Raw genomic sequence first — 57671 nt, 5'->3', positions numbered from 1 at the left:
CCCTTGGTGGGAGGCCGCCCGTTTTTCGTTCTACGGTTCGGTATGGAGATCGAGCTTCGGGACTGGCTGCCCGACGACGCGGCGTGGTACGTCGCGCAGGTGCAGGATCCGGACACCCTGCGCTTCACCACGGAACGGGCGACAGTGACGGTCGCTGAGTTCCGGCGCGCACTGGAAGCGTTGCGCCGCAACGAAAACGCCCTCGGCTTCGTCGCCATCGCCGCCGGGTCCGGCGAGCGGCTGGCCAACCTCGCGGCGGAGCGCAAAGGTGCCGTCGCCGAGGTCAGCTACTGGGTGGCAGCCTCCGCACGAGGCCGCGGCGTCGCAAGCCGCGCGCTTGCCGAGCTGTGCCGGCGGGTGAGCGCGGCGTGGCCCGACATCGAGATCCGCCTCTGGACGCACACGGACAACGTCGCTTCGCAGCGGGCGGCCGAGCACGCCGGGTTCGGCCGAGTCGAAGGCCCGCCCACGAAGGAGATCAGTGGCCAGGCCTGGCCGGTGGTCCACTACCGCCGGCTCACGGCTTCCGGGCCACTCCACCCAACGTCAGATAGTTCAAATCCCCCACCGGAGTCATCCGCGGGCCGTCGGGCCACCATTCGTGCAGCATGCCCAGGCCCGGATCCAGCAGCTCCAACCCGGTGAAGAACGACTCGATCTCCTCCCGTGACCGGTGCACCGTGCCCAGCCCGGTGCCCTGGAAGGTCGAGTCGATGAGGTGCGCCAAGGCCTGCCGGGGTGGGTCGGCCGGGGGTTGGTGGTGGTGGGTGAGCAGGAGATACGAGCCGGGGGCCAACTGGTCGACGTAGCTGCGCACGATGAACTGCGCGCGGTCGAGGCTGTCGATGTGGTGGACGATCGAGCAGAGCAGCAGGGCCATCGGGCGGTCGAAGTCGAGGTGGCGGTAGACGATGGGGTCGCCCAGGGTGGCGCCCGGGTCGGTGAGGTCGGCGCCGGAGACGTGGGTGCGGTCGTTGGTCTCCAGGACGGCGCGGCCGTGGACCTGGACGACCGGGTCGTTGTCGACGTACACGACTCGCGCGTCGGGGTTGTGGCGTTGGGCGACCTCGTGGGTGTTCTCCGCGGTGGGCATGCCGGAGCCGAGGTCGAGGAACTGGTCGATGCCGCGGTCGGCGGCGAGGTGGCGGACCACGCGCATGAGCCACGCGCGGTGCTCGCGCGCCATGTCCTGGGCGCCGGGAGCGATGGTGAGCAGGCGCTGGAGCATCACTCGGTCGGCTTCGTAGTGGTCGCAGCCGCCGAGGAGGGCGTCGGACAGGCGGGCCAGGCTGGGGCGGTCGGGGTCGAAGCGCGTCGAGGTCCCCGAAACCACCATTGCCCCCTTCGCGCCACGGACAGTGCACAGACTACGACACCGCGTCCACCAAGTGAACCCACTCCCCACAGCCTGCTCCACCTGCAGTAATCCTCAGGAGAACGAGAGTTCTACCCACGTCCTCCCGGCGTCCGTCGTCCGATACACAGCGGAGCCGCTTTCGGCGTCCGGCAGGCCGTCGACGACCACTCCGACGCCGTCAGCAGCGTCGCCGATGAAGGCCAGATCCGAGAGTCCGACGCCACGATCGGACAGCACGGTGGTGGTCCACGTGCGGCCGCCGTCGGTGGTGTGGTGGAGGAAGCCGTCGCCGCCGCCCTCGGCCGCGACGGTCGCCGTGTCGGCGGTCGCGGCGCTGAAGCCCTGTGTGATGCCGACGGCCGGTGCATCGGCCGTGCCGCTGAACGTGCCGCCCAGCTTCGGCGCGCGCCACATCCGCCGCTCCGACGAACCGGGCTGCGGCGAACCCGGGCTGCTGCTGCACAACGCGATCACCTGCCCGGCCCGCACCCCGCTCAGCGACGCCGTGGTCCCGGACGGGCACGGCGGCGAAGCGGGCGTGAACACCACTCCGTCGCGCGAAGTCCAATACTCCTCGGTGCGGTAGTCGGCGCCCAGCGCAATCTGCAGCCCTCCCCCGGTGGCCAGATCGCCGTAGGTGATGCCGCCCGTGACCTCGAACCCTGGCAGCGGCGCCAGCACGGGCGCGCCCGCCAGGCCGGAGTACACGGACGTGGTGTTGCCGTAGGAGTTGCTCGTGACCACGGCGAAAATCCGGCCGCCCGCCTCGGCCAGCGCGGACACGTAACGCTGCCCGCCGCCGGCCACGAGCACCGTGAACCAGTGCCGGCCGCCGTCGCGCGTGGCGAGAATACGGGAGCCGTCGGTGACGTAGAGGTGCTGAGCGCTGGCGGCGACCAGCCGGACGTGATTGTGGTTGTCCGGCAACGACATCGGCGGCGCGCTCAGCCTTCGCCAGTGCGCGCCGCCGTCGGTCGTCTCGAGCAGAACCGGGCACCAGCCCGGTTCGCCGCAGTCGGTGTAGCCGAGCACGAAGCCGTGCTCCGGCCCGGTCCAGCTCGTCGACGCGGGCGCGAAGCCGGTGGGAACAGCAGAAACATCTGGAGCGGCAGTGGCGGAGGCGGGGACGAGGGCCAGCACGGCGAGTGCGGCCGCGACGACGGCGGCGCACCGGGTGGGTTTCATGATCGGCAGGACGTGCGGCCCTCACCGAGGTTGCCCGTCTTCGCCCGGACGGCCCGGAATTCAGCCCTTCGGCTTCCGCGGCGACGGAGGCGCGGGCGGCCCCGTCGGTTCCGCCGGCCCCGGCGGGGGAACCTGAGCCTCCTTCACGGCCTTGTCCCCGGCGGGGGCGGGCGTGTCGAAGTGCTCCCGGCACCACCGGCCGTATCGCCTCGAATGCACTGTCATCGCGTCACCTCCTCCCGGATCGCACAGCTCGGACCCCACAAGGGTCCCGCGTGGACCGGAAGAGCGCCACTTTTTTGGATACACAGTGGCTACACAACGGTTGCACAGTGCCCAGCTCGGCGCCAGCGTCAGCCGACCGGGTGGCGCCGCTGCGCGAACTCGTCGATCACCTTCGCGCAGAACGCCGGCAGGTCGTCGGGGTTCCGGCTGGAGACAAGACCGTTGTCCACCACGACTTCTTCGTCGACCACGGTGCCGCCCGTGTTGCGGATGTCCGTGCGCACGCTGGGAAACGAGGTCAGCGTGCGCCCTCGAACCACGTCGGCCTCCACGAGCGTCCACGGCCCGTGGCAGATCACGCCGACGGGTTTGCCCGCGCGCACGAAGTCGCCCGCGAACCGCACGGCCGCCGGGTCGCGGCGCAGGTTGTCGGGGTTCATCGTGCCGCCGGGCAGCAGCAGGGCGTCGTAGTCGTCGGCGGAGACGTCGGCGACGAGCCGGTCGACCGGGAATGTGGCGCCCTTGTCGATGTCGCCGTTCATGGCCTGGATCTCGCCGTCGGCGAGCGAGACCAGATCCACCGTCGCGCCTTCGGCGGTGACCGCCTTGCGCGGCTGCTCCAGCTCCACCTGCTCGACGCCGTCGGCCGCCAGGATGGCCACCTTGCGGCCCTGAAGTACTTTCGCCATCGGGTTTCCTTCGTCCGGGGTCCAAGTGACTGACCCCCGGCTACCCGCGTGGCGGACCGCTCAATCCGCGCGCGCCACGGCTTCGATCGCGAGCACGGCGATGTCGTCGTGGCCGGAGTTGCCCAGCCACGCGCGCACGGCCTCGCGCAGCCTCGCCACGACCTGGTGCGCCGGCAGCCCGACGCAGTCGGCGAGCACGGAGTGGAACCGCTCGTCGCCGAACAGCTCGGCCGATTCCGTGCGGTTGCGGGCTTCCGTGACGCCGTCGGTGTAGAGCAGGCAGACGTCGCCCTCGTCGAGGTGCACCGTCGCCTCGGCGAAGCGGGCCTGCGGCGAGATCCCGACGAGCGTGCCCGGCACGCTCACCTCCTCGACCCCGCCGTCGCGGCGCAGCACGAGCGGCGCCGGATGCCCGCCCGAGGCGAGCGTGACGTCGAGACCCGAGTCCGTCGGCGCCACCGAGCCGAGCACGAGCGTCGCGAAGCGATTGGAGCCGCCGGCGATGAGCAGTTCGTTGAGCAGGCGCAGCATCGTGCGCCCGTCGCGTTCCACGAGCTGCAGCGCGGCCAGCGAATGCCGCACGCGGCCCGTGAGCGCGGCTGCCTCGGCACCCTTGCCGCAGATGTCGCCGACGACCACGAACGCGCTGCCGTCTTCCCGCGCGGTCACGTCGTAGAAGTCGCCGCCCACGCCGAGAACGCCACCGGCCGGCTCGTACCAGAGCGCGAAGTTGGCGCCGTCGACCTCCGCCGGCGGCGTCGGCTTCAGCGTGGTCTCCAGGCCGCGCGTCGCTTCTTCCTGACGCGCGTAGCGCTGCGCGTTGGCCAACGCCGTGCCCGCGGCCGTGGCGAACGCCTCGATCGCGCGCGGCTGCCCGGCGCCGAACGCCGGCTCCGTGCGCCGCCCGATCAGCACCGCGCCGGTGACGCCGCCCTCGTCGACGCCCAGCGACACCGCCGAAACCTCGGCGTGGCCGGAGAACCGCTCGGCCACCGCCGACGGCATCGTGGCCACCTCCGCGGCGGGCACCACGCGCACCTCGGGCGGCCCGATGGCCGCGAACGTCTCGGCCACCGCCGGCGCGTGCTGAGCCGGCACCCGCCGGATGCGGCCGTGGCCGGGCGCGCCGTGGTCCTCGCAGCTCCACCACTCCCAGCGGCCGCGGGTGGTGGGCAGCAGCACGAACACGCAGTCGCCCAGCGCGGAGGCGGCCAGCTCGGCGATCACGCGCGCCGTGCCGTGGCGGCCGCGGGCCGCGGCGAGTTTCGGACCGGCTTCCGCGAGGAACTCCTCAGGACGACGCGGGCTGTCGTCGACCACGGTCCACACGCGCCAGCCCTCGGGCAGCGGGCGCAGGTGCGCGGCGCGGCGGACGTCGCCGAGGTCGATGCGGCCGGTGCTCTCCGTCACGGTGACGAGCACGGGCGGACCTTCCACGGCGAGCGTGCGCGCGGCCGCGTTAGCCCAGCGCACGGCTCCGGCCGGGTCCTGGACGAACACCGGATCCCGCACGTCTTCGAGCACCGAACGCCAGAAACCCCCGTGCTCGGGCAGCTCGGCGCCGGGTGGCAGGGCCGACGCCGGAGCGGGCCGTGACACCATGCACGAACCTCCTGCCTCCGGGTCGACCGACTTGTCGTCAGTACAAGGTTGGCACAGCGTGAGCGGGCGGACTGGCTCGAAGTGTAGGGCGAACCATGGCACGCTGGGTCGACGACCATGGCTGGCACACGCGTGGTGGAGAGGGTCGGCAGACATGACAACCGGTTCCGAGCGGGACGAGATCACCGGGGGAAACGGCATTGCCGCCGGTGAGGCGGCCGCGCTGGAGCGCCTCCTGGCCGCCGTCCGTGACCTCGGCGAAGGCAACTTCCGCCGTCGGCTCGTGGCGAGCGGCGACGGGATCGCCGCTCAACTCGCGGGCGCGTTCAACGACATCGCCGAGCGCAACCAGCGGCTCGTGACCGAACTCATGCGCGTGCGCGGCGCCGTCGGGCAGGAGGGCCGGCTCACCGAGCGCGTGCGCGCCGAGATCGGCCCCGGTGGTTGGACCACCGCCGTCGAGACGATCAACGGGCTGATCGAGGACGTCAGCAAGCCCGTGGTGGAGCTCGATCGGGTGCTGGGCGCGGTGGCCGAGGGCGACCTCTCGCAGCCGATGGCGTTGCAGCTGGACGGCAAGCCGCTGCAGGGCCAATACGCCGACCTCGCGAAGACCGTGAACGGCCTGCTCGCGCAGCTTTCGCGCTTCGCCGCCGAAGTGATCCGCCTGTCGCGCGAGATCGCCGGCGAGGGCCGTCTCGGCGGCCAGGCCGAGGTCCCCGGCGTCGCGGGCACCTGGCGCGACCTGACCGACTCCGTGAACTTCCTCGCCGACAACCTCACCGAGCAGGTCCGCAACATCGCCCAGGTCACCACGGCCGTCGCGCGCGGCGACCTGACCAAGAAGATCGACGTGGACGCCCGCGGCGAGATCCTCGAGCTCAAGACCACCATCAACACCATGGTCGACCAGCTCTCGGCCTTCGCCGACGAGGTCACGCGCGTCTCGCGCGAGGTCGGCAGCGAGGGCCGCCTCGGCGGTCAGGCCCGCGTGCCCGGCGTGGCCGGCACCTGGCGCGACCTCACCGACTCGGTGAACCTGATGGCCGACAACCTCACCGACCAGGTCCGCAACATCTCCCAGGTCGCCACGGCGGTGGCGGCGGGCGACCTGACGAAGAAGATCGACGTCGACGCCCGCGGCGAGATCCTGCAGCTCAAGACCACGCTGAACACCATGGTCGACCAGCTCTCCGCCTTCGCCGACGAAGTCACCCGCGTCGCCCGAGAGGTCGGCAGCGACGGCCGGCTCGGCGGCCAGGCCGAGGTCCCCGGCGCGGCCGGCACGTGGCGCGGGCTCACCGACTCGGTGAACCAGATGGCCGACAACCTCACCGACCAGGTCCGCAACATCTCCCACGTGACCACCGCCGTGGCGAAGGGCGACCTGACGCAGAAGATCACCGTCGACGCGCGCGGCGAGATCCTCGAGCTCAAGACGACGATGAACACGATGGTCGACCAGCTCTCGGCCTTCGCGGACGAGGTCACCCGTGTCGCCCGCGAAGTCGGCACGGAGGGCATGCTGGGCGGCCAGGCGCAGGTGCCCGGTGTCGCCGGCATCTGGCGCGACCTCACCGGGTCCGTGAACTTCATGGCCAACAACCTCACCGCGCAGGTCCGCAACATCGCCCAGGTCGCCACGGCCGTCGCGCGTGGCGACCTGACCAAGAAGATCGCGGTGGACGCCCGGGGCGAGATCCTCGAGCTCAAGACCACGCTGAACACGATGGTCGACCAGCTCTCCGCCTTCGCCGACGAGGTCACCCGTGTCGCCCGCGAAGTCGGCACCGAGGGGAAGCTGGGTGGTCAGGCTGCCGTGCCGGGCGTGGCCGGCACGTGGAAGGACCTGACGGACAACGTCAACTTCATGGCCAACAACCTCACCGACCAGGTGCGGAACATCTCGCAGGTCACCTCGGCGGTGGCGAAGGGCGACCTGACGCAGAAGATCAGCGTCGACGCCCGCGGTGAGATCCTGGAGCTCAAGAACACGCTGAACACGATGGTCGACCAGCTTTCGGCGTTCGCCGACGAGGTCACGCGTGTGTCCCGCGAGGTCGGCACCGAGGGCAAGCTCGGCGGCCAGGCCCGCGTGCCCGGCGTCGCCGGCACGTGGAAGGACCTCACCGACAACGTCAACGGCATGGCCGACAACCTCACCGAGCAGGTCCGCAGCATCGCCACCATGGCGAGCGCGGTGGCCAACGGGGACCTGTCGAAGAAGATCTCCATCGACGCCGCCGGCGAGGTCGCGGCGCTCGCGGCCACGCTGAACAGCATGGTCGAGACGCTGCGCGCGTTCGCCGACGAGGTCACGCGCGTGGCGCGCGAGGTCGGCACGGAAGGCATCCTCGGCGGTCAGGCGCGCGTGCCGGGCGTGGCCGGCACGTGGAAGGACCTGACCGAGAACGTCAACTTCATGGCGCACAACCTGACCAGCCAGGTGCGCAACATCTCGCAGGTGACCACGGCGGTCGCGCGAGGGGACCTCTCGCGCAAGATCGACGTCGACGCGCGGGGCGAGATCCTGGAGCTCAAGACCACGATGAACACGATGGTCGACCAGCTCTCCGCGTTCGCCTCGGAGGTCACGCGTGTGGCGCGCGAGGTGGGCACCGAGGGCAAGCTCGGCGGCCAGGCCGAGGTCGAGGGCGTGTCCGGCACGTGGAAGCGGCTCACGGAGAGCGTGAACCAGCTGGCCGGCAACCTCACCACCCAGGTGCGCGCCATCGGCCAGGTCGCCACGGCCGTGACCGCGGGCGACCTGACCCGCCACATCACCGTGGACGCGTCCGGTGAGCTGGCGGACCTCAAGGACAACATCAACCAGATGATCGCGAACCTGAAGTCGACGACGTCGGCGAACCGCGAGCAGGACTGGCTGAAGACCAACCTCGCGCGCCTCGGCGGGCGGATGCAGGGCCACCGCGACCTCGCGTCCGTGGCCACCCTGATCCTGTCCGAGCTGGCGCCGCTGGTGAGCGCGCAGCAGGGCGCGTTCTTCCTGGCCCACGACGACGGCAGCGACCCGGGCCGCAAGGTGCTCGACTGCATCGCCGCGTACGGGCTCGCGCAGTCGCGCGCCGGCCTTCGGTTCACGCTCGGCGAATCGCTGATCGGACAGGCCGCCGTCGACCGGCAGACGATCCTCGTGCGCGAGGCGCCGCCGGAATATGCGCTGGTGTCCTCGGGCCTCGGCTCGGCGCCGCCGGTGAACGTGATCGTGCTGCCCGTGCTGTTCCAGGGCGAGGTGCTCGGCGTCCTGGAACTGGCGTCGGTCAACGAGTTCTCCGCCGTGCACCTGGATCTGCTGGAGCAGCTGCGCCACACCATCGGCGTCAACGTGAACACGATCCTGTCGAACTCGCGCACCGAAGCGCTGCTCACGGAATCGCAGCGGCTGGCGCAGGAACTGCGGGCGCGCTCGGAGCAGCTGCAGGCGCAGCAGGGCGAGCTGCGGCGCTCCAACACGGAGCTGGCCGAGAAGGCGGCGCTGCTGGCCCAGCAGAACCGCGACATCGAGGTCAAGAACATCGAGATCGAGCAGGCGCGCCAGGAGCTGGAGGAGCGCGCCGGGCAGCTCACCGTGGCGTCGCAGTACAAGACCGAGTTCATGGCGAACATGTCGCACGAGCTGCGGACCCCGCTCAACAGCGCGCTGATCCTCGCGAAGCTGCTGTCGGAGAACCCCGAGGGCAACCTCACGGAGAAGCAGATCCAGTTCGCCAGGACCATCTGGGCGGCGGGCAGCGACCTGCAGCAGCTGATCAACGACATCCTCGACCTCGCGAAGGTCGAGGCCGGGCGCATGGACCTGCAGATGTCCGACGTGACGCTGCCGGAGCTCGTGAACTACGTCGAATCCCTGTGCCGTCCGCTCACGTCGGACAAGGGCCTGGAGTTCGCCGTGCTCATCGACCCACCCGTGCCCGGCAGCGTGCACACCGACGAACACCGGTTGCAGCAAGTGCTGCGCAACTTGCTGTCCAACGCCGCCAAGTTCACCGACGAGGGCGGCGTGCGGCTGCACATCCGCATGGCGTCGGCCGAAGAGGTGGAGCAGGAGGCGCTGCAGTCGGCGCCGGGGATCATCGCGTTCGGCGTGGAGGACACCGGCATCGGGATCCCCGAGGAGAAGCTGGCGATCATCTTCGACGCGTTCCGCCAGGCCGACGGCACCACGAGCCGCAAGTACGGCGGCACCGGCCTCGGGCTCTCGATCAGCCAGCAGCTCACGGAACTCATCGGCGGCGAGCTGCGCGTGCGCAGCGAACCGGGCCAGGGCAGCACGTTCACGCTGTACCTGCCCGTGGGCGCGGCGAACCTCATCGCGCCCGCCGTCCCGGTGCGCCGCGCGCCGAAGCTGCCGGTCCTGCCGAGCACCATCACCGTGACCGAGCCGGACAGCGCCCCGAAGCGCTTCAACGGCGAGAAGGTCCTGATCGTCGACGACGACCTGCGCAACGTCTTCGCCCTCGCCGCCGTGCTCGAACAGGCCGGCCTGGAGGTGATCTACGCCGACACCGGCGTCTCGGGCATCCGCGCCCTTGAGCGCCACGAGGACACCGCACTGGTCCTGATGGACGTCATGATGCCCGAGCTCGACGGCAACGCCACCATCGCGGCCATCCGCGCCGAGGCGGCCCACGAAGACCTGCCCGTGATTGCCGTCACAGCCAAAGCCACCGCCGAGGACCGCGAACGCACCCTCGCCTCGGGCGCCGACGACTACATCACCAAGCCGGTGGACACCGACCTGCTCCTGGACGTGATCGCCACCCGCCTCGAGGCCGACGCGGCCTCGTCCTCGCAGGTGAACGGATATGGAGCGGGTGACGGGAATCGAACCCGCGTAGCTAGTTTGGAAGACTAGGGCTCTACCATTGAGCTACACCCGCAGTGCCCCGTGGGTCCCAGTGGACCCGGAGGCTGGACCAGCTTAGCGTGAGGGCTAGGCTGGTGCCGCACACCCCCTCCGGACCCCGGGTCGCCCCGGGTTTCGCGGGTGGTGGGTATCGGGATGTGGCGCAGCTTGGTAGCGCATTCGCTTTGGGAGCGAAGGGTCGCAGGTTCAAATCCTGTCATCCCGACCGAGAGGGCTGGACCTGTGGGTTCAGCCCTCTTTCGTGTCGGCTGCGGCTCGGGAGCCGGCACAGCGCTTGGTGACACTCCTGGTTGAGAGTTTCAGAGTGCCCAGCAAGCCGCTGATCCCCGCGCCGCCGCTCTGGCCGGCCGACCCGATCGCGCCCCCTGAGGCGGCCGACCTCGAGGCGTGGATCGCCTCGCTGCCGGACGCACCTGCCGACTACCTCCCGAATGAAGCCATCCTTCGTTCCAGAGCAAGAATTCCCCATCACGCCGATCGAAGTGATGAAAGATGTTCTGAATACGCGCGAAGGAAAAGACCACTGCATTCGATGGCCGATCTGACCGAGCACCGCGTCGACGACCGGACCTCGCGCTCGCCACCGCTCGGGCAATACCGCTCGGAAAATAGGGTCAGCCCTTGCGCAGATCGGGCGCGGGGGCGCCCAGCACCGTCAGGCGAACCCGCTCCCACACGTTGTGCACCGCTGCCTGCACGGACGCCGAGGCATGGCCCAGGATTCGCACCGACGCACCCCGGCCCCGGGGAAGCTCACTGACCCCCCAGAGAACCTCCGGTGCCTCGGCCAAAGCGGACCGCAGCAGGTCGACGAGGTCGGATGACCGGGGACGGGCACACACCACGTAAAACGAGGCCAGCACATCGAATCCGCCCAACACGCCAGGTGACCGCGGGTCAAGCGTGTCCGGTCGCAAACGCAGAGTGTCGGCTGTCAGCGGGGTTCCCGCCGAGTCTCGGATTTCCATTTCCGACCAGAACAGGTCATACACGTGGGCTTCGCCGCGGGCCACTCGCCCCGGAAGCAGCACCTCGCCGAGAATCACCGTGGCGTCGTCGGCAACGGTCACACACGTGCGTTGGAACAATCGCGAACTGCGAAACGGCACGACCGCGTCGGGCAGGTACTCCAGAACCGCACCGGGGCCCACGCGCAGGTTGACCAGCTGCGTCGCGTAGTTGTCGACTGCGGCGAAGACTTTCGTCGGAGCCTGAGTCGTGAGGTGCACGGCGGACTCGGCCGCGCAGTCCACGTCCACGCGGTACCGATCCCCTTGCACCAGCCCGTCGCCTTGCTGTTGCAAGTACACGAACGCCATGTCCGGCAGGGCCGGGTCGAGGTGGATCGGCCGGTAGATGTGCAGCGGCGCCCGCTGGTACTGCCGCACGACTCTCGTCCGGCCCGCCCGTGGCGCCAGCTCGAGATCGAGCACCCCCAGCTTGCCCGGAGCACCCACCGCGAGACCGCCGCGGACGGGGCTGCCGAACTCGAGCACCTCGGCCGGCAGCCGGGCCGGGGTGCACCACGCCCGGTCGTCGCGTGGTGTCACCTCGTGCCGACGATGGGGGCGAACACGTCGATGACCTCCTCGATCCGGTGCGTGACCTCGGCCAGCCCTTCGCCGGTGAAACAGTTGGAGAACAGGAACGGCCGGCCTTCGCGTACGGCGCTCGCGTCCCGGTCCATCACCGACAGGTCCGAGCGCACCTGAGCGGCCAAGTCGATCTTGTTGATCACCAGCAGGTCCGAGTGCGTCACGCCGGGGCCGCGCTTACGCGGAATCTTGTCGCCCTGCGCGACGTCGATCACGAAGACGAAGTAGTCGGCCAGCGCACGACTGAAAGTCAGCGTCAGGTTGTCGCCGCCCGACTCGACCAGCACGACATCCGCATCCGGGTAACGCCGGGTGAGCTCGTCGACCGCGTCGAGATTCATCGTCGGGTCGTCACGCACGGCGGTGTGCGGGCAGGAACCCGTCTCCACACCCACCACTCGCTCGGGGTCGAGCACGCCTGCGAGCGTTCGGCGCACGTGCTTCGCGTCTTCGCTGGTGAAGATGTCGTTGGTGACGACCAGAGGCGTGTGGCCCGCGTCGATCAGCAAGGGCACCAGAGCCTCTATCAGCGCGGTTTTCCCCGACCCGACAGGCCCACCGATTCCGATCCGGGCGACACCCGGAGCGCGAGCTGCCGTGAACCTCGACCCGAGGCTGTCCGCGTGCGAGTGTGGGTGTGCGTGGTCATCACCGTGCGGTGGCATGATTTTTCCTTCCTCAGCTGGCGAACAGCCGAACTTCGAGTTCCTCGTGCTGCATCCCGAGCACGTCCAGCATCGGCGTGCAGCCGGCGATGTCGGGCACGTCCTTGTCGACGGTGGACTGCGCTGCCTCGGTCACCACCGGATGCGCACCGCGCAAAACCGCCTGCGCGGTGGTGTGGTCCGTCACCGCCAGTCGCACAGCTGCCGCGACCCAGTTCGCGGAGAAGGCGAACAGCTCTCCCGCCACCGCCTCGAGCCTCGGCACGCCCAGACCCGCACTCAGCACTCCCAGCACCACCGCGTGATTTCCCGGCGAGCGTCCGTCCTGGACGTGGCGTGCGAGCCGCGCCACCACCCCGATGCCGAACGCCTGACCGGCGACCCGTAGCAGCGCCCGCCCGGTTCTGGTCGACGTCTCCCGGGCCTCCCGGGGTAGTTTCACCGCGCTCAGCCGTTGGTCGGCTCGGGTGATCGCGTCGAGGTCCAGGGAGTCCTCGGTCGCCACCGCGCGGTGTGCGCAAGCCAGAGCAACGCCGTCCGACGGCGCCACACCGCATCGAACCTGGTCATGCAGCAATGCCGAGAGCAACACCGGATCCCGCACGTCGAACGGAGATCCGAGCTGCGCCGCCGTCTCGAGCCCCGACGACAGCGTGTAGCGACCGCTCGGGAAAGCCGAATCGCTGAGCTGCAGGACGGACAGGAACCCCGTGAGCCACTCCGCACCGGGCGCCGGCGGCGCGTGCCCGACCATCAGACGATGTAGTAAAGCTGCGACATCGACACCTCGTCGACCGCGGGCACCACGGCCGGCTCACCGTCCACAGTGACCTGATACGTCTCCGGGTTCACGACGATCTCGGGCGTCAGATCGTTGCGCACCATGTCCGCCTTGCCGACCGTGCGACACCCACGCACTGCTTCGGTCCAGCGGTCGACGCCGAGGCGCTCCATCACCTTCGCCTCCGCGGCCGCCTGGGACACGAACGTCACCGAGGTGCGTCCCGCGGCCTTGCCGAGCCCGGCGAACATCGGCTGCAGCAGCACCGGTTCCGGCGTCGGGATCGACGCGTTCGCGTCGCCCATCACCGCGTGCGCGACGAAGCCGCCCTTGAGCACGTACTTGGGCTTCACCCCGAACATGTTGGTGGGCCACAGCACGATGTCGGCGAGCTTGCCCGGCTCCAGTGAGCCCACGACGTGATCGATGCCGTGGGTCCGCGCCGGGTTGATCGTGAGCTTCGCCAGGTAGCGCAGGATGCGCTGGTTGTCGTCGCCCGCGGCCTCACCGGGCAGGCCGCCGGTGAGCCTCTTCATCTTGTCCGCGGTGCGCCAGCACGTCGCCACGGTGTCGCCGATGCGCCCCATGGCCTGCGCGTCGGAGGAGTACATGCTCAACGCACCGAGGTCGTGCAGCACGTCCTCGGCCGCCTCGGTTTCGGCGCGGATCCGCGACTGCGCGAACGCGACGTCCTCGGGGTTGTCGGGGTTGAGGTGGTGGGTCACGATCGTCATGTAGAACAGGTTGTCGGTCGTGTCCGTGGTGTACGGCCGCGTCGGGTTGGTCGAGGACGGCAGCACGTTGGGCAGCGACGCGATCGCCATCATGTCCGGCGCGTGGCCGCCGCCCGCGCCTTCGGTGTGGTAGCTGTGGATCGCCCGGCCGTCGATCGCGTCGAGCGTATCCGCGAGGTACCCGCTCTCGTTGAGCGTGTCGGCGTGCAGCGCGACCTGCACGTCGTACTCGTCGGCCACCCGCAATGCACAGTCGAGTGCCGCCGGCGTGGCGCCCCAGTCCTCGTGCACCTTCAGGCCGCACGCGCCGGCCTCGACCTGTTCCCGCAGTGCTTCGGGCCGGCTGCTGTTGCCCTTGCCCATCAGGCCGATGTTCACGGGGAGAGTTGCCGTAGCCTCGAGCATCCGCGCGAGGTGCCACGGCCCGGGAGTGACCGTCGTGCCCTTCGAGCCGTCAGCCGGACCGGTGCCACCGCCCAGCAGCGTGGTGACTCCGCTGGCCAGCGCGTGCGGGATCTGCGCCGGTGTTAGGAAATGCACGTGGGTGTCGATGGTTCCGGCGGTGGCGACCAACCCTTCGCCGGAGATCACCTCCGTGCCCGGTCCGATGACCATTCCGGGGGTCACACCGTCCTGGACGAACGGGTTTCCGGCCTGGCCGATGCCGGCGATCAGCCCGTCCTTGACACCGATGTCCGCCTTGACGATGCCGAGCACGGCGTCCATCACGATCACCGACGTGATCACGAGATCCAGGACGCCGTCGGCGTTGGGTAGTCCCGGCGCTTGCGCCATTCCGTCGCGAATGGACTTGCCACCGCCGTAGATCGCTTCCTCACCCGGCAGGATCAGGGTCTTCTCGACCCGGGCGATGAGCTCGGTGTCGGCGAGCCGGAACCGATCGCCCGCGGTCGGTCCGTAGAGCGCCGCGTACTGGGCGCGCGGGATCGTGGTCAAGACTGTTCACCCGCCCCGGAAAAGCCGGCCTCGGCGGCCCGTGCCAGCGCACGGGCCGCCGTCCACTTCGCAGAGAAGCTCCCGTCGAGCAGCCCGTTGAACCCGATCACGCGCCCGGCGCCACCGAACGCCACCAGCTCCACCTCCCGCTCGTCCCCCGCCTCGAACCGGATCGACTGACCCGACGGGACGTTCAGGCGCATGCCCAAGGTCGCCGGCCGGTCGAAGTCGAGCACTCGGTTGACTTCGAAGAAGTGGAAGTGCGAGCCGATCTGGATCGGCCGGTCGCCGGTGTTGCGCACGTGCAAGCGCGCTGTGCGCCGACCCGCGTTGATCTCGACGGGTTCTTCGGAGAGCAGCCACTCACCGGGAATCATGTTTCTTCCTCTACGGAATCGGGTTGGCAACGGCGATGAGCTGAGTGCCGGTCCGGAACGTCGCCTCGACTTGGACCATGTTGACCATCTCGGGCACTCCGGGGAGCACGTCGTCGCGGGTGAGCACCTGCTTGCCGAGCTCGGTCACCTCGGCGACCGACCGGCCGTCCCGCGCGGCTTCCAGCAAGGCCTCGGTGATCAGCGCGATCGACTCCGGGAAGTTCAGCTTCAGACCGCGGTCCTTGCGCCGCCGAGCCAGCTCGGCGACCTGGTAGATCACCAGCTTCTCGATTTCCCGGGGGCTCAGCATCAACGACGAGATCCAGGTCTCGATGCGGGGTCCCCCGGGATCGGTCTCCGCCGTCATCTCAGAACCCGGTGAGGCCCTGCGGGCTGTTGTACGGAATCTCCGCAGAAGTCACCTCGGACAGGGAACCGTCGGGCTGCACCGCGTACCCGATCAGCTTCGACGCGTTCGCGTAGATCTGGTACAGGTGCGCACCGTCCGGGCTGAGCCAGTTGTCGCTCGGGCCGCTGCTGACGGTGCCGTTGAGCGCGCGGAACGTGCCGTCGCCGGGGACCTTCGGGCACGCGTTGTCGTGCACCAGCGAGACGACGTCGCCGTCGATGCGGAAGCTGGAGATGTTGCTGTAGCCGAAGTTCGTGGCGAAGATCCACTTGTCGTCGGGCGAGACCGCGAGCCAGCACAGCTCCGAGGGGAGGCCGGCACTGGTGTCGATCTTCACCACCGGACCGGTGCCGATCTGGCCGCGGTCGTCGAGCTTGGCCAGCGCGACCCCGTCGGCCACGGCGTAGCCGATCACGAAGTGGTCGGGACGGTGGTGCAGGAACGCGGGGTAGAACGGCGAACCGCCACCACCGTCCTGGAACATCCCATCGCCCAGCGAACCGTCGTGCTGCAGCGCGAACACGATGATGCCGTCGGGGTCGGGCGCGTTGGACGCCACGGACTTCTTCGAGCCGTCGGGCTGGTCGGCCCACAGGATCGGCGAACCGTCCGGATTGGCCGCAGCCGGCTGGTCGAACGTGGTGCCGACCACGAGGAACCGCTCGTCCGGCGAGAGCACGACCATCGTGGACACGCGCAGCGGCTTGTCCGGCGTGTTCACCGTGTAACCCTCGGGCCGCGCGGTGAGCCGGCCCTCGGGGTCCACGGTCATCAGCCGCACGTGGTCCGGGCCGAACGAGTGCAGCACGTACAGCGTGCTGGTGGCCGGCGAGAAGGCCAGCGACTTCGCGGTGCCGCTACGGCCGGCCACGATGTTGCCGGTGCGCTTCACATCGAGCAGCGTCAGCTTGCCGTCACCGCCGACCGAGAAGCTCGACACCGAGTTGTCGCCACCGTTGGTCGCGAAGAGGAACTGCTTGTCCGCCGTGAGAATCACACTGCCCGCCGCCTCGAAGGCGTTCGGCGCGCTCTCCTGGCCGCTGATCGGCTTGTACACACCGGACCCGCCGCCACCGGTGGGCACGCGCTCGACCTCGGTCAGCGTGCCGTCCGCCGAGCGGGCGTAGTGGATGATCGCGTTCCTGACCTCGTTGGTCTGGGTGTAGAGGTGGCCTGCGGCCCGCATAGCTGGCTCCATCAGTGAGTTTCTCCGTTTCGCGGTACAAAACCCCGAACCGCCCGGTAGGACGTTCGGGAGTCGTGGGGGGGGCGGCCGATCAGGCGTCGCTGCGGACTACAGCGGAGATGACGTCGTTGAACGCCTCCGTCGACGAAGGGTGCGTGTAGATCGCTTCGCCGAGCTGCTCGGCCTTGATGCCGTGACGCATCGCCTGGGTCACGACGTTGATCAGTTCCTGGCCGTCGACGCTCAGCAACGCCGCGCCGAGGATCTCGTCGGTGTCCAGGTCGATCACGAATTTCATCACGCCGCGCGTTTCGTCGACGACGTACGCGCGTGGCATCGCGATGATTTCCGCGACCGGCTGGCTCGAGACCTTGATCCGGTGGCCCGCCTCGCGCGCCTCGCGCTCGGTGAGCCCGACCATCGCCAGCGGCGGGGTCATGAACAGCGTCCGCGGCACGGCGACCCGGTCGGTCGTGGTGCGCTTGCCCTCGCCCCGCAGCTGGTCGAGCACGATGCGGCTGTCGTCGAGCGAGACGTAGGTGAACTGCGGGCCACCGTTGACGTCACCGAGGGCGAAGATGTGCGGCTGGCTCGTGCGCAGGTACTCGTCGACCTCGACTGCACCTCGGTCAGTGACCCGTACGCCGGCCGCGGCGAGACCGAGACTCTCGGTGGCCGGTCGACGTCCGGCAGCGGCCAGCACGGCGTCGACGACGAGCGTGCGCTCGCGCCCGTCGTGCATGTACTGCACTTCCGCCTGACCGTCGAGGTCCTTGACCCCCGTCACGTTCGCGCCGGTGACGATCTCGATGCCCTCGTCGACCAGGATCTTTTCGGCCACGGCCTGCACGTCGTCGTCGAGGTGGTCGAGGATGCGAGAGGTGGACTCGAACAGCGTGACCTCGGAGCCGAACTGCCGGTAGATCGCGGCGAACTCGATGCCCAGGTAGCCACCGCCGACAATGGCCAGCCGCTTCGGCAGCTGCGTGCGGTGGATGAGGTCCGTGCTCGTGACCAGGTACTTGCTCTCTCGCAGACCCGGGAGGTCGGGGATCACCGGCGTGGAGCCGGTGTTGATCAGGATGTGCTCGGCCTCGACCGTGACGGGCCCGTCGGCCGTGCTCACCCGCACGGTGTGCGGGCCGGTGAACTCCGTGTGTCCGGTGAGGACGGACGCGGTTTCGAGACCGTCCATCCCGTCGAAATTGCCCTTGTTGAACAGCGACGTGATGTCGTGCACCTCGCCCACGGCCCGCTCGTACCATTCCTGCGGGTCATCGGACGGCCGACGCTTCCGAGACCGGTGCACCAGCGCCTTCGTCGGCACACAGCCGACGTTGGGGCACGTACCGCCGTACATCTCCGGAGACTGCTCGGTGACGACAACTCGCTTGCCGAGCCTGGCCATGGTCCCGGCTGCGACCTTCCCGCCCTTGCCGAAGCCGATGACCAGGAGGTCGGCCTGGAGCGAATTTTCCATGATTTCGGCCCTCTGCGCGCGAGTTCGGACAACACGATCCGAGCCGAGAGTCCCCCGATCGGGACGGCGGTCGCATCCGGGAACCCCCGAGCCGCACCCCTGGGCACTGCGCTCGCGTCACTCACGGAGCATGCCGTTGCCCCCGGAGCGCAGCCGACAGGCATCCAGCAGCCGCCGCCCGGCCAGATCGCCCGTGCCGCGCGAATGTGACCATGACATCTTCCGCGGACCGCACCCGTGAAAGGCTCGGCGCGGCGCAGGCGGGACGCCAAGTCCCGGCTGCGCCGCGCCGGCTTACGTGTACGGCAGGCCGCTGTCAGTCCGTGATTGCTCGCGCGGCCTGTTCGATGACGTCGGCCACGACGTCCGGACGAGAGACAGTGACGGCGTGTGAAGAGTCCACTTCGGTCACATGGGCGCCGGCACGCTCAGCCTCGAACCGCTGTTCGGCCAGGGGAATTGCGAGGTCCTGCAGGGTGCTCACTTGGTAGCTCGGCTTGGTCGTCCAGGCCGCGGCCGTCAACTTCTCCGTCAGCGCCGCCAAGCCCATGGCTCGCTGTGTGGCCACCATCAAGGCGGCCTCGCTCGCGGGTACGTCGGCGGCGACCTGGCTGTGGAACTTGTCAGCCTGGTAAAGGAGGTACGTGCCGGTGGTTCCGTCGGGCAGGGTGAAGGTGACCGGCTCGGTGGACGTGGGGAACGAACTGCCGGGGAACCTGTCGAGCAACTGCTCCGCGGCCTCGCCGGCCGCGGGCATCACAGCCGCAGCGTAGACAAGGGCCTTGACCTTCGGGTCCACGCCGGCCTCGGTGATGACAGCCCCGCCGTAGGAGTGCGCCGCCAGAATCACAGGTCCCTCGATCCTGTCCAGCACGCTACGAAGGTAGGCCGCGTCGATCGACACGCCCTGCAATGGGTTGGCGGGCGCGATGACCGAGTACCCGTCGCTCTGAAGCCGCTGGATCACGCGGTTCCAGATCGACGCGTCTTCGAACGCGCCGTGCAGAAGCACGATGGTGGGCTTGGATGCTGCGAGAGTCATTGTGGTTCCTTATCAGGATAGCGGTTCGTGGATGTGCTCGGCACAAATTGGACGTGCACGATCTATTTTGCGTTCTCGTTCGTTCGGCGCCGCGCGCCGAACGAACGGGTGAGGTGAAGGAGAAGACGGTTCACGACGGGAATGATCGCTTCAGATCCGGCGTTCGCGGTGGATCTGTTCCCCCGCGAACGGCAGGTGGTGCACGGCCGGCGGCAGCAGGCAGGTGGCGAAATCGGCGAACCCGCGCGATTTTGCGTTGATACTCGTCGGATTCACCTCTTGCGTAACAGGGGAAGACCACCGTCGCCGGGTGCAACGCGAGCGCAAGAGAACCATTCCGTCGCAGACATCGGCGTAATACTCTGGAAACAACTTGATCACACGCCGGTCCCGCCGAAGATTCACGACCGCGGCCGCGAGGACTCCATGTCGTCGGGGCGCGCCGCGGCGCAGAGCACGCGTCGGAATCATTTTCAGGGAGCGCAGGCAACGTCATGTCGGCTCTTGCTCCGTACCGGCCAGCCATGAGATGACCAAAGAGTCACATTGGCCGGCATTTTTGGTTAATCGCCCGGACGGGTCCTAGTCGCGTGCAACTGGGAAGGCAGCAAGGGGTTGCCTCGCTTCGGAACGCAGCCATCCGGTCACCACTCGTCGTAACTCGACTGCGTCGAGCGCAGCGAAACCGGGTCTTCTTCACGGATCCCGACCAGTGCCGCATCCTCCTCAGCTTCGATTCTCCGCGCCTCGGCGATGACCTCCCAGACTCGCGCCGCCGGAATGACGACGGCTCCCGCGCTGTCGGCGTAGAGGTAATCTCCCGGAAGGACACAGACTCCGCCGACCTCGATCGGGACGTTCGCTGCCGCCTGAGTCACGACGTCGCCGCCCCAGCGAGTGGCCTCACCGCCGCACCAAGTCGAGAAGCTGTAGTCGGCCAACTGCCCGAAGTCACGCAGGCGACCGTCGGTCAGCAGGCCGGCGAGTCCGTTGTTGTGGGCGCGTGACAGCTTGGTGCCACCGCCGTGCGAGACGCCAGGGTGACCTCCACTCGACATCACGAGCACCTTGCCCGCGGGCTCGTCGCCGACAGCTCGGTAAAAGCAGCTCGCGAACCCGGCCGCGTTCAGCTCTTCCCGATCTTGGCGGTACGGCATGAATGCGATCGTGGCCGCAGGGCCGAACAGCCGCCTGGTGGGCGTGGGGCTCACCAGGTCCAGGATGTGGAGCCGGTGGTCGTAGAAATGGCCCAGCGCGTCGACGAAAGAGGCGCAGGCGATCCCTTCCACCGCGCTGAATGTGGGAGTGCCGTGCGAAGTCGTCATCAACGCTCCATGACAGTTTGTCCCGAGGGGGTATTGGCCGCCGCGCCGGCGCGGCTCCTGTCGGCAGTGTCGCAGGAGTCCGACCATGTGGCAATCAGGTCAAATACTGGCCGAGCGCTCCTATGCGCTTCTCCGACGTCCTGGTTCGCACCGTCTCGGACAGAACAACTCCGGCAACACTACCCGTTGGTGTCTATGGACCAAGTAGTACCGTGCAGGTAGCTTTGCGCCGGTGAGCATCGATGCCTATATCGCCGGAGGCGTGCGTACGCCGGTCGGGAAATACGCCGGATCGCTGTCGCATCTGCGGCTGGACGACCTCCTCGGCGGCACCATGGTGGCGGCCTGCGACCGGCTGGGTGTCCCCCTCGACCGGGTCGAGGACATCACCGCCGGCTGTGTCAACACCGCCCACGAGGGCATGGGTGATCTCGGACGGTGGGCAGCTCTCGCGGCGGGGTTTCCCGACAGCGTGCCCGCAGCGACCCTCAACCGGTACTGCGCCTCGTCCCTGTCCGGGGCGATCTCGCTGGCGCACGCCATTCGATGCGGCGAGCTGGATGTCGCTCTCGCGGCCGGCGCGGAATCCATGTCGCACTCCGGCTGGGCATTCATGAAAGCGGACGCGCCCTTCGCTCCGCGCGGACCGCAGTTCATGCTCGACACCATGTGGTCCGGGTCCGGCGGGCCGCCACACCCCGCTCTGCTCGCCCGCAATGCGTACATATCGATGATCGAGACAGCGCAGAACGTCGCCGACAAGTACGGCTTGACGCGCGAAGAGATCGACGTGTTCGCTCTGCGATCCCACCGCCACGCCGCGGCGGCGCGTGACTCCGGCCGGCTCGCGAAAGAGATCCGCCCGGTGGAACTCCCGGCGACACACAAGAAACCAGCATCGGTCTTCTCTCACGACGAGATGATCAGAACTGACACGACCCTCGACCAGCTGGCCGCCCTGCCCGTACAACCGCAGACCACCCAGATGACCGCGGGCAACTCCAGCCCTCTTTCCGATGGTGCGAGCGCTGTCGTCATCGCATCCGGCGCCGCGGTGAAGGAGCTCGATCTCGACCCACTCGCGCGGGTTGTGGCATCCGCGACTCACGCGCTCGACCCGTTGTACATGGGAATCGCTCCGGCCTGGGCGATGGCCAAGGCACTCAACCGGGCGGGCGTGGCTCCGGCCGACGTCGACATCTGGGAGGTCCACGAGGCATTCGCAGCTCAGGCGCTGGGAGTTCTCCGGGAGTTGACGAACCAGCTCGGTGGTTTCGCAGTGCCGGACGAGAAGCTCAACCCCAACGGCGGCGCGGTGGCCATCGGGCATCCGTTCGGTTCGTCGGGCACGCGCTATGTTCTGACGCTCGCCACCGAACTGCGGGAACGCAATGCCCGCTACGGCCTCCTCGGCGTGTGCGCCGGCTCCGGCCAGGGCGTGGCGCTGCTTCTGGAGAATGCACAGTTTTCGCCAGGCCGCGGTCGGTGAAGTGATCCCCGATGAGTCCGGCCGCGGATCGCGCCGTGCGTGGCCGGCAGCATCGCATCCCAGACCACGCGGTGTCGGCCCGAGTCAGCTCGCTTGTCGTCGCTGAACCGTCAGCTCGCGCCAGTGCCACGCGGTCGGCGACCTATTCCGCCGTCGCTCCGGCAACTACGATCATCCAAGAATCTTCGCCCCTTTGTTCAAACAACGTGGCTTCGAAAGACCCGATGCTTGCCCGCTGCTATTTTTGATGCAAACGCAGGCGAAGGACGGGCTGCGCGCAAGTCGATGAAATTCGGTCCAAAACTCACCATCCGCATCGCGGCCATCCCGCCCGCCAGGTCCCCAGGACACGATTTGGGAGTCGGAAATGAGTAAGGTTTGGTTCATCACCGGGACCTCGCGCGGGTTCGGCCGTGTTTTTGCCGAGTCGGCTCTGGCTCGCGGTGATCAGGTGGTCGCGACAGCCCGGGATCTCAACGCTCTGGACGATCTCGGGCGCGCCCATGGTTCTGCCGTGCTGCCTTTGGCGTTGGATGTCACGGACAAAGCCGCTGTGGGCGAAGCGGTCGACAAAGCTGTCGCCACCTTCGGGCGCCTGGACGTCGTGGTCAACAATGCCGGCTACGGCCTTTACGGTACGGTCGAAGAGCTGAACGAAGTGGACCTCAGGGCACAGATCGAGACCAATGTCTTCGGATCTCTTTGGGTCGACCAAGCAGTCCTGCCCCACCTTCGGAGGCAAGGCTCCGGCCACATCATCCAGATCTCGAGCCTCAACGGCATCGCCGCCTTCGTGATGATGGGCGGGTACTCGGCGTCCAAGTGGGCCTCCGAAGCGCTCTCCGACTCGCTCGCCCAGGAGGTGAGCGGGTTCGGCATCAAGGTGACCATTGTCGAGCCGGCTCTCTACGCCACCGACTTCGCCGGGCCCTCCGCGGCGCACTCGGCGCCGATGGCAGCCTACGACGGGGTCCGCAAGGCGTTCCTCAACGCAATCGGCGACGTCAAGGCCGGCGATCCTGCCGCCGTGGGTCCCGCGCTGCTCAAGATCGTGGATACCGAGAATCCGCCACTTCGTGTCGTCTTCGGCGAATACGCGTTGAACGGCGCCCAGGCCGCCTATGCCGATCGCCTCGCGACCTGGAAAGAATGGGCCGATCTTGCATTGGAGGCTGAAGGACGGTCCTCCTGAGTGCCACCTTGCGCGGTGGCGATCGACGGCGAAAGCATGACGCTGCAGCTCAACGCGAGCCCGGGCGCAGTCCGGCTGCCCACCGGGGGATGCACGCTGGAATCCCGCGAGGCACGGTTTCGCGTATCCGGACGGCGCGTATGGGTAATCGAGCCACGCAACCACGCAGACGACGGCTCGCAACTCGTAGACAGGCGGCAATGGTCATGCTGGATCTGGCCGGGTTCCTCCGTGAGCACGACAGTGAGGTCCTCAAGATCCGGCGACCAGTGCCTCTTGACCACGTCGGGGCACTGGTCGGCGAGGCGACGAGCACGATCTGCTTCGACCACCTCGTCGGATACCCGGGGTGGCGCCTGGTGGACCAATTGTTCGTCGATCGCCCCGCTCAGGCGCGGGTGCTGGGCTGCGATCCGGCTGCAGTTGTGCCGACGCTCGCGCAGGTGCTCGAACGAGGGCCGCGACCGCTGCAGATCGTAGCCGAGGGCCCGTGTCAAGAACGCGTCGCGACCGGAGACGACGTTGATCTTTCGAGCCTCCCGATCGTCACGCACACGGACCGGGACCCCTACCCGTACACGACGAGCTTCGCCATCCACCGCGATCCCGAGACCGGGCAGTACAACCAGATGAACCCGCGCTGCGGAGTGCTGTCACGCAACCGGATGGTGACGTCCTTTGTCACGCCCACCGCGAACGCGATCCTCGCCAAGCACCGCGAGGCAGGAACACGAATGCCGCAGGCAGTCGTGATCGGTGCCCACCCCGCGTGGGAGCTGGCCGGCGTGTACTCCCATCCGCACAAGGAGTGGTGGGAGCTGGAGCTTTTCGAATCGATCACCGGCCAGCCCGGGAAGATGGTGAAAGCGCGCACCGTCGACCTTCTGGTTCCGGCGGACGCATCAGTTGTCATCGAAGGGTTTCTCGACCCTGGCCGGCTGGCCACGGACGGCCCCTCACCCGGACCCACAATGCTGTACACGCCGTTCTCCAGCCAACAGCCGGTCTTCGAGGTCACGGCGATCACGATGCGAGCGGAGCCGATCTACCGCCACCACCAGATGACTCCTTTCACCGATCATCAGGAGCTGCCGCGACTGTTCCACGAGGCCATCATCTACCGGCAACTCGCGGCGCAGGGGATCCGTGTGCACGACGTGGCGTTCCCGCAAGCCGGCGGAGCGCTGTTGTGCGCTCTTCAGTTGAGTCCTGCGTTCGACGGCCAGGTCAACGACGCTCTGCTGCTGGCAATGGGATCCAGTTTCCTGAACACGAAGATGGTGGTCGCGGTTGACCCCGACGTCAACATCCACGACCCGCGCGACCCGCTGTACGCGATGGCCGCCAGGGTCCGCCCCGACCGAGACGTGATCACCGTGGGAAACACGCGGGGTTGGCCGTTCGACCCTTCCGCGGAACCGATCACCGGAGCGCTGCCGGACACCGCCGACACGCGTTACCCCAGCCTGTCCGCCCGCTGGGGCATCGACGCCACCAAGCCACCACAACACCGCACTCAGGCTCGAACTTCTTACTAGCGCGCCTGGCCCGCCCACTGGGGCCAGGTCCGGCTGAACGACTACCTGGAACGCCCCACATCGGAGGCCTGATGCGCGGGTGGCGACGAACAATCCGATGGACTCCGCACCGGGCGACCAAGGCGAGAAGCTGCGCGGGCGCTGTGCCGAGCCATGGGTGATCGTCGACCACGCAGATCAGCGGCCATGACAACGAGCAACCGAACCGCACACCCATCGCTCCCGCGGTCCCCGTCAGGGCGCCATGGTCTCAGCGCGATCCCAGGCGCGAGGCCGGGCTTTCGTCCTCCCGTTGTCGGCAATGGAGGATACGCGCCACTCCCCCGACTGCTTGAGCAGACTCAGGATGTTCGTTCCCCAGTGGTGAACCACGCCATCGACCAAGAAGTCGTAGTGCGCCCACACCATCGCGATGTCGTCATCGACCCGGACGAGCGGATCGTGGAAACGCTCGTCAAGTTCGGCAGTACCGCCCGGCAAGAGGTCGGGGAAGTCCGCGAACGGTATCACCTGAACCTCATGGTCGCGCGAGCGCACAGAAACTCCGCCGGGAACCAACAATGCACGCATGCCCTCCTTGTCGCGACGTGCAACGGTGTCAAGCAAACGTGCGACAGTGTCGAGCACCTTCAGCGCATCCTCTGAAGTCTGAGACCGGAAGTGCCCGTCCAAATACATTTTCAGACCTTTCTTTTTCAAATGCGTCGCACGATATCCTTTGATCTGCTCCCGAAGAATCTTGATCGATCCTCGAAACCCCCATTCACCGAGCGCTGTCCGGAGAACAATAGTGCCGAGCCACGGTCTTCCGTTCTGATCGCATGGGCGCCTTCTACGCCGCTCCGCCTTTCACGCGTTCCGTTCCGCCCGGGAGTCTATTTGAGACAGTCCAGTGGATCGCCGCGGGTGAGGGCCGGGTCGGTCTGCTCGAACGTTCTGGCCACGCCAGGACCGGAGGTCCGTGTCTCGAAGCGCACAGTCACACGGCCGTGGCCCGCGCCTTGAACCCAACCGGTGCCGAACTCCGGGTGCACCACATCATCACCCGGGCGCCAGCCGCTCGACGACACCGGCGCCGAACCACCCGGCGACGGCACCACCACCGCCACCACCGGCTCGGCCGAACTCCCCGGCACAGCAAGGGTGAACAACGCGTCCTGATGCGGCACGGACAGCCCACTGAACGCCACCCCGACCAGCCGCACGCCACCGAACTCCTGCGGATCCAGCAACAACCGCTCGGCCGTGGCGCAAAGCTGGTTGAGATCGTCGGTCGGCGAGGCCGTGGTTTCCGAACGCGTCACCGTACTCATGTCCGTGTGCCGCAACTTGATCACGACGGTGCGCGCGACCCGGCCCGCCTTCACCAACCGCGAATGCGCCCCCGCCGCGACCTTGCGGACCTCCGCCCGCAGCCGGCCCAGGTCCACGATGTCGACGTCGAACGTCGTCTCCGCGCTGACCTGCTTGGCCTCCCCACGCTCGGCCACCGGCCGATCATCGGTGCCGCCCGCGAGCGTGCGCAGCTCACGCCCGACCACACCCCCCAACGTCGCCGCCGCGTCCGGCTCCGACAACGCCGCCAGCTCCCCCAACCTCACCACACCGATCGTCCGCAGCTTCGCCTCCGCCACCGGCCCGATCCCCCACAACGCCCGCACCGGCAACGGCGCCAGGAACTCCCGCTCCGCACCCGGCGCCACCACCAGCAACCCATCCGGCTTCGCCCGATCCGACCCGATCTTCGCGACCTGCTTACCCGTGCCGGCCCCGATCGACGCCGTCAGCCCGGTCTCCGCGCGAATCCGCGCCCGCAGCTCCTCGGCGAACCGCGTCACCTCCGCCACCGAAGCCCCGGCCAGCGAAGGCGGCTCCGCGAAAGCCTCGTCCAACGAAATCCGCTCCAGCACCGGCGCCACATCCGCAACGATGTCGAAGACTTGCTTGCTCAACGTCTCGTACAACCGGAACCGCGGCGGCAGGATCACCGCACCCGCCGGCAACAACCGACGCGCCTGCGACATCGGCATCGCCGAACGAGCACCGAACTCACGCGACTCATAACTCGCCCCAGCCACAACACCACGCGGCCCCGTCCCCCCGACCACGACCGCGCGGCCCCGCAGCGTCGGGCGCGTGAGCTGCTCGACCGAGGCATAAAACGCGTCCAGGTCGAGGTGGACGACCCAGCGAGTCACGACTCATCGGTCCCTTCGCGGGCTGAACCTCGGCCGCTTCCGAAAATCTCGTCCGGAGTCTGTCAGGCGTTCGTGCGGATCGGCGAACGCACGAGTTCGATCACAGGGATCAGCCGCTTCGTCACGCGCTGGTAGTCCCCGAACACCGGCGACGCCTCCACCTGCTTGCTGTAGATCTCGTCCCGTTCGCGGCCTTTGATCTCCGTTGCCACCGCGTCGAAGATCTCGGTCCCGATCTCGACCTTGACCTCGGGGTTGACGAGCAGGTTGTGATACCACGACGGATTCAGCTCACTACCGCCGAAGCTGGCGAAGACGAACACTCGCCCGTCGACCTCCAAGCAGCCCAGCGGACTGATGTAATGGCGACCAGACTTCGCACCCACGTGATGGACGAGGGCCAGATGCTCGCCTTCGAAATTCAGGACGCTCTGTTTCGCTTCGTGCTTGACGGTGATCTCACCGCGCACTATTCCGCCGTTGGCGCGGAACTCGGTGATCACCCTCTGGTTCAGATCTGAAAGTTCAATTGCTTCGCCCACGATCAGGAAATCCTTCCCAGGCTGCGGTCCGCCTGCCGGCCCGGAAGGGTAACGAGTCCGGCCGGCATCGACGATTCGTGACGTACGAGATGCCGATCCCGTGCACGGGGTCGGCGAATCCGGTCGAACCCGTGTAGCTGTCGTGCCCGAATGCCCGCGGATGTGGACCGAATCGAGGACGGCGCGTCAGCCGTGATCTCGCACGTAGCGGATCATGCCGGTCACGTCCTCGGGCACGAGCCGGCCGATGGCACCGCTGGAGTACACGCTCACGAGGACCTTGCCCTGAGGGTCGAGCAGAAAGCCGGTTGACTGCACGTAGAGCGGGTCCTCGTTCACGAACGCACCGGTCGCCTTGTGCAGAGCTCGCGCGTCCGCGCTGTGGCCCACCGGGAACGTGAGCTTGTGCTTGTCCACGAGCTCCTTGGTCGTGGCCTCGTCGTCGACCGACAAGGCGACGACCAAGGTGTCGAGCTCAGCGAGGGACTCCGACGCACGCTGGAACGCACGCAGCTGCGCGTTGCAGTACGGGCACCAGCTGCCCCGATAGAACAGTACGACAGCGAAGTGACCTGCCAGCTCGGTGGACAGGTCGTGGACGGCGCCGTCGACGGTGGTCATCGACAGGGCGGGAAACGCGTCCCCGGGGTGTAGCAGCGGCATGAAGCTCGCCTTTCAGTTGCAGTTGTGCATTGATCCGGGAACTCACACCCTGCACCTGACGGAACCGGTCCCGAGCCGCCAGGCAACAACGGCGTGCTCGCCACAGCGGTGCGTCAGATGATTGTCGGCGCCCAAAACGCAAAAACGGCGACCGAAAATCGTGAGCCGAATATTCCGTTCTCGCGGCGTCACGCCCGTGCCTTCTGGCCCGGCGACCGAAATCGCCGGATCCTGCAGTGCCACACCTCTCCGATCGGCCCTCCAACGGGCGTTCGTTCCCCCGTTGATCTTGCCGCTCGAATTCCAGCATCGAATCCGTGGAACCCCCAGTGTCCACCCCGGTCCATGCAGCCACCTTGGCAGATCCGTCGCAGTATGAAACTTTTGAATGCCCGTATCGAAGTTCCGAATTCATGGTCGCACGGACCGGCCTGAAAGTTTGGTTTTATTGCCATTAGGATGAGATCAGGTTTCCCTCGAAACCTTCCGGAGGTGGTTGTCGATGTCTTTGTACTTCCGGCTCTTGGGCGACGTCGAAGTCTTCCGGGACGGCGCGCCGCATCCCGTCGGCTCGACGGGGCCGCGTAGCGCGCTCGTGGCGCTCGTACTCGACTCGGGACACCCGGTCTCGATCGAGGAGCTGATCGCGCGCGTGTGGGGCCAGTCCGCGCCCAACAGCGCTCGCAGCACGCTGCACAGTTACTTTTCGCGTTTGCGAGGAGCGTTGGCCGGCGAGTACCAGATCGTCCGCCGGGGCACCGCGTACGTCCTCGATGTGCCGCCGGAGCAAGTGGACGTTCACCGGTTCAGGCAGCTGGCGAACAGGGCGCGACAGTCGCAGAGACCCGATGAAACCCTGCCCCTGATCGACGAGGGACTGGGCCTCTGGCACGGCGAACCGTTGTCGGGCATGGAAAGCCCATGGCTGGCTGCCACGCGGACGACGCTCTGCGCAGAGCGCAACGAGATGCTGCTGGACCGTACCGACCTGCACCTGCAACTCGGGCACCACGCTCAAATCCTTCCCGAGCTGTCCGTCCGCGCCGGCGCGCATCCTTTCGACGAGCGGCTGGCCGGTCAGCTGATGCTCGCCCTGCATGGCTGTGGCCGTCAGGCCGACGCCCTCGTTCACTTTCAGACGACCAAGGCGCAACTCGTCGAAGAGCTCGGCGTGGATCCCGGCGCGCAGCTCAGGGCCGTATACGAGGCGGTTCTTCGGGACGAGCCCGCGACCAAGCGCAACACCAGCCTCCAGGTGGCGCGTGCGAGCGCCGAACCACCTGGTGAAACAACGCTTCCGACGCCCGTTCCCCGTCAGCTGCCGGCAGCGCCCCGGTCCTTCACCTCGAGGAAACTCGAACTGTCCGCCCTCTCCACGAGCCTCGCGCCGGTGTCGGTCATCGTGGGGCCGGGCGGGGTCGGCAAAACCTCACTCGCATTGCACTGGGGTCAAGCTCAGGCCGAGCGATTCCCCGATGGTCAGCTCTTCATCGACCTACGCGGGTTCGACCCCGCCGTCGACCGAATGAAGCCCGATGCGGCCCTGCAAGCCTTCATCACGGCCTTGGGGACGCCGGCCGCGGCGATCCCCGAGGACCCGGCCACCATGAGTGGGCTCTTCCGCAGCGTGACCGCCGACAGGCGCTTGCTGATCGTGCTCGACAACGCGCTGGACGTCGACCAAGTCACACCCCTGTTGCCCGGCCACCCGGGTTGCGCGGTCGTGATCACCAGCCGCAACCGGCTGACGAGGTTGGTGACCGGTCACGACGCCCAGCTGATCAGCCTGGACGTCCTCGACGAAGCGGACTCCTACGATCTGCTCGTCAACCGGCTCGGAGAACCCCGAGCCGCGGCCGAGCCGGCCGCAGTGGCTCGCCTCGTCGACGCCTGCGCGGGCCTTCCACTCGCCCTGAGCATCGTGATCGGCCGGGCCCACGAACACCCTGACTTCTCCCTGACGTCGCTGGCCGACGAGCTCGTGGACGCGACTTCGACGCTGAACGCGCTCGAAGTCGACCCGGATCTGGGAATCCGCGCGGTATTCACCCCGTCAGTCGCCGCGCTGCCCGAGGAACCCGCGATGCTGCTGCGGTTGCTCTCGCTTGTGCCGGGTCCGCACATCGCCTTGGACGCGGCGGCCTCGCTCTCCGGAAAGACGTACGCCGCTACGCGTGCCACCTTGCGAGCCCTCGAGTGTGCCTCGCTCGTCCAGCAGCACCAACCGGGGCGCTACCGCCTCCACGATCTCGTGCGCGCCTTCGCCCAGGAACAAGCGCAGGACAGGATGGACGAGCCCAGCCGGACGGCAGCCCTCGAGCGGATCATCGGCTACTACCTGCACACCCTCATCAGTGCGATCGGCTTCACCGACCCAGGCCCGCCTCCGATCACTCCACCCCCTCTGCCGGCCGGATGCGCCCCGGTGTCACTCCGAGACGCCGACGGCGCGCGGCGGTGGTTTGCCGCTGAGGCCGACACCATCGCCGCCGTGCAGGCCAAGGCGGAAGAACTCGGCCGGCACGAAGCCGTCTGGCAGCTCGCCTGGGGAATGAGCACGTTCTTCTCTGTCCGCGGAGAACTGCACGACCTCGTCCACACCTGGGAAAAGGCGCTGGCGGCCGCGGAGAATCTCGGTGACACGGCGGCCCGGATCCTGTCTCGCCGTCAGCTGGCCATGGCGATGACACGCCTCGGCCACCACGCCCGAGCACTCGAGTACGTGACCGAAGCCATCGAGATCGCGCAACAGACGAACCACGACATCGAGCAGAGCCTGAACTGGATGTGCAAGTTCGAGATCGAACTACGCCAGGGGCTTTCCGAAGAGGCACTCAAGACCATCTCGACAGCGTGGTCGGTGGCGAGCGGCCAACCGGCCGCGATCCGGATCCGGATCGGCAACTCCTTCGCCTTCACGCTCACCCAGCTGGGCCGCTACGGCGAGGCGCGCGAGAAGCTGGAAGCGTCGTGCCTGTTGATGGAGGACGCGAACGCTCACCTCATGACGGCCAGCATGCTCGACACCCTCGCCCACATCTGCCTCGGTGAAGGACGTCTGGAGGAGGCGGTCGGCCACCTCGAGGAGGCAGCTGTGCTGATGACCACCGAGCCGTTCGCTCTCGCGGACACCCTCGTCACGCTCGGCAAAACGTATCGTGAGCTGAACCGCCACGACGACGCGGTGCGGAATCTCGGCCGCGCGGTCGACATGTTCCGCAGGCAACATCGAGAATTTGAGTGCGGGGAAGCGCAAGCTGTTCTGGACAAGGCGACTCTGGAGTTCCGCGCAGTTTCGCCTCGGTGCTGATCCGGTTCTCATTCGCGAGCTAGGGCCGACCACAGCTCACTCTACAAACCGGGCCGCGTCGCAAAGACGCTGGGGACCCTGCGGCACCCGGTTGCAACCTACCGGCACCGAGCGCCGCCGGGCTCCTGCGCGATCCTCACGCCTCGATGAGCCTCCGATACTGCTCCGCGTCCATCAGTTCCACCTCGTCGCTGTCGGCCTCGGCGGAGTCGGCGACGACGCTGAGGCTGATGAGCCAACCCTCGTGGTACGGGTCGTCGTTGACGATCTCGGGATTCTCGAGAACCGCGGCGTTGACTGCGGTGACGACACCCGAAACCGGCGCGTAGACCTCGGAGACGCTCTTCGTCGACTCGATCTCCCCGAAGGACTCTCCGGCCACCAGATTGTCACCGACAGCCGGCAACGTGATGTTGATCAGGTCGCCGAGTGACTCCTGTGCGAAGTCGGTGATACCCACTTGCGCTGATCCTCCGGGCGCTGACCGGACCCACTGGTGCTCCGCGGTGTATTTGAGATCTTCTTCGACAGCAGCCATCGCGGGGTACGCCTTTCTGAATGAAGTTCAATTGCAGGCCAAAGGCCAATCCGGTTTCGTCGTGGAGCGATCGGCTACCCAGGCTTCGCGCAGACGGACCCCATCCAGCTCTACGGTGACGTTCGCCGGATCGAACTCGACGAGGTCGGCCCCGATCGTGCGGTCGCACCAAGAACGAGCTGCGCCCGGCACACCGTTCACGTCGAAGTAGGTGACAGCGCCGCGCACCGATGAGGCATCAGCGCCGCAGCTCTCCGCCAGCAATTTGACGTCGACGTCCGCCCTCGGCAGGCACCAGCGCGGCGCCTGGCCGGTCTCGTAGACGACAACAGGCCGTTGGGATACCGCGACCACTGTGCCGTTCGCGGCGACCGAGATCGTCCGCGACGAGTGTCGCACGTCGACCCTGCCGTAGGGGTCGGACGCGCCGGGCAGAACGTGCTCGCTCTCTTCGTAAACGCTGTCCGCGAAGTTTCGGGAGAAGCCCACCAACTCTGCGAACTCCGCCGCGTGCGGTGGAGGCCGGAAGTGGTGGAACGCTGCCTGTTCGTACGTCCGATCAGCGACGTGCACGGCGTACCAGCCGGTGTCACCCAGGTCGACGTGGCTGGTCACCCGAGGCCGCAGCTCAAGGCACTCGATCTTCACATCCGACAGGGGAAAATAGGCCGTGGGAGGTCTCTCCGGCATGTGCACCACTACCGCTGATTCACTGTCAGCCACCCAGGTGGATCCGAAGCGCATCCGCAGCCGACGGCGAGCCGGCTCGACAAAGGGCAGGCGCTCCGGCAGGACCCCGGGAACCAGGAACCTCCCGCGTGGAAGGCCGTTTCGCGGGCCTGACAGCCATGGCAGAGGCACTGGCCCTCACGCTCCTCCTCGCAGCTTCGCGGAACAGACGATCGGGCATTCCGACTGGCTCGATCACGGTCAGAGTAAGGGCTTGCCGACAAAGCGCCGCACGCCCCGGTATGGCGTCAGCTTTTCGTAATACGCGCGGGCCCAATGCCACCCGACGCCGTCGCCTCGGAAGCCACGTTCCAGCGGACACCTTGGACGAACGATCGCGAAGTCATGGCGGAATGATCCGCTCGCCCCTACTGGCGCGACGGGAGCGCCCACAACGTGAGACAGTCTGGGCCGGCCGGCAGCCGACCTGATCGCTGCCGCAACAAGCGTGCACGGAAAGTAGTCAAGCTCGCGTCAACCCCGCGCCAAAAGCTGATCGGCAAACTCGATATCGCAAGGGGAGTCGAGGAATCGCCGAACCGGTACCGAACGCTGGGTACCGGAGCGCGAGAGCAGACAGGAAGCACACCGTGGAACAGATCATGGACCGAGTCGTCACTCACATGAGCGCTGTCCAGCAGATCGCCGTCAGCGTCCGAGCCGCGGACACGATCAGCGCAGCGGGGCTCATGATGGTGCTGGAGACCAACCCGAAGATCGTCGGGTGCCGACCGGGCGAGCGCCCGGACGTGCTGGTCTTTTCGACGACACACGTGACTCCTGGTGCGATCGCCGAGCTGCGCGAGATGCGGCCCGCTGAAGTCCCGGTCGTCCTGCTGGCCTCGAGCGTGCCGGAAGCCTCGTTGCTCGCCTTGATCGAATGCGGCGTCGTCGGCATCGTCGACGCCAAGTCCGCTCACCGCTGCGAGCTCGATCAGGCGGTTGCGGCGGCGACCGAAAACGAGAGCGTGATGCCGAAGGCGGTGCTGGGCCAGCTCGTCGGGCTCGTTCAGCGGATGCAACGCGACACCTTGGCCCCGCTCGGGATCACCAGCGTCGGCCTCGCCGAGCGCGAGGTCCAGATCCTCCGCCTGCTCGCCGAGGGCATCGACACCGCCGAGATCGCGCGGCAGCTGACGTGGTCGGAAAGCACGATCAAACACGTTCTGCACAACCTGACGAAGCGGTACAACTTCCGCAATCGGGTACAGGCGGTGGCTTTCGCGCTTCGGGCGGGCATCGTCTGACCGCTCGGGCGGTCAAGGAACGACCTCGGCCACCGGAAGTCCGCTGCGTACCAAGTCTGCGGCGAAGGCGTTGGCCAGGACATCTGCGGGTGAGGCCGTCATGACCACGAGTTCACGGTGGATCAGTGGAGCGAGTCTGCGCACCACACCCGACGGGCGCGCCGACAGGCCGGAAAGCGGCACCACCGCGACACCCATCCCCGCAGCCGCCAGTCGCGCTGCGCTGCTCGGGCTTCGGGTACGCAGGACCGGGTCCAGCACGACTCCGTGTTCGACGGCGACGCGATCAACCCATTGGGCCAGCCCTGTGCCGGCGGAGTAGTGGATGAAGGGCCGAGCACCGAGGTCTTCGAGCGGTACTGCCAGCCGCCGGCCGAACTCGTGACCCGCGGGTGCCACCACGACCACGTCTTCCGCCCCGAGCACCTCAGCGTGACTGTGCGTTTCCGGCGGCCGAGGGCCGATGGCGAGTTCGATCCGGCCGGAGTTCAAGAGCACGACCATCTGTTCCGCGCTGGAATGTTCGCTGACCTCGATGACGACATCGGTGTGGCTCGCACGCCATCTCCGGAGAACAGGCAGAAGAATCGGGGCGGCCATCGTCTCGACACACGCGATCCGCAATGTCCCCCTCTCTCCCGCCGCGATCTGCAGACCTATGTGGACCGCCCGTTCCGCCGCCGCCAACGACACGCGCGCTTCCTCCGCTACGGCGCGCCCCGCGGCCGTGATCCGCACACCTCGTCCCAGTTTTTCCGCCACGGGCGTGCCAAGTTCGCGCTCGATCGCGGAGATCTGGTGGGACAAGGCCGGTTGGGACATCTGCAACGACGTCGCCGCCCGGGTCACGGAGCCGTGGTCCACCAACGCGACAAGGCACTCGAGCGCCCGCAGTGTGGTCATTCCGAAACGCTAGCAAACCAGGAATGTGACCGACGGTCTCAGCTTCTCCGGCGCCCTCAGCCGCGAGCAAGCATCGAGCTGACACCCGAACCGGCCGAGGTCCGCGAAAGAAGCACGGATTGCACTCGCCCGGCCTTGCCCGTGCCGGCACCGCGCCGAGCCAAAGCACCGAGCCGCACCGGCGGCCCGCGTCTCGAGCTTGTCGATCTGCAAGCAATGCATCGGTGCTCCTTCTGGAGGCGATCGTCTTCTTCGCCCGCGTACTCGGCTTTACCTGCCAAGTTGCCCCCTGGGCGAGGCAACCCGGCGCCGAACCGGCCCGGTTCGTCAAGCGCGGCTACCCATCGGGGGATGCATCGCTGAACTCGTCGCCAGCAGGCTTGACCGGTGATGGGTCAACAGTGAACGCAGAGTGAAGAATGACCGGTTTGCGGGGACGGACGGCACGGACCGTACTGAGCGCGACAGCGGACAGCAAGGGCCTTCGGCGACAACGAGACGCAGCCGAAACCAACCGCCGCGGTCCCCATCGCCGGACGCGTGACGACGCCCCTGGGGCACGAAGGAGCCGCTTGATGACACTCCAGCGCTCCGGCGAGCCCGCAAGCGGACGAATCCTCCAGTCGCAGCGACGGAGCGATCGCCGAGTGCCGGCTGCGCACACGCACGCGGACAGAATGCCGTGGTGCCTCTGCGAAACCCGCTCGCGCCACCGGCGCAACCGCATCGAGAGAGGTTGATCCCATGGCCCTTTCGTGGCAACAGGGCCCGCTCGCGCCAGGTTCGGTAGGACGGTTCCTGACCGCGGCCGCCTTACCCGAGCGGATGTCGTTCGCCGAGCCGCTCGAGCGCCGGATGCGAGTCCGGTTCGGGGGCGAATGGATCGCCGACAGCGAGAACGTGCTGCTGCTTCATGAACCGAGCCGGTTGCCCGTGGCATATTTCCCGATCGACGATCTGACCCGTGGCGTCCTGAATCCGTCCGATCGCAGAACGTCCCACCAGGACTTCGGCACCACGGCCTGGTACGACGCCCGGACCGCTGCGGTGTCGGCGCGGGATGCCGCGTACCGCCACACGAACCCGCCCGCCCACGCACGTGAACTACAAGACCGCGTCGCCTTCGTCTGGAGCGCGATGGAAAGCTTCTTCGAAGAGGACGATCAGATCTTCGGCCACGCGACCGATCCGTACCACCACATCGACGTGCGGCAAGCTGATCGCCGCCTCACGGTTCGGGCGGGCGATCGACTCGTGGCCGCCACCCGGCGCCCGCTCGTGTTGTACGAATCCGGCTTCGCGCCGCGCTGGTACGTCCCGACCGACGACGTGGACATCAACACCCTCACGCCGACCGCGGATCGAACGTTCAGCCCTTACAAGGGCTTCTGTACGTATTACACCGTGCTGGGTCGGTGCGGTGCGGCGTGGTCCTACGAGAACCCCCCGCCGGACGCCCGGCGTATCGCCGGATTGCTGTCGTTCGAGCCGGGGCACCTCGAGGTCCGGCTCGACGACACGATCCTCGGGCCCGAGCCCGAAACAACGATCCCCCTCGGGCTGGCAGATCCCCGACTGCCGGGTGAACAGACACCGGGGAGGCTCTCATGACCAGCGTGGCACACGCGCTCACATTGACGACGAAGCCCCCCGCCGAGGTGATCCGACCGGGACAGATCTCGACTTTCGTCGGGCGGCACACCGACAGTTCGCGCTTGGACGAGCTGCTACACGCGGCGGTCACCGGGCAGAGTGCCGGTGTCGTCGTCCGCGGCCCTCGGGGGATCGGCAAGACCGCGCTGCTCGATCACGCCGCGAAGCTTGCGACCGGACGCCGCGTCATCCAAATCAAGAGCGCGGCCGCCGAGACCGACCTGGCTTATTCGACCTTGCAGCAGCTGTGCTCGGCATTGCCTCATGAACTCACGCGACTCGAAGCCCAGCACCGCAGAGTGCTCGAGGCGGCGATCGGTCTGCGCGGCACCCCTGACACGGACCTTCTGCTCGTGTGCGTCGCAGTGGTACAGCTGCTCACCCGCGCGGTCGAAGCACAGCCCCTCGTGTGCTTCATCGACAACGCGCAGTGGGCCGACACCGCATCCACCTACGCACTGGCCTTCGCCGTTCGACGCCTCGCACCGGCGCCGGTGGCCATGGTGATCGCGTCCCGCGCCAGTTGCTTCGCCGAGCTACCGGAACTGGTGCTCTCCGGCCTTGAGCACGCCGACGCCCGATCACTGCTCACGTCCGCGCTACCGGGTCCGGTGGACGAACGTGTGCTGAACCGGATGGTGACCGAAGCGCGGGGAAACCCTCAGTTGCTTCTCGAGTCGGCGCGTTCGGGCTCACCGAGAGAGCTCGCCGGCGGCTACGGCGTCCCCGTGCCTGCTCGGCTTCGAGACGTCGACGCGGGTGCGAACCTCAGCGCCGACGGCAAGCTGCTCCTGCTCCTGGCCGCGGCTGAGCCGCTCGGCGACTCGATGCGGCTGTGGCGAGCCGCCGCACGGCTGGGAATCGAGCAGGACACTGCGGACGAGCTCGAATCTGCCGGGCTGCTTTCCTTCGGAACCTTCATCACGTTTCCCGACCCAGCTCTACGCGGGTCGGTGTACGGAGCCGCACCCGCAGCCGAACGACGACGCATTCACGGCGTATTGGCCGCGGCCACCGATTCGGCAACCGAACCGGATCGTCACGTGTGGCATCTGGCGCAGGCTCTCGTCGGCCCGGATGACGCGATCGCCTGCGAACTGGAGCGTGCCGCCTCCTCCGCGAGCCTGCGGGGCGGGCTGGCCGCGGAGGCGGCCTTCCTCGAACGCTCTGCACTGTCAACCGCGGACCCCGTACTTCGAGCGAGCCGAGCCGTCGCCGCGGCCGGCCTGAACTACGAGGCCGGCGCTGTCGACGCCGCGGCCCGTTTGCTGGCCACCACCGAGATCGGCCGTCTCCAGACCGCCGACCGCGCCCGGGTCGCGCACCTGAGAGCGACAATGGACTTCGATTCCAGCCGCAGCCATTCCGCGGTGACACGCCTGGTTGCGTCTGCCACGGCCGTGGAGGAGTTCGACCCGCAGCTCGCCCGGCCGGTCTACCTCGAGGCGCTCAGTGCGGCGATCTTCACCGGCCACGTCGATGTGATGCAAGCGGTACTTCCCCAGCTCGCGAAACAGATCCCGAAAGGCTCCGATCGCCTGCTCGAAGGTGTGGTCGAACGATGCAAATCGGGCTACGCCGCCGCTGTGGAGCCACTCAAACTCGCGCTGAAGACGCTCGGTTGCGATCACGAGGACGAGGCACGGGCGAGGGTGCTGGCGTGCATGATCGCGGCAGACCTGTGGGACGACGACACCTGGCACCACCTGACCAAGGCAGAACTTGCCCGGAGCAGGCGGGCTGGAGCGCGGACGCTACTCCCCTACGTACTGACCCATCGCGCGCTCCTCGAGATCCACACCGGACAGTTCGAGGTGGCTCAGTCCCTCGTCGACGAGTCGCGGGCGATCACCGACGCCGCCGGCCGGCCCGCATTCCCCCATGCCGCCGGAGTACTGGCCGCGTGGCAGGGCCGGCTCGCTCCCGAGCTGGCCGAAGCAGCGTGCCGCGGTGACGGGTCCGTGCGATCGTTGGCGCGCTACGCACAAGGCGTCCTCGGGAACGGCACGGGAAACTACGCAGACGCGGCGCGAGCGACCGGCGGGGCGTTCGAGGACGACCGGCTCGAGCTGCAAGGCTGGTCGATCGTCGAGTTCATCGAGGCGGCAGCTCGCTCCGGCGACCTCACCGCGGCAGCCGATGCACTGGAACGGCTCTCCGATCAGGCGTGCCTCACCGGCACCGATTGGGCGTTGGGTGTCGAAGCCCGTTCCCGCGCTCTTCTCCGCGACGGGCAGGAGGCCGAAGACCTCTACCTCGAAGCCATCGAACGGTTGAGCCGGTCGCGGATCACTACCCACCTGGCCCGAGCCCAGCTCCTCTACGGTGAATGGCTGCGCAGGCGGGGCCGCCGGATCGACGCTCGCGAAAAGCTGAAGGCCGCACAACGCGCATTTCTCGGAATGGGTGCCGACGGATTCGCCGGCCGAGCTTCACGCGAGCTGCTCGCCACGGGCGAACGAGCACGGCGGCGGGTTCCGGAAACGAGCTCCCAGCTCACTCCACAGGAAGCCCGGATCGCGTGGTTGGCCAGAGACGGCCGGTCGAACCCGGAGATCGCCGCGGCCTTGTCGATCAGCCCGCGAACCGTCGAGTACCACCTGCACAAGGTCTTCAACAAACTCTCGATCACTTCGCGTACGCAGCTGCACCTCGTGCTGGCCGCTGCCGAGACGTAACGCTGTTCGAGGCCGCTGAGATCGACGCAGCTCCGGTGATATGAAGGCCGAACGCGACCCGTCAGGGCGATACCCAGCAACCTGGCGAACGAGGCCCCGAACGCCAGGGGATTCACTGACGCGACGTTGGGTCCGCCGCTGTCATCCTTTGGTCATTCGATCGCGTGGTCGGCCGAGCTCCCCCGGAGCGCATCGACGTCACGGCGCCGTTGACAACCGCAGTCAGCCGGTCGAGGGATCAGAGTCAGAATTGACTCACGCCCATTCAGCGATGCGACCTGCCCTTGCAAGGGGATGAGATCCGTGAGCAATTGGACGAACCGCCGCGTGGTCCTGGCCGAGGAGCCCATCGGCCACCTCTCGCCTGACCACTTCACCATCACTGAAGGCCCGGTCCCGTACCCCTTGGAACGCGAGGTCCTCGTGCGTGTGGTCTATGCACAGGTGCGGCCCGGAGCACGCGCGGTCATGACGACCACCACCGCTTTTCCCCGCACCCGTCCTGGAGACGGAATCTTCACCGCCGTCGTCGGTGAAGTCGTCGAAAGTCCCGACTCCGCACTGCCGCTCGGGACGATCGTCACGGGGTACGGCGTCTGGGAGGAATACCTTCTCGCCCCGGCTTCAGCGGTGCGACCGGTTGCACCTCGCAAACACATGTACGAACACTTGGGCCTGCTCGGAATGAACGGGCTGACCGCGTACTTCGGCGTCACCGCTCTCGGCCGGATTCGCCCCGGATCCACCTTCGTGGTGTCCGCCGCGGCGGGAGGTGTGGGGCACGTGGCCGGCCAGATTGCGAAGGTTCTCGGAGCCCGCGTGGTCGGCATCACCGGCTCGACCGTCAAGAACGAAACCCTCGTTGACGATCTCGGCTTCGCAGCAGCCGTCGACCGCAGGTCGGCGACCTTTGCTGACCGGCTGATCGAAGCATGCCCCGATGGCGTTGACGTCTACTTCGACAACGTCGGCGGACCGCTGCTGGACACGCTCCTCCCGCTGATGAACAGAAATGGCCGGGTCGTGTGCTGTGGGACGACGTCCGCGTACGACTCAGCCGAGGACGCTGTCGTAGCACCCGGGCCACGCGGAATCCCGCAGATCCTGATCAACAAGTCGTTGCACCTGGAGGGTCTTCTGGTGGCGAACTTCGCGGCCGACTGGCCTTCAGCGCTCGAGCAGCTGGCCGGGTGGGCGGACGACGGAAAGATCGTCCCACTCACCGACGTCCGCAATGGACTGGACTCGGCGCCACAGGCTCTGGTCGACCTGCTCGAGGGGAAGAACCTCGGACAGATGGTCGTGCAGATCGCTCCCGAAGAAGACCCTCTCTCCGCAGCCTGACCAAGCAGCGGGACCACCGAACGAATCGTACGTACCCAACCTTCAAGCCATCGGCTTCGGACGTCTTCCCGCCCAAAGCGTACGAGCGTGACGCGCCGGCACTGCCCGAAGATCGGCGCGTCGCACTGCCACGCAAGTCTTCCGACTTCTCGAGACCAGCCAGTCGAGGCTTCGCTGGTCGGCGGGAGGATCGGTGAACCATCAGAGTCCGTCGGGTAAAGCCGTTTCCAGTTGGCTACGCGACGTAATTCCCAGCTTCAAGAACACCTTGCGCAAGTGGTACTGCACGGTGTGTGTGCTGATGAACAGACGAGCTGCGATCTCGGAATTCGACAGCCCGTCTTTTGCCATCCGCGCGATGTGGCCTTCCTGCGCGGTGAGTTCGTCGTGCCGGCCCGCCCGAGCACGCCGACGGACCCCGCCGCCGGCTGCCTTCAACTCGCGGCCGGCGCGCTCCGCGAAAGACATCACGCCCATCGTGTCGAACATCTTGTACGCGGTGTTCAACGGTTCGCGCGCTTCGTTCAACCTGCGCTCACGACGAAGCCACTCCCCGTAGAGGAGGTGTGCACGAGCGAGGTCGACGCGGAAGCTGGTGCGGCTGAAATGGGAGATCGAATCCTGGTAGAGAGTTTCTGCCTCGCAGCCGGCAGACAACAGCGCTGCCGAACGGGATTGAGCTCCCAGTGCCCAGTCTGAACCCGCCACACCGGTTGTGGGGGACAGCCGGCCGAACGCCTCCTCGGCCAGGCCGGCCTCGCCGGTGCGCACGGCAGCTTCGACGAGCTCCACATGCGGCCACAGGAGACTCACCGGGCCCGCATCGAAGCTGGTCGCGCGCCGAGCCGCCGCAAGCGCCTCGGCGTAGCGACCCGCGCCGTTGTAAAGCACTGCCCTCGCCCAATCGGCAGCCGTCGACGCACCGTCTTCGTACTGGCTCATTCCGGCCGACACGGTCTCACCCAGGTACTGTTCTGCAGCCGTGTCGCCCCGAAACGCCGCAAGTCCCAGAACGCCGTAGGGCGTGAGCGTGGTTCCGGTGGCATCTTCGATCGTCTGCGCTTCGTGCGTCAGCCGGGCCGCCTCGGTCAGGTCACCGGAAAAGAGGCACAGCACACTGCGGATGTCGAGAGCTCGGGGCAGCTCGCTGAGCGAGCCCAGGTCACGCGCAAGCTGTACGTGCCGTGCAGACATGGCGTCCCAGCGTTCGTCGTCCCAGATTCGCATGGCCGTGGTGCTCGTGAACCACAGCCAGTGCAGCTCCCGCTCGGCGGTCATCCCCGCGCCGTACGTGCTCAGCCCTTTTCGGAGCAGCGGCAGTCCAGCCGCGTACCCATCGTTCAACGCCGCGACAGTTCCGTCCAGGAGGAGGTCGGGCGAGCGGGCCTCGACGGCCGGCGGCGCGGCAGTGGCCGCTCGAGCGATCGTCCACAGATGTGCCGCAGGGCGAGCGTCGTCGTTGTCGGTGTGGCGCTTCCCCGCGTTGAAATAGGTCGCGGCGGCTACCGCATCCAGGTAGGTCGTGCGGGACAACTCGGCGTCGACCGGCGCCAGGCGCGCGGCAGCCTTCACCAGCAAGGCCGGACTGTCGCTGCCCCTGTTCGTGATGAACCCGAGTTGCGCGCGGACGAGATCGATCTGAGCACGCTGCAATTCATCGAGCGGGCCGGCTTCCGCCATGGCCAGCAAGTCCGGCACCGGGTCCAGTGTCCCGGCCTTGATGTGGATCTCGGAAGCGGCGAGCGCCCTGGTCACACGTAACGCCGGGTCTCGCGTCAAAACCGCGGCGCGGCGCAGAAATGCCGCAGCCGCGGCGAAGCCGCCTCGTGAGCGCGCTCTCGCTGCCGAATGCTCGAGTGCTGCGGCCACGTCTTCATTGGGGCCGACCGCGGCCTGCGCGCGATGCCACGCCCGGCGATCCGGATCCAAGTCGGGGTCAGTGGCGTCGGCGAGCGCACGGTGGGCTTGCTGCCGTTCTTCCTCCGACGCCGACCGGTACACCGCGGAGCGAGCGAGCGGATGGCTGAACCGCACGCGGATACCCAGCTCGACCAGGTCTTGCTCCACCGCTGGGGTGATGGCATCCGCCCGGATTCCCAGCGACGCCGCGGCGCGCCACAAAAGGGCAGGGTCGCCGGACGGCTCACTCGCGGCGATCAGCAGCAGCTGCCGGGCTTCTCCCGGCAGGGCTTTCGCTCGTCGCCCGAAGCTCTCCTCGATGCTGTGCGACAACGACATCGCGCCGGGGAGCCCGAATCCACCCGCCAATTCGGTGGGAGTGAGTCCTCGCGGCAACTCGATCAACGCGAGAGGGTTGCCGCCCGTTTCGGCGACGATCTGGTGCCGGATTCGCGCATCCACCGGCCCGCTCAAGGCGCTCTCCAACAGCGCTTCCGCTGCGGCCGTCGGCAGGCCCCGGACTTCCAGATCAGGCACGCCACTGAGACCGGCCCGGACGTCGCGAGTCGCGATGACCAGCCCGACGGATTCGGTGCCAAGGCGTCTGGCGACGAACGCGAGAGCCAGCGCCGAGGCCGTGTCGAGCCACTGGTGGTCGTCGATCACACAAATCAGCGGCTGTTCCTCGGCCACGCTCGAAAGCAGGCTCAGCACGGCCAAGCCGACCTGAAAACCGTTCGGAGCCGGTCCGTCACTGATGCCGAACGCGGTCCGCAACGCCTCGCGCTGGGGCCCCGGTACCCGGTCGAGCCGGTTGAGCAGAGGCGCGCACAGCTGGTGCAGTGCCGCGAAGGGCAGGTCCATCTCCGACTGGACGCCGCCGCTGCGCGCGACGCGGCAGCCCAGCGCCTGAACAGCCACGTACTCGAGCAACGCGGTCTTTCCCATGCCCGGTTCGCCGTGCACGACCAACGCCCGGCTCTCGCCGGAACGAACCGCACCGATCAGCTGGTCGAGCACGGCGCACTCGGCGCGACGACCGATCAGCTCCGCCGCGCGCCGCCACCTGGGCAGACCTTTGGGCACTTGCACGTTCCCACGGTAACCGCCGGCCAGTCGGCCCTGAACGCCCAACTAGGACCCGTAAGGATGCGATAACCTCATCGCTCGCACACACACTTTCCGATGGCGGTTGCGCACTTACGCGCAATGTGCGCGGTGACCTGGATGTCGTGACGAGTTGCCACCGTCAGAGCACTTTTCGTGGCTGAGCACTCCCTGAAGGGTGAAGACTCTTCGACATCACCGCCGCACAGCCCGGGGACCGAGCCTTCAGTGGAATCGGTCCCGGCGCCGAGCGACCCAGGTCAACGCGCAACTTTCACGCGCCCGGTCGTGGAATTCACCCGAAAGCGGAAGCCAGCAGTTCGAAGGAGTGAGATCGGTCGCCGATATCGAACACCGGTGTCATCACCATCAATTCATCCGCATCGACTTCGTCCCTCAACTCACTGAGCCGCTTCAGCGCATGATCAGGCTCGCCGATGACCTGAGTGGCCGTCAACATGTCTGCCACCGCCTGTTCCTTTTCGGTCAACCCGCGGGCCACCATCTCCGCAACACTGGCGAACGGCGCGATGTCACCGCCGCGGGCCACCGCTTCGGCGAAGTAGCGATAAGCAGGTCGAGCCAAGCGCTGCGCGCGATCGTCGTCCTCCGCGCAGACTGCGAGAGCGGACACCATCACGTGCGGTCGATCAGCCCATTGCGACGGACGAACCCCCGCCGGTACTCGTCGACCGACTCCACTGTCCGATCTGGCCGAACGTGGTGCGCGACCACCAGCGGGAGACCCAACCGCGCGGCAAGCCTCGCACCTTCGCCGGACGAGGAAAGCAGCCAAGCTCCCGCTGCGGCTCCCGTCCCGCTCGATCGCACGAACTTCAGCAGGTCCATCACAGACTGGGCGTACTCACCAGGCGACGCGGCGGTACCCGAGCAGATCGACGCGACGGGCGAGTTCGACCGTCGCCCGAAGAGCGTCGGCGTTGGACCGCTCCCGTTCGATCATCGCAATGTCCAGCACTGACAACGGAACCGAGAGCACGGCAACGACCGTATCAGACGATGTGGCCCGCCACTGCCCAACGCGTTTATTGTCGTGAGAGCAACAGTTCACGACAGGAAACGGAAGGAACACCGTCCGGTTCCTGTCGACCGAGTCAGCATCCGACTGGGCACTACCAGGGGAAGCACTGACGCGACGATCGCGGTTCCGTGGTTACCTCGGACCGCTGTGGCCATCCTTTCCAGGAGATGCTCAATGACCGTGACACAAATCGTCCGCATTCGCCCCCAAGAGGGCAAGAGCGACGACGTCGAGCCCTACTTGCGTCGGCTCGTCGAAGCCGCGAGCAACGAAGTGGGCACCCTGATCTATCTGATGAACAGGAAAGACGACGAGTTCGTCATGTACGAAATGTACAAGGACGAGGCTTCGATGAACCTTCACAACGAGAACGAGGCTCTGCACCAGCTGGGAGCCCGCGCAGGCGAACTCCTGACCGCGCCGCCTGCGATCGAGAGGGTCTCGTACCTCGCCGGCACCGGCCAGGCGAGCTGAGTCTCACCGCGGTCGTTGTTCTGCCACCGAAGGGTTTTCCCGCCGTTGCCGACAACCGGCGGGGAAACCCTCCGGCCTCGGCGCCTACACCGCGGCCGTCACTCTCGTGAGAAGCTCTCGCAGGGTCATCAGTTCTTCTTCGGTCAACCCCAGAGAACAGCTGACCGTTTGGGGCACGCGCGCCGCCTGAACACGTAGTGCGGCACCTTCATCGGTGAGGCTGATCAAGACCGACCGGCGGTCATCGGGTCGCTGCGTACGGCGAACCAGACCGTTCGTCTCCAGCCGTTTCAGCAACGGCGACAGCGTGCCGGTTTCCAGCTGAAGCGCGACACAGAGGTCCTTGACCGAACTGTCGCCGTACTCCCAGAGCACCAGAAGAACCAAGTACTGGGGATACGTCACCCCCAGGGGGTCCAGCAACGGGCGGTACAAGCCGGTCAGCGAGCGGCTGGCCGCGTAGAGGACGAAGCTCAACTGGTCCTCGAGCAACGAGGAACCGTTCCTCTCGTCCATCCGAACCGGATTCAGAGGTCCAGCTCCCAATCCTTGATGTCGGCGAGCGGCCTGAATGTGTCCGGGTGGGGATCCCCGGAAATCTCGAGCCCCGCGCGAACCCGCTCGGGCCAGTCGCGCTGGGCCAACGCCCCGGCACCGATTGCCACGACGTCGGCGGTCCCGGAATCCAGGATGAACCGGGCGTCCTTCGGGTCGTGCAGATGACCGTTGACGATCACCGGCAGCCCGCTGAACTTCTTCGCCAACCCGGCAAGGGTTTCATCCCCGGAAGGGAAGGCCGGCTGCAGAGCCCGGTATTCGGTGGTGTGGAGGAAGTGCACGCCGGTGCCGGCCAGCGTGCTGAAGATGGCCTCGGCGTCGTCGGCGCCACCGGCCCAGCGGTGCTCGTAGTCGCTGACCTTCGACTGCGAGATGCGAATGCCGACCGCAAGTTCCGAACCCACGGCTTGGAGCACCTCGTCGACCACTTCGACCGCCAGGCGCAACCGATTCTCGACGCTGCCGCCGTATTCGTCGTCTCGCCGGTTGAGGTAGTCGGTGAGGAACTGGTCGATCAGGTAACCGTTCGCGCCGTGGATCTCCACCCCGTCGAAGCCGGCCACCTTCGCGTGGCGAGCCGCGTCCGCGAAGCCCCGCCGGATGTTCGGGATCTCACGCTTGTCCAGGGCGCGCGGGGTGGGGTACGGGCCGTTTCCGCGGTAGAACGCGAGCTGCTCACCCTTCGGCGCGACGGCCGACGGACCAACCGTCTCCCGACGATGGCGATTGCCCTGAGATTGGGCGCCGGCGTGCATGAGCTGCGCGAACATGGCGCTGCCCTCAGCGTGCACGGCTCCGACCACCGCGCGCCAAGCATCGGCCTGCGCCGACGTCGCCAGACCGGGCTGGTGCAAGTACGCCTGGCTGTACTGCGCGTCCGGGTAGACACCCTCGGTGATGATCAGCCCGAAGCCACCATGGGCGAATCCCGCGTAGTAACGCGCATTCCGATGGGTGACCAGGCCGTTCTCCGTCGCGCTGATGCGCGTCATCGGGGAAAGCGCCGCGCGATTGCGCAGGCCGACGCCGCCGATGCGGAACGGACTGAACAGCAGTTCGTCGGTCGTGCCACGCCGTTCGGCGAGGTCGCTCATGACTTGTCTCCATCGGTCGGGGAGGGATTCGGCTGTCCGACTCATCGCCGAGTCGTGGACGTGGACCTTCGAGCGAGGTCGCGAACTGACTTTCGGTGGTGAGCGGAGCACTCACCACCGCGCGCAGCCCTACTTGTACGGGTAGTGACGCGAGTGGTCACCCGCCTCCCACGCGGCGACCAGCTCCGGAGTCGTCGGGTCCCAGTCCAGGCGGATTTCGCGAGTGACGTCACGCAGGTCGCGACGCAGGTCCTCGATCGAAGGACGGCCCCAATACCAGTAACCGTTGTACACGCTGTGGACCACCAGGCCCGGCTTCAGCACCAGCGTGTACGGAACCATCGGGTTGTGCGTGGGGTCCGTGTACTCCTTGATTTCAAGGTCCTGCTGCACCTTGCGGCCGGGGTCGGACAAGAAAGTCCACTGTGCACCCACGGCGTCACGAAACTCGTTCAGCTCGAACTGGTTGTCCGTGGCGATGGTGACGAGCTGGGTGTAGGAGACCCTGATCTCGGGGTAGTGAGCCGCGAGCTGCAAGTGCTGCTGGTGGTCCTTCGGGCAGAAGTGGCCACGCGAGAGGACCAGGATCAAGGGATCGTCCCCCTGCAGCTCGCTCAGTTTCCGGCGAGTCCTCGTGTGGTCGGTCAGCTCGTAGTCCGGGAAGACTCCACCCGGCACGATGTCGGCACGCATCTGCTACTCCTTGCGTCGAAGACGTCGGAACACCACCACGGATTCCTCCGCGGCGTAGTTGGGGGCCGGGCAGACGCGCCCGGCCCACGGATGTGGCAGCTCGTCAGACTTCCGTCGACTGGCCCGGCTCGAGAACGACGGTCTTGACCCGGGTCGCCGCGGCCACCGCCTCGGAGAACGCGACCGGATCCGCGGCGATCGTCGGGAAAGTGTTGTAGTGACCGGGAATGACGATCTTCGGTTGCAGCTTCGCCACCGCCTTCACCGCGTCCGCCGCGTCCATCGTGTACTGACCACCGATCGGCAGGATCGCCACGTCAAGACCCTCGTCCCCGATCAGCTCCATGTCGTGGAACAGGGCGGTGTCCCCGGCGACGTAGATCGTCCTCCCGCCCAGCCGCACAACGAATCCTGAAGGCACGCTGGCCGCGACGAACGCGCCGTTGTCGTCGACGGTGGAGCTGTGCACCGCCGGCACGAACTTCACCGTCGCGGCACCCGCGGTGACCGTGCCGCCGATGTTGCCAGGAATGACGTTGACCCCCTTGGCCCCGAGGAAAAGCCCCAGCTCGTAGGCCGCGACGATCGGAGCGTCGGTGCGCTTGCTGATGTCGACCGCATCGCCGAGATGGTCGCTGTGCCCATGCGTGACGAGGATGGCGGTCGGTGTGAGGTCGTCAGCCGCGACCGCCGCGGTCGGGTTCCCGGTCAGGAACGGGTCGATCAGCAGCGTGGTGTCCTCGTGCTCGATCGTGAAAACCGCGTGACCGTACCAAGTGATAGTCGTCATTCTCGTGCGCTTCCTTCTCAACAGGTGGAGCGGTGAACTGGCAGGACGTTCAGGACCGCAAGGTGTCGGGACGCGTCTGTGCAGCGAACACTCGGTCGAGGTCCGACTGTGATACTGGGGACGATCGCTCTCGCTTCGCATCGGGGCGGCCCCTAGCCGGCTCCCCAGCGGATCGGCAATCGCGGGCCGGCGAAGATCGCTACCCATCGGGGGATGTCCCTGCCGGCTGTCGGAGCTCAGGCTTGGCGCAGGCTGCAGTCGACAGTGGGTACCTGCTCGAACCAAGCAGGGCACATCGTTGTCACAGCGTCTGTGACTGGCCGACCTCGGGACACCCCGCGGTTGGGGACCGGGCTCTTGGCGCTCGTCACGAGAGTCCCGCTCGAGCGGGACGAGGCGAACCGGCGGCGGCCTGGTGCCGAACGGAGCAGAGATGTCGACAGTCCACTACCACAATGCGAGTGTGGATGGGCAGCAGCTCTTCTACCGGGAAGCCGGACCGGAGGACGCGCCGACCGTGGTACTGCTCCACGGCTTCCCCACCAGCTCTTGCATGTTTCAGAACTTGATCCCGCTCCTCGCCGACCGCTACCACATCATCGCGCCGGACCTCCTGGGGTTCGGCTTCTCGGACGCTCCGTCGGTCGACGACTTCGACTACACCTTCGATGCGCTGGCCGGCTTGACCGCGGGGCTGCTCGATCAGCTCAACGCCGAGCGGTTCGCCCTCTTCGTGCAGGACTACGGCGCTCAAGTGGGCTGGCGCGTCGCCTTGCAGAACCCGACGGCGATCACCGCGATCGTTTCGCAGAACGGCAACGGCTACGAGGTCGGTTTGGCCGAAGGCTTCTGGAAACCGGTGCGCGCGCACTGGGCTGAGCCGACGCCGCTGACCCAAGCCGGATTACGCGAGGGGTTGACCCTGGAGTCGATCCGTTGGCAGTACCTCCACGGCGTCCCGGACCAGAGCTTGATCAGTCCCGATCGTTGGTACCACGACTTCGCCATGCTCTCGCGCCCGGGCAACGACCTGGTGCAGCTGCAGCTGCTCACCGATTACGCACGGAACCTGAGGCTGTATCCACAACTGCACGCGTACCTCCGGGACAGCAAGGTTCCCCTGCTGGTCATCTGGGGCCGCAACGACGAGATCTTCGGAGTCGAGGGCGCGCTGGCGTTCACCGACGACGCTCCACACGCCGAGGTCTACTTGCTCGACGGTGGCCACTTTCTCCTGGAAAGCCACCTCGACACTACTGCCGGGGCCACGCGCCACTTCCTCGACCGGACAGTCCCCCGGGCGGCGGCTCACCACGAACGCACGCCGGGCGAAAGCGGCTCACGCAAGGAGGTCATGCAGTGATCCACGTGGCGGCCGGGCCGGACGCCAGGAGCCGTGCGCACCGATGACGACACCGGACGACGACGTCACACCTGTCATCACACCTGCGGCCGGTCCGCTTCCACCCATCTACCTGCCTCGCCCGTCGGACCACACCCTGAAACCGCTCTGGCTTCTGCGCGGCCTGGTCCGGGCGGCACGCGCGACCGGCAGCCGGATCCGCGAAACGACCCATCGGAACCGCTCATGAACACCGCACCCGCGGTATGCGAACCAGGCATCGCGCCACGATCGTTCGACGACGCGGTGTCGGTGATCAAGCCACCACGGGTGATCGGACGGCGACCCGAACGCGCGCGACTGCAGGCCTTGATGACCGCGGCAGCGGCTGGTTCTGGTTCAGCTCTCGTCATCAGGGGGCTTGCCGGCTTCGAGAAGAGCACCCTCCTCGGATACGCCGCCGATCTGGCGAGCGGGTGGCGAGTCGTCCGTCTCCGAGGTGTCATCGAAGAGGCGTCCCTTCCGTATTCGGCTCTGCACCTGCTGTGCTCCGCTCTGGGCAGGGAGATGGCGCGGCTGGCTCCGCACCAGCGTGAAGCCCTGGAAATCGCGGTCGGCTTGCGCGCCGGAGCGGCGCCGGACCGGCTCGTCGTCTGTGTCGCGACAGGACGGCTGCTGGCCTTGGCAGCCGAGGCACGGCCGTTGGTCTGTCTCGTCGACGACGTCCACTGGCTCGACACGGCGTCCGCCGACGTGTTCGCATTCGTCGCCCGCCGAGCGGCGCCGACCGCGATGGCGCTCCTCTTCGCCGACCGTGACGAAGCCTTCGCCGATCTCCCGGGCTTGCCGCTCGGAGAGCTGGACTACGCAGATTCCCGTGAGCTGATCGAGACGGCGCTGCCGTCACCCCTCGACCACGCCGTGGTGGCCCGGATGGTCGCTGAGGCGCACGGCAACCCACGAGCGCTCCTCGAACGAGCGGCCGAGGCGTCACCGGGCAACCTCGGAGGCTACGGAGTGGCCACCAGCGCGGAAAGTAGTGCCACTTCGCTCGCCGGCTTGGCTCCCGACAGCAGCCTCCTCCTGCTTCTCGCCGCAGCCGAACCCTTAGGCGACCCAGTGCGCCTCTGGCGAGCCGCGGATCGGCTCCGCATCACGCCGGAGGCTGCGGAACAACTCGAGTCGGAAGGCCTCGTCTCGTTCGGCACCTGGGTCACGCTCCGCGATTCGCGGTTGCGTGGAATCGTCTACCGCCAGGCGGTCGCGGCCACTCGACAGCGTGTCCACTCGGCACTCGCCGCAGCCACCGATCCGCTCACGGAGCCCGACCGCCACGCCTGGCACCTGGCGCACGCCTTCGCCGACTTGGACGATGACGTCACCACGCAGCTGCTCAACGTCACTGAACAGGCCGCGGGCCGAGGTGGTGCGCCCGCCGAAGCGGCGTTCCTGGCGCGCGCCGCGGTCCGATCGGCCGACCCCGTTGGTCGCGCCCGGCTTGCGATCGCAGCCGCCGAGTCGTTCCACGCAGCCGGTGCGTCCCAAGCCGCCGCCCGTTCGCTCGCGATCGCAGTGCGAGAGTCCGCCGATGCGCACAGCCAGGCCCGGCTGGCCCGATTACACGCCCGGATGACGTTCTACGTCAGCCGCAACCGCGCCGCCGTTGCCGAGCTTGTCCGAGCGGCGGAGAAACTTGCCACCGCCGCGCCGTTCTTGGCCGAAGCGGCCCGGCTCGAAGCCATCGGAGCGGGCCTGTTCACCGGTCACCTCGACGCCCTGCGTCCGATGTTGGCGCCGCTGACCGACTGTGCCCCGGGGAGCATCGGACCTCTTCTCGCCGGCCTGACACGACTTCTCACTACCGGCTACGAGACGGCCGCGGAACCGCTCAAACTCGCGATCAGAACTCCCGGCGCCAAACGGGAAGCAGGCCCACGTTCGCGATTGCTCGCGTGCCTGGTCGCCGCAGATCTGTGGGACGCAGAGCCCTGGGACAAGCTGACGAGCACGGAACTGACGCGAGCCAGGAAAGCCGGAGCGCGCGCGACGCTACCGTATCTGCTCACGCACCGGGCGCTCGTCGAAATTCATCTCGGATCGTTTGGCTCCGCGCAGGCGCTGGTGGACGAGGCAGGGGCCGTCACGAGGTCCGCCGGGACCTCTTCGTTCCCGCATGCGGCCACGCTCCTCGCCGCGTGGCGAGGCCTCGACCATCCCGAGATGGCCGTCTCCGGAAACGTCCGCTCCGGGGACGAGACTCAATCCGCCACCATGGCCCTCCATGCGACCGCAGTTTTGCGCAACGGGCTGGAGGACCACGCGGAAGCTGCCGCGGCGATTCGGGACCAGCTCGACTCGGGCGGAACGGCTCTGGTCGGCTGGGCGCTGGCCGAACTCGTCGAAGGCGCTGCGCGTTCGGGGGATCGCGACGCAGCGACCGCGGCCCTCGCGCAGCTCTCCGAACGAGCCGGCCACAGCCGCACGGATTGGGCACTCGGCGTGGCAGCTCGGTCGAAGGCTCTGCTGGAGAGCGGCGCGGAGGCGGAGGCCCTTTACCGCGAAGCGATCGAGCGGTTGGCACGGACGCGGATCAAGACGCACTTGGCGCGCGCCCACCTCGTGTACGGCGAGTGGCTCACCGCACGAGGACGGCGAGCCGATGCGCGAGCAACGCTGAGAACAGCACACGAGGCCTTCACCCGGATGGGAGCCATGGCCTTCGCCGACCGCGCCTCGCGAAAGCTGTCGACCGCCGGCGAGCGGGTACAGCCACGTACGAACGGCGCCGGGTCCCCGCTCACCACTCAGGAATCGAGGATCGCCGCCCTGGCACACGAAGGGCGGACCAATCGGGAAATCGCGGTCGCGCTGATGATCAGCGCCCGGACCGTCGAATACCACCTGCACAAGGTGTTCACAAAGCTCTCCATCGCGTCTCGCGCGGAGCTTCACCGAGCACTGTCCGAAGGGCGGTCGAAATAACAAGCGGCACTCGAACCGCCCATTTTCCAACTGTGCCCAATACTATTCATCCATAGAACACCTCAATGTTACCTTGAAAGGCCTTTCCATGAATATCCGCCCATTCCGATTCGGCGTGTCCTTGCTCAGCGCGAACTCGCGCGACTCCTGGCGTGCGCGGGCCCGGGAGGTGCAGGACCCCGGATACGATGTCCTCCAGGTTCCCGACCACCTGGGCATGGTTTCGCCGTTCACGTCGCTGGGCGCGAAGCCGACATCTTCAGCTTCTCGATCTTCGCCGGCGTCACCCGGGTGTCGACCCTGAGGAAGCATTCCGCCGCCGTGTCCAGGTGTTGCGTGAGGCTGCCGGCGAGCGCTTCTCCGACATCGAACTGAACCTGTACGTCGCGGCCGTGGGCGACACAGTGGACAGCGTGGACCTCTCGCTCATCCGCCAGGCCAGTGGCCTCAGCGAAGAGGAGCTGCTCCGTCTTCCCGGTGTGCTGGTCGGTTCTCCGAGCGAGATCGCCGAGCGCCTCCAACGCTATCGCGAGACGTTCGGCACCACCTACATCAGCGTGCTCGAGCCGCACATGGGCGCGTTCGCCGAAGTGATCAAGCACTTGAACTGATGCCGACGTCGCCCCGCGGCAAGACCGCGGCGACCGTTCCGTTGCGAAGTAGCCTGCAAGCTCGCCGCAGGCACGATGGCGCCAAAGACAACGTCTCCGAAAACGGTAGACGGTGGGCTGACCTGAGGTGGTGGCTGAGACCGTGGATGCGGCGAAGGTGAGCAAGGGTGTCGAGAAGACATGGACCGACCGGATTTTGCCGAGCCTGTCGGCATTCGTGAAGATCCCGTCGATCTCGCCGGCCTATGACAAGGAGTGGCGGCGGCACCGGCAGCTTGGGGCGGCGGCCGAACTCGTGGCGGCTTGGGCTCGGACGATGGCGCCGAAGGGGAGCACCGCGGAGGTAATCGAGCTCCACGGATGGTCTCCGTTGCTCCTGATCGACATCCCGCCCACTCCGGGAGCCGCGAGTGACGAGACCGTGGTGCTCTACGGCCACCTGGACAAGCAACCGGCCTTCACGAAGTGGTCCGAGGGGCTCGGGCCGTGGGAGCCGACGATGAGGGGAACGCGACTTTACGGGCGAGGCGCGGTCGACGACGGCTACGCCGGGTACGCGGCCGTTGCCGCAGTCAATGCCGTTCGGTCGGGCGGTGGCGAGCACAGCCGGGTGGCGATCATCCTCGAAACGGCAGAGGAATCCGGCAGCCCGGGGCTGCGCGATTACCTGAGCCACATCGCGGACCGGCTCGGCAAAGTCACCTTCGTCACCTGTCTCGACTCGGGGGGTGGTGACTTCGAGCGGTTGTGGGTGACGCGCAGCCTGCGCGGGATGCTCCAGGCGACGCTCACCGTCTCCCTGCTCGCCGCGCCCGTGCACTCGGGGTTCGGCAGCGGGGTCGTGCCCAGTTCGTTTCGAGTGCTGAGACTGCTGCTGGACCGCATCGAGGATCCGGTTACCGGGCAGATACTCCTTCCGGAGATGACCACGCGGATCGGCGCCGATCGGGTGAGGGACGCGGCTGAGCTTGCCCAGTTGAAGCCGGGTTGGACGCTCCGGCCTCTGTCCCTGCTGGACGGCGTTCAGCCGTCCGCGAATGACGAGATCGAACGCATCCTCAACAACACCTGGCGCCCGACTCTGTCGATCACCGGCGCTTCCGGCCTGCCGGACGTGGCCGAGGCCGGAGCCGTGCTGCGAGCGGCGACCTCGCTCCGCCTCAACTTCCGGTTACCGCCGACCGTTGACGCCGCCGCCGCGGCCGCGGCGCTCGAACGTGTATTGACGACGGATGTGCCGTACCGCGCGTCGATCGAGGTGACCGACGTGATGGCCCAAAACGGCTGGTTCGCGCCGGACCTGCCCGGCTGGCTCTCCACAGCCCTCGAGGAAACCGATTCCGCGGTGTTCGGGGCTCGGCACCACTTCATCGGATTGGGCGCGGGGATCCCGTTTATGCAGATCTTGGCCGATGCGTACCCGGAAGCCGCGTTTCTCGTCACCGGCGCAGTCGGGGCGGAGTCGAACATGCACGTGGCCGACGAGTGGCTGCACGTACCGTTCGCCCGCAAGATCACGGAAGCCGTCGCACATGTCCTCGCCGCACACGCCGCCCATCGAGGCTGACCGAGGTCGAGTTCTCCGCCGCGCGAAACCGTCGTCCGGTCCGGCTGCCCGGAGGTTTCGTCGCTGAAGGGCGGTCCCACGCGGCACGTGCCCCGGTGGGACCGCCCCCCTTGACGGCGGTGTTAGACAGCCGGCAAAGCCACGTCGGTGACCGTGGATTCGCCTGCCCGCACCTTGATCTGCCGGAACTGTGATTGATATCCGGTCGCCGACACGGTGACGACCAGCGGGCTGTAGCCCTTGTCGAGCCACAGCCGGTAGTGGCCGTGCACGTCGGTCTTCAGGGTGTACGACACCGCACCGCACACGCCGTTGTGGACCATCGTGCAGACCTGCACCCCGGCGCCCGCGATCGGGGCGTTCGAAGCGGTGTCGGTGACCGTCCCGGACAGCTCGCCCCACGCCTTCGGCGGCGTTGCCTGCAGCGAGATTCGCAGAGGCTGTACGGCGTATGGCGAGTCCGTGTCGAAGGAAACGGTGGCCGTGTACTTCCCGGGCTGCGCGACCTTGCCGGAATCGAGCGTCACGGCGACCTTCACCGCGGCACCGGCTGCGAGGTCCAGCTCTGTGCTGTTCTCGGAAAGCCACCCGGCGTCGTCGTCATCGCATTGGTCGTAACCCGGCAGCGCCGCGGTGGTCAGCAGCTCCGAAGCTTGCGAACCAACCTGGTAGAGCGCACACGCGCCACGACCACCACCGTAGGAGCCGGTCGGCAGATCCGGCAACGCCGACCACCGGTCGCTGACCGGGTCGTACTCGATCGCTTTCGCGCTGTCTGCCGCGTCTTGCTCCAACCCTCCGGCGATCTGCAGGCGACCGTTGGCGCCGCTGTAGGCCATCAGCGCGTCGGCGTACGGCATGTCCGACAGTCGCGTCCACGTTCCCGTGGCCGGGTGCAAGGCATACGTCGTGTGCATCGGACCGGAAGCGCCGTATCCCCCCGCGCAGACGAGCTCATCGTGGACCCCGGCACAGGCGCCGTCTCCCTGCACCTCCGGGTAGTCGGCGGATGCCGTCCACGTGTTGCGCACCGGGTCGTACACGGAGACGGTCTTGACCGGATCGACGGCGCACTTCGTCGTACAGCCACCGACCAGGTACAGCTTGCCGCCCAGGGTCGCCGCCGTGGCCTCGTAGGCCGGGGCGGCCAGGTCCGCGACGCGCGACCACGCGTCCGTTTCCGGGTGGTAAGCGTAGACGCTCGAAACGGTCCCGCTCGTGCTCAGTCCGCCCATGACGTAGAGCGTGCCGTTGAGGAACGCACCCGCCGCGCCCGAGAGCGGCTGCGGCAGTGGTGCGATGGGTGACCAAATGGCGCTCACCGGGTCGTAGACGTAACTGCGCGCGATGGGACCGGGTTCGGGTGCCCACACACCGCCCACGCTGTAGATCTTGCCCTGATACCCGGCAATGGTGTTCTGGCGGATGTACTCGGGCAGGTTCGCCAGTGGCTGCCACCCTTCAGCCGCGGACGAGGCATCCACTCCGGTGAACCCGGTGGCGTGTTCGCTGAGCGATACGTGCATCGGGGCCGTGCCGGTGTTGGTGAGCTGCACCGTCTGGGTTCCGGCCTGACCCATCGTCTTGGTCACGTCCATGGCCGTCGAGCTCATGGACAGCTGCCCGGCCTTGAGCTTGATGTCCTTGCGGGCCACGGAGTTCGGTGCCGCGGTCACCGACAGCGCCGGCGACGTGTAGCGCGGCGCGGTCGCCGTGTACTGGTGCGCACCGGCGGTGTCGAACAGTTCGTAGAAGCCGTCGGGCAGAGCGACGTCGTCGGGCGTCAGCGAGCTGACGGCCGAATTCGCCGGGGACTTCGTATCGGCCACCGTCGCGTCGTTGAGGGGATCGCCGGTGTTGGCATCGGTCACGACGCCGGCCAGCAGCCCACCCTCATGCTTCGAACAAGAGCCGATCGAGACGTCGTCGAGTTCCGCGAACGAATCGTCGTGGCCCCAGTAGTGGAATCGGACGCGTACGGAACTCTTGCCCGCGGCTTGTGGCACTGCCAGGGAAATGGTGTCCCAGGTGGTGCCCGAGGTCTGGTGCCAGACCGTGCTCCAGGTGGTGCCGCCGTCGACGCTCAGGTCGGCGTCGAGCCCGCTGTCGACGTCAGAGGCGTCAGAGGGCACATACAACGCTCCGAATGAGAGCACCGGGGCGCTGTCGTCGGTGAGGTCGGACACCGGCGAAACGAGCGTAGTGTCCTCGGCGCGGCCGTCCTGGATGTACGGATCGGCGAGGGCGTAGTTCCCCGTACCGATCACGTTGAACCAGGCGGTGTTGTCGTCGAACTTCCAGCCGGTCGAAGCCGGATCGGAGTTGGCGATGGCCCACCCGTCCTTCGGGGTGGTGCCGAGCCAGCCGTCGAAGTGCGTCAGCGTGCCATGGCCGTAGCCGAGCGCGGTGCAGGCGGTCGGATCGATCGTCGCCGTGAAGTTCTGCGGCACGCTCGAATCGGCGACGCTCACCTGCCGGTCGATCGGCGCGTACCCGGGCTGCACCGCGGAGACGTGCAGCTGGTAGTCCGCGTTTTGCGGCAAGTCAAGACTGTAGCGGCCGGTGAACGGGTCGGTGTAGATCGCGCCGGCGGGGTAGCCGTCCACGGTGATCTTCGCGTACAACGGCCAGCCGTGGCCGGAGCCGTCGGTGACCGTGCCGGACACGGTCTGCGTGGCGATCTTGGCCACGGCGTAGTCGGCGCTCGCCTGCTGACCGTCCACGATGGACAGCTCGCTGCCGCCGTTCTCGTAGCCGAAGCGCGTGACCGCGACCTGGTAGGAGTCGGCGGCGACCGCGAGGTGGTAGGCGCCCTGGTCGTCGGTCGTGGCGTGGTAGACGTTGCCGGTGCCCTTGCCGGTGGCGGTGATCGTGGCGCCGGCGATCGGCGTGCCCGCGGTGTCACGGACGTGCCCGGTGACCGTCCCTTGTGGAGTGTAGGCGAGCGTGGCGACGCCGTGGGGCGAGCCGAGGCCGGTCGGGCCGTCCCAG

The 57671-nt window shown here is 67.5% G+C and carries 43 protein-coding genes, 2 tRNA genes and 2 pseudogenes; 16 read left to right on the top strand and 31 right to left on the bottom strand.

Annotated elements, in window-relative coordinates; translation table 11 throughout:
- Positions 1 to 42: 42 nt before the first annotated feature.
- Positions 43 to 435, top strand: a pseudogene (locus ABZU76_RS46575) (GNAT family N-acetyltransferase); the annotation flags it as partial.
- Positions 436 to 517: 82 nt separating this feature from the next.
- On the opposite strand, the gene ABZU76_RS46570 reads toward ABZU76_RS46575, so the two are convergent.
- From ABZU76_RS46570 to ABZU76_RS46555, 4 genes are all read right to left on the bottom strand, one after another.
- Positions 518 to 1333, bottom strand: a complete 816-nt coding sequence (locus tag ABZU76_RS46570; protein WP_354883365.1) for an SAM-dependent methyltransferase — start codon at positions 1331 to 1333, stop codon at positions 518 to 520.
- A 96-nt stretch (positions 1334 to 1429) separates the two neighbouring features.
- Positions 1430 to 2542, bottom strand: a complete 1113-nt coding sequence (locus tag ABZU76_RS46565; RefSeq protein WP_354883362.1) for a hypothetical protein — start codon at positions 2540 to 2542, stop codon at positions 1430 to 1432.
- 353 nt (positions 2543 to 2895) lie between these two features.
- Positions 2896 to 3456: a type 1 glutamine amidotransferase domain-containing protein gene (locus tag ABZU76_RS46560; protein ID WP_354883359.1), complete on the bottom strand. Its 561-nt coding sequence runs from the start codon at positions 3454 to 3456 to the stop codon at positions 2896 to 2898.
- 60 nt (positions 3457 to 3516) lie between these two features.
- Positions 3517 to 5058 carry a SpoIIE family protein phosphatase gene (locus ABZU76_RS46555; protein ID WP_354883357.1) on the bottom strand — a complete coding sequence of 514 codons (1542 nt, stop codon included), beginning with the start codon at positions 5056 to 5058 and terminating at the stop codon, positions 3517 to 3519.
- Between the two features lie 154 nt (positions 5059 to 5212).
- Here ABZU76_RS46555 and ABZU76_RS46550 point away from each other — a divergent pair, with 154 nt between their 5' ends.
- On the top strand, positions 5213 to 9934 hold the full coding sequence (locus tag ABZU76_RS46550; RefSeq protein WP_354883373.1) for a HAMP domain-containing protein: 4722 nt from the start codon (positions 5213 to 5215) through the stop codon (positions 9932 to 9934).
- Here ABZU76_RS46550 and ABZU76_RS46545 read toward each other — a convergent pair.
- Positions 9886 to 9959, bottom strand: a tRNA-Gly gene (locus ABZU76_RS46545). The genes ABZU76_RS46550 and ABZU76_RS46545 overlap by 49 nt on opposite strands.
- A 118-nt stretch (positions 9960 to 10077) precedes the next feature.
- Here ABZU76_RS46545 and ABZU76_RS46540 point away from each other — a divergent pair.
- Positions 10078 to 10151: transfer RNA gene (locus tag ABZU76_RS46540), tRNA-Pro, on the top strand.
- A 409-nt stretch (positions 10152 to 10560) separates the two neighbouring features.
- Here ABZU76_RS46540 and ABZU76_RS46535 read toward each other — a convergent pair.
- From ABZU76_RS46535 to ABZU76_RS46485, 11 genes and pseudogenes are all read right to left on the bottom strand, one after another.
- Entirely contained in the window at positions 10561 to 11334 is a 774-nt protein-coding gene (locus tag ABZU76_RS46535) for an urease accessory protein UreD (RefSeq protein WP_354883354.1), read from the bottom strand.
- 158 nt (positions 11335 to 11492) lie between these two features.
- Positions 11493 to 12206, bottom strand: coding sequence for an urease accessory protein UreG (ureG, locus tag ABZU76_RS46530; RefSeq protein WP_354883351.1), 714 nt, complete (start codon positions 12204 to 12206; stop codon positions 11493 to 11495).
- Between the two features lie 13 nt (positions 12207 to 12219).
- Positions 12220 to 12960 carry an urease accessory UreF family protein gene (locus ABZU76_RS46525; RefSeq protein ID WP_354883348.1) on the bottom strand — a complete coding sequence of 247 codons (741 nt, stop codon included), beginning with the start codon at positions 12958 to 12960 and terminating at the stop codon, positions 12220 to 12222.
- Positions 12960 to 14678, bottom strand: coding sequence for an urease subunit alpha (gene ureC, locus ABZU76_RS46520; RefSeq protein ID WP_354883346.1), 1719 nt, complete (start codon positions 14676 to 14678; stop codon positions 12960 to 12962). Before ureC ends, ABZU76_RS46525 begins: the two co-directional genes overlap by 1 nt.
- Before the next feature lie 77 nt (positions 14679 to 14755).
- A pseudogene (gene ureB / locus ABZU76_RS46515) lies at positions 14756 to 15055 on the bottom strand (urease subunit beta); the annotation flags it as partial.
- A 10-nt stretch (positions 15056 to 15065) separates the two neighbouring features.
- Positions 15066 to 15368, bottom strand: a complete 303-nt coding sequence (locus ABZU76_RS46510; protein ID WP_354883370.1) for an urease subunit gamma — start codon at positions 15366 to 15368, stop codon at positions 15066 to 15068.
- 55 nt (positions 15369 to 15423) lie between these two features.
- Positions 15424 to 16650, bottom strand: a complete 1227-nt coding sequence (locus ABZU76_RS46505; protein ID WP_354883343.1) for a beta-propeller fold lactonase family protein — start codon at positions 16648 to 16650, stop codon at positions 15424 to 15426.
- Positions 16651 to 16741: 91 nt separating this feature from the next.
- Positions 16742 to 18130 (bottom strand): FAD-dependent oxidoreductase, encoded by a 1389-nt coding sequence (locus ABZU76_RS46500; protein WP_354883340.1) that lies wholly within the window; start codon positions 18128 to 18130, stop codon positions 16742 to 16744.
- A 316-nt stretch (positions 18131 to 18446) separates the two neighbouring features.
- A complete protein-coding gene (locus tag ABZU76_RS46495; RefSeq protein ID WP_354883337.1) occupies positions 18447 to 19142 on the bottom strand; it encodes an alpha/beta hydrolase in 696 nt (231 codons plus the stop codon).
- A 180-nt stretch (positions 19143 to 19322) separates the two neighbouring features.
- Complete coding sequence (locus ABZU76_RS46490) at positions 19323 to 19448, bottom strand: hypothetical protein (RefSeq protein ID WP_354883334.1); 126 nt, start codon at positions 19446 to 19448, stop codon at positions 19323 to 19325.
- Positions 19449 to 19816: 368 nt separating this feature from the next.
- Positions 19817 to 20497, bottom strand: coding sequence for an RraA family protein (locus ABZU76_RS46485; RefSeq protein WP_354883331.1), 681 nt, complete (start codon positions 20495 to 20497; stop codon positions 19817 to 19819).
- Positions 20498 to 20729: 232 nt separating this feature from the next.
- Here ABZU76_RS46485 and ABZU76_RS46480 point away from each other — a divergent pair, with 232 nt between their 5' ends.
- The 3 genes from ABZU76_RS46480 to ABZU76_RS46470 all read left to right on the top strand — a co-directional run bounded on the left by ABZU76_RS46480 (position 20730) and on the right by ABZU76_RS46470 (position 24716).
- On the top strand, positions 20730 to 21986 hold the full coding sequence (locus ABZU76_RS46480; RefSeq protein ID WP_354883328.1) for a thiolase family protein: 1257 nt from the start codon (positions 20730 to 20732) through the stop codon (positions 21984 to 21986).
- A gap of 367 nt (positions 21987 to 22353) precedes the next feature.
- On the top strand, positions 22354 to 23178 hold the full coding sequence (locus ABZU76_RS46475) for an SDR family NAD(P)-dependent oxidoreductase (RefSeq protein ID WP_354883325.1): 825 nt from the start codon (positions 22354 to 22356) through the stop codon (positions 23176 to 23178).
- An 8-nt stretch (positions 23179 to 23186) separates the two neighbouring features.
- On the top strand, positions 23187 to 24716 hold the full coding sequence (locus tag ABZU76_RS46470) for a UbiD family decarboxylase (protein WP_354883322.1): 1530 nt from the start codon (positions 23187 to 23189) through the stop codon (positions 24714 to 24716).
- Positions 24717 to 24950: 234 nt separating this feature from the next.
- On the opposite strand, the gene ABZU76_RS46465 is transcribed toward ABZU76_RS46470, so the two are convergent.
- The 4 genes from ABZU76_RS46465 to ABZU76_RS46450 form a co-directional block, all read right to left on the bottom strand.
- Positions 24951 to 25394, bottom strand: coding sequence for a nuclear transport factor 2 family protein (locus ABZU76_RS46465; protein ID WP_354883319.1), 444 nt, complete (start codon positions 25392 to 25394; stop codon positions 24951 to 24953).
- Between the two features lie 197 nt (positions 25395 to 25591).
- Positions 25592 to 26914 carry a DNA polymerase IV gene (locus ABZU76_RS46460; protein WP_354883316.1) on the bottom strand — a complete coding sequence of 441 codons (1323 nt, stop codon included), beginning with the start codon at positions 26912 to 26914 and terminating at the stop codon, positions 25592 to 25594.
- 62 nt (positions 26915 to 26976) lie between these two features.
- Complete coding sequence (locus tag ABZU76_RS46455) at positions 26977 to 27456, bottom strand: nitroreductase/quinone reductase family protein (RefSeq protein ID WP_354883313.1); 480 nt, start codon at positions 27454 to 27456, stop codon at positions 26977 to 26979.
- Positions 27457 to 27642: 186 nt separating this feature from the next.
- Positions 27643 to 28119, bottom strand: coding sequence for a peroxiredoxin family protein (locus ABZU76_RS46450; RefSeq protein WP_354883310.1), 477 nt, complete (start codon positions 28117 to 28119; stop codon positions 27643 to 27645).
- A 523-nt stretch (positions 28120 to 28642) separates the two neighbouring features.
- On the opposite strand from ABZU76_RS46450, the gene ABZU76_RS46445 reads away from it, so the two are divergent.
- A complete protein-coding gene (locus tag ABZU76_RS46445) occupies positions 28643 to 31429 on the top strand; it encodes a BTAD domain-containing putative transcriptional regulator (RefSeq protein ID WP_354883307.1) in 2787 nt (928 codons plus the stop codon).
- Between the two features lie 136 nt (positions 31430 to 31565).
- Here ABZU76_RS46445 and gcvH read toward each other — a convergent pair whose 3' ends face one another.
- Positions 31566 to 31967, bottom strand: a complete 402-nt coding sequence (gene gcvH / locus ABZU76_RS46440) for a glycine cleavage system protein GcvH (protein ID WP_354883304.1) — start codon at positions 31965 to 31967, stop codon at positions 31566 to 31568.
- Positions 31968 to 31994: 27 nt separating this feature from the next.
- A complete protein-coding gene (locus ABZU76_RS46435; protein WP_354883301.1) occupies positions 31995 to 32711 on the bottom strand; it encodes a DUF427 domain-containing protein in 717 nt (238 codons plus the stop codon).
- A gap of 587 nt (positions 32712 to 33298) precedes the next feature.
- On the opposite strand from ABZU76_RS46435, the gene ABZU76_RS46430 reads away from it, so the two are divergent.
- Positions 33299 to 33943 (top strand): response regulator transcription factor, encoded by a 645-nt coding sequence (locus tag ABZU76_RS46430; RefSeq protein WP_354883299.1) that lies wholly within the window; start codon positions 33299 to 33301, stop codon positions 33941 to 33943.
- Between the two features lie 12 nt (positions 33944 to 33955).
- On the opposite strand, the gene ABZU76_RS46425 is transcribed toward ABZU76_RS46430, so the two are convergent.
- Positions 33956 to 34846, bottom strand: coding sequence for a LysR family transcriptional regulator (locus tag ABZU76_RS46425; protein WP_354883296.1), 891 nt, complete (start codon positions 34844 to 34846; stop codon positions 33956 to 33958).
- Positions 34847 to 35671: 825 nt separating this feature from the next.
- On the opposite strand from ABZU76_RS46425, the gene ABZU76_RS46420 reads away from it, so the two are divergent.
- The 3 genes from ABZU76_RS46420 (at position 35672) to ABZU76_RS46410 (ending at position 40521) form a co-directional block, all read left to right on the top strand.
- Positions 35672 to 36457 carry a DUF427 domain-containing protein gene (locus tag ABZU76_RS46420; protein ID WP_354883293.1) on the top strand — a complete coding sequence of 262 codons (786 nt, stop codon included), beginning with the start codon at positions 35672 to 35674 and terminating at the stop codon, positions 36455 to 36457.
- 5 nt (positions 36458 to 36462) lie between these two features.
- Positions 36463 to 39177, top strand: coding sequence for an AAA family ATPase (locus tag ABZU76_RS46415; RefSeq protein ID WP_354883290.1), 2715 nt, complete (start codon positions 36463 to 36465; stop codon positions 39175 to 39177).
- A gap of 327 nt (positions 39178 to 39504) precedes the next feature.
- Positions 39505 to 40521, top strand: a complete 1017-nt coding sequence (locus ABZU76_RS46410; RefSeq protein ID WP_354883287.1) for an NADP-dependent oxidoreductase — start codon at positions 39505 to 39507, stop codon at positions 40519 to 40521.
- A 201-nt stretch (positions 40522 to 40722) separates the two neighbouring features.
- Here the strand turns inward: ABZU76_RS46410 and ABZU76_RS46405 are convergent, their stop codons facing one another.
- The 3 genes from ABZU76_RS46405 to ABZU76_RS46395 all read right to left on the bottom strand — a co-directional run bounded on the left by ABZU76_RS46405 (position 40723) and on the right by ABZU76_RS46395 (position 44527).
- The gene (locus ABZU76_RS46405; RefSeq protein WP_354883284.1) at positions 40723 to 43512 is read right to left on the bottom strand and encodes an AAA family ATPase; all 2790 of its coding nucleotides are present in this window, start codon (positions 43510 to 43512) and stop codon (positions 40723 to 40725) included.
- Positions 43513 to 43822: 310 nt separating this feature from the next.
- A complete protein-coding gene (locus tag ABZU76_RS46400) occupies positions 43823 to 44167 on the bottom strand; it encodes a hypothetical protein (RefSeq protein WP_354883281.1) in 345 nt (114 codons plus the stop codon).
- Positions 44168 to 44392: 225 nt separating this feature from the next.
- Positions 44393 to 44527, bottom strand: a complete 135-nt coding sequence (locus ABZU76_RS46395) for a hypothetical protein (protein ID WP_354883278.1) — start codon at positions 44525 to 44527, stop codon at positions 44393 to 44395.
- Between the two features lie 216 nt (positions 44528 to 44743).
- On the opposite strand from ABZU76_RS46395, the gene ABZU76_RS46390 reads away from it, so the two are divergent.
- Positions 44744 to 45043, top strand: a complete 300-nt coding sequence (locus ABZU76_RS46390) for a putative quinol monooxygenase (RefSeq protein WP_354883275.1) — start codon at positions 44744 to 44746, stop codon at positions 45041 to 45043.
- A gap of 84 nt (positions 45044 to 45127) precedes the next feature.
- On the opposite strand, the gene ABZU76_RS46385 is transcribed toward ABZU76_RS46390, so the two are convergent.
- The 4 genes from ABZU76_RS46385 to ABZU76_RS46370 form a co-directional block, all read right to left on the bottom strand.
- The gene (locus tag ABZU76_RS46385) at positions 45128 to 45535 is read right to left on the bottom strand and encodes a MarR family transcriptional regulator (RefSeq protein WP_354883272.1); all 408 of its coding nucleotides are present in this window, start codon (positions 45533 to 45535) and stop codon (positions 45128 to 45130) included.
- Between the two features lie 35 nt (positions 45536 to 45570).
- On the bottom strand, positions 45571 to 46695 hold the full coding sequence (locus ABZU76_RS46380; protein ID WP_354883269.1) for an NADH:flavin oxidoreductase: 1125 nt from the start codon (positions 46693 to 46695) through the stop codon (positions 45571 to 45573).
- Positions 46696 to 46824: 129 nt separating this feature from the next.
- Positions 46825 to 47388 carry a redoxin domain-containing protein gene (locus tag ABZU76_RS46375; protein ID WP_354883266.1) on the bottom strand — a complete coding sequence of 188 codons (564 nt, stop codon included), beginning with the start codon at positions 47386 to 47388 and terminating at the stop codon, positions 46825 to 46827.
- Between the two features lie 103 nt (positions 47389 to 47491).
- Complete coding sequence (locus ABZU76_RS46370; protein ID WP_354883263.1) at positions 47492 to 48178, bottom strand: metal-dependent hydrolase; 687 nt, start codon at positions 48176 to 48178, stop codon at positions 47492 to 47494.
- Between the two features lie 433 nt (positions 48179 to 48611).
- Here ABZU76_RS46370 and ABZU76_RS46365 point away from each other — a divergent pair, with 433 nt between their 5' ends.
- The 4 genes from ABZU76_RS46365 (at position 48612) to ABZU76_RS46350 (ending at position 54680) form a co-directional block, all read left to right on the top strand.
- Positions 48612 to 49541 carry an alpha/beta hydrolase gene (locus ABZU76_RS46365; RefSeq protein WP_354883260.1) on the top strand — a complete coding sequence of 310 codons (930 nt, stop codon included), beginning with the start codon at positions 48612 to 48614 and terminating at the stop codon, positions 49539 to 49541.
- 225 nt (positions 49542 to 49766) lie between these two features.
- Positions 49767 to 52502 (top strand): AAA family ATPase, encoded by a 2736-nt coding sequence (locus tag ABZU76_RS46360; RefSeq protein WP_354883257.1) that lies wholly within the window; start codon positions 49767 to 49769, stop codon positions 52500 to 52502.
- Positions 52503 to 52690: 188 nt separating this feature from the next.
- The gene (locus ABZU76_RS46355; protein WP_354883255.1) at positions 52691 to 53113 is read left to right on the top strand and encodes a hypothetical protein; all 423 of its coding nucleotides are present in this window, start codon (positions 52691 to 52693) and stop codon (positions 53111 to 53113) included.
- 130 nt (positions 53114 to 53243) lie between these two features.
- Entirely contained in the window at positions 53244 to 54680 is a 1437-nt protein-coding gene (locus tag ABZU76_RS46350) for a M20/M25/M40 family metallo-hydrolase (protein WP_354883252.1), read from the top strand.
- Positions 54681 to 54802: 122 nt separating this feature from the next.
- Here ABZU76_RS46350 and ABZU76_RS46345 read toward each other — a convergent pair.
- A partial coding sequence (locus ABZU76_RS46345; RefSeq protein WP_354883249.1) for a carboxypeptidase regulatory-like domain-containing protein occupies positions 54803 to 57671 on the bottom strand: 2869 nt, incomplete at its 5' end.

Origin of the sequence: Amycolatopsis sp. NPDC005232, from assembly GCF_040607795.1 — a bacterium.
GTDB lineage: Bacteria > Actinomycetota > Actinomycetes > Mycobacteriales > Pseudonocardiaceae > Amycolatopsis.
The sequence above is the reverse complement of the archived record's forward strand: the minus strand, read 5'-3'. Positions and strand labels throughout refer to the sequence as shown.

What these genes read in the sequence shown, in the direction of transcription:
- ABZU76_RS46390 (WP_354883275.1), top strand. Translation starts at nt 44,744, where the DNA reads ATGACCGTGACACAAATCGTCCGCATTCGCCCCCAAGAGGGCAAGAGC.
- ABZU76_RS46505 (WP_354883343.1), bottom strand. Translation starts at nt 16,650, where the DNA reads ATGCGGGCCGCAGGCCACCTCTACACCCAGACCAACGAGGTCAGGAAC.
- ABZU76_RS46500 (WP_354883340.1), bottom strand. Translation starts at nt 18,130, where the DNA reads ATGGAAAATTCGCTCCAGGCCGACCTCCTGGTCATCGGCTTCGGCAAG.
- ABZU76_RS46465 (WP_354883319.1), bottom strand. Translation starts at nt 25,394, where the DNA reads ATGTATTTGGACGGGCACTTCCGGTCTCAGACTTCAGAGGATGCGCTG.
- ABZU76_RS46425 (WP_354883296.1), bottom strand. Translation starts at nt 34,846, where the DNA reads ATGACCACACTGCGGGCGCTCGAGTGCCTTGTCGCGTTGGTGGACCAC.
- ureG (WP_354883351.1), bottom strand. Translation starts at nt 12,206, where the DNA reads ATGCCACCGCACGGTGATGACCACGCACACCCACACTCGCACGCGGAC.
- ABZU76_RS46380 (WP_354883269.1), bottom strand. Translation starts at nt 46,695, where the DNA reads ATGAGCGACCTCGCCGAACGGCGTGGCACGACCGACGAACTGCTGTTC.
- ABZU76_RS46430 (WP_354883299.1), top strand. Translation starts at nt 33,299, where the DNA reads ATGGACCGAGTCGTCACTCACATGAGCGCTGTCCAGCAGATCGCCGTC.
- ABZU76_RS46420 (WP_354883293.1), top strand. Translation starts at nt 35,672, where the DNA reads ATGTCGTTCGCCGAGCCGCTCGAGCGCCGGATGCGAGTCCGGTTCGGG.
- ABZU76_RS46555 (WP_354883357.1), bottom strand. Translation starts at nt 5,058, where the DNA reads ATGGTGTCACGGCCCGCTCCGGCGTCGGCCCTGCCACCCGGCGCCGAG.
- ABZU76_RS46450 (WP_354883310.1), bottom strand. Translation starts at nt 28,119, where the DNA reads ATGCCGCTGCTACACCCCGGGGACGCGTTTCCCGCCCTGTCGATGACC.
- ABZU76_RS46485 (WP_354883331.1), bottom strand. Translation starts at nt 20,497, where the DNA reads ATGACGACTTCGCACGGCACTCCCACATTCAGCGCGGTGGAAGGGATC.
- ABZU76_RS46355 (WP_354883255.1), top strand. Translation starts at nt 52,691, where the DNA reads ATGTCCTCCAGGTTCCCGACCACCTGGGCATGGTTTCGCCGTTCACGT.
- ABZU76_RS46560 (WP_354883359.1), bottom strand. Translation starts at nt 3,456, where the DNA reads ATGGCGAAAGTACTTCAGGGCCGCAAGGTGGCCATCCTGGCGGCCGAC.
- ABZU76_RS46375 (WP_354883266.1), bottom strand. Translation starts at nt 47,388, where the DNA reads ATGCGTGCCGACATCGTGCCGGGTGGAGTCTTCCCGGACTACGAGCTG.
- ABZU76_RS46475 (WP_354883325.1), top strand. Translation starts at nt 22,354, where the DNA reads ATGAGTAAGGTTTGGTTCATCACCGGGACCTCGCGCGGGTTCGGCCGT.
- ABZU76_RS46525 (WP_354883348.1), bottom strand. Translation starts at nt 12,960, where the DNA reads ATGGTCGGGCACGCGCCGCCGGCGCCCGGTGCGGAGTGGCTCACGGGG.
- gcvH (WP_354883304.1), bottom strand. Translation starts at nt 31,967, where the DNA reads ATGGCTGCTGTCGAAGAAGATCTCAAATACACCGCGGAGCACCAGTGG.
- ABZU76_RS46365 (WP_354883260.1), top strand. Translation starts at nt 48,612, where the DNA reads ATGTCGACAGTCCACTACCACAATGCGAGTGTGGATGGGCAGCAGCTC.
- ABZU76_RS46360 (WP_354883257.1), top strand. Translation starts at nt 49,767, where the DNA reads ATGAACACCGCACCCGCGGTATGCGAACCAGGCATCGCGCCACGATCG.
- ABZU76_RS46435 (WP_354883301.1), bottom strand. Translation starts at nt 32,711, where the DNA reads ATGCGCTTCGGATCCACCTGGGTGGCTGACAGTGAATCAGCGGTAGTG.
- ABZU76_RS46550 (WP_354883373.1), top strand. Translation starts at nt 5,213, where the DNA reads ATGACAACCGGTTCCGAGCGGGACGAGATCACCGGGGGAAACGGCATT.
- ABZU76_RS46565 (WP_354883362.1), bottom strand. Translation starts at nt 2,542, where the DNA reads ATGAAACCCACCCGGTGCGCCGCCGTCGTCGCGGCCGCACTCGCCGTG.
- ABZU76_RS46370 (WP_354883263.1), bottom strand. Translation starts at nt 48,178, where the DNA reads ATGACGACTATCACTTGGTACGGTCACGCGGTTTTCACGATCGAGCAC.